At 38.5% G+C, this 42,072-nt stretch carries 38 protein-coding genes and 1 pseudogene; 25 read left to right on the forward strand and 14 right to left on the reverse strand.

Translation table 11 applies throughout. The features are described from left to right. The 3 genes from ACQRDX_RS04935 to ACQRDX_RS04945 form a co-directional block, all read right to left on the reverse strand. Positions 1-528, reverse strand: a 528-nt coding sequence (locus tag ACQRDX_RS04935; protein ID WP_427895049.1) for a hypothetical protein, incomplete at its 3' end; no start/stop codon positions are given. Positions 529-938: 410 nt separating this feature from the next. After that, the gene (locus ACQRDX_RS04940) at positions 939-1,766 is read right to left on the reverse strand and encodes a PrsW family intramembrane metalloprotease (RefSeq protein ID WP_427895051.1); all 828 of its coding nucleotides are present in this window, start codon (positions 1,764-1,766) and stop codon (positions 939-941) included. 80 nt (positions 1,767-1,846) lie between these two features. Then, entirely contained in the window at positions 1,847-2,146 is a 300-nt protein-coding gene (locus ACQRDX_RS04945; protein ID WP_427895053.1) for a YbaB/EbfC family nucleoid-associated protein, read from the reverse strand. Positions 2,147-2,416: 270 nt separating this feature from the next. Between ACQRDX_RS04945 and ACQRDX_RS04950 the strand changes: the two genes are divergently transcribed. After that, on the forward strand, positions 2,417-3,709 hold the full coding sequence (locus ACQRDX_RS04950) for a hypothetical protein (protein WP_427895055.1): 1,293 nt from the start codon (positions 2,417-2,419) through the stop codon (positions 3,707-3,709). Positions 3,710-3,835: 126 nt separating this feature from the next. Here ACQRDX_RS04950 and ACQRDX_RS04955 read toward each other — a convergent pair whose 3' ends face one another. Next, complete coding sequence (locus tag ACQRDX_RS04955; protein ID WP_427895057.1) at positions 3,836-6,124, reverse strand: Xaa-Pro dipeptidyl-peptidase; 2,289 nt, start codon at positions 6,122-6,124, stop codon at positions 3,836-3,838. Between the two features lie 119 nt (positions 6,125-6,243). On the opposite strand from ACQRDX_RS04955, the gene gla reads away from it, so the two are divergent. From gla to ACQRDX_RS04970, 3 genes are all read left to right on the forward strand, one after another. After that, positions 6,244-7,092 (forward strand): aquaglyceroporin Gla, encoded by an 849-nt coding sequence (gene gla, locus ACQRDX_RS04960; RefSeq protein WP_427895059.1) that lies wholly within the window; start codon positions 6,244-6,246, stop codon positions 7,090-7,092. A gap of 152 nt (positions 7,093-7,244) precedes the next feature. After that, on the forward strand, positions 7,245-7,997 hold the full coding sequence (locus ACQRDX_RS04965; protein ID WP_427895061.1) for a CppA N-terminal domain-containing protein: 753 nt from the start codon (positions 7,245-7,247) through the stop codon (positions 7,995-7,997). A gap of 1 nt (position 7,998) precedes the next feature. Next, a complete protein-coding gene (locus tag ACQRDX_RS04970; protein ID WP_427895063.1) occupies positions 7,999-8,952 on the forward strand; it encodes a serine hydrolase domain-containing protein in 954 nt (317 codons plus the stop codon). Between the two features lie 35 nt (positions 8,953-8,987). On the opposite strand, the gene pflB is transcribed toward ACQRDX_RS04970, so the two are convergent. Further along, on the reverse strand, positions 8,988-11,318 hold the full coding sequence (gene pflB / locus ACQRDX_RS04975; protein ID WP_427895065.1) for a formate C-acetyltransferase: 2,331 nt from the start codon (positions 11,316-11,318) through the stop codon (positions 8,988-8,990). A gap of 204 nt (positions 11,319-11,522) precedes the next feature. On the opposite strand from pflB, the gene dinB reads away from it, so the two are divergent. From dinB to ACQRDX_RS04990, 3 genes are all read left to right on the forward strand, one after another. Then, positions 11,523-12,590, forward strand: a complete 1,068-nt coding sequence (dinB, locus tag ACQRDX_RS04980) for a DNA polymerase IV (RefSeq protein ID WP_427895067.1) — start codon at positions 11,523-11,525, stop codon at positions 12,588-12,590. A gap of 42 nt (positions 12,591-12,632) precedes the next feature. Next, positions 12,633-13,052, forward strand: a complete 420-nt coding sequence (locus ACQRDX_RS04985) for an Rrf2 family transcriptional regulator (protein WP_427895069.1) — start codon at positions 12,633-12,635, stop codon at positions 13,050-13,052. A 393-nt stretch (positions 13,053-13,445) separates the two neighbouring features. Continuing rightward, positions 13,446-14,072 carry an NAD(P)-dependent oxidoreductase gene (locus tag ACQRDX_RS04990; RefSeq protein WP_427895071.1) on the forward strand — a complete coding sequence of 209 codons (627 nt, stop codon included), beginning with the start codon at positions 13,446-13,448 and terminating at the stop codon, positions 14,070-14,072. A gap of 224 nt (positions 14,073-14,296) precedes the next feature. On the opposite strand, the gene ACQRDX_RS04995 is transcribed toward ACQRDX_RS04990, so the two are convergent. From ACQRDX_RS04995 to rnhC, 4 genes and pseudogenes are all read right to left on the reverse strand, one after another. Then, positions 14,297-14,773 carry a hypothetical protein gene (locus tag ACQRDX_RS04995; protein WP_427895073.1) on the reverse strand — a complete coding sequence of 159 codons (477 nt, stop codon included), beginning with the start codon at positions 14,771-14,773 and terminating at the stop codon, positions 14,297-14,299. Positions 14,774-15,014: 241 nt separating this feature from the next. Next, positions 15,015-17,217: pseudogene (recD2, locus tag ACQRDX_RS05000) on the reverse strand (SF1B family DNA helicase RecD2); the annotation flags it as partial. Positions 17,218-17,296: 79 nt separating this feature from the next. Then, complete coding sequence (gene lepB / locus ACQRDX_RS05005; protein ID WP_354369750.1) at positions 17,297-17,899, reverse strand: signal peptidase I; 603 nt, start codon at positions 17,897-17,899, stop codon at positions 17,297-17,299. 4 nt (positions 17,900-17,903) lie between these two features. Then, complete coding sequence (rnhC, locus tag ACQRDX_RS05010; protein ID WP_427895075.1) at positions 17,904-18,794, reverse strand: ribonuclease HIII; 891 nt, start codon at positions 18,792-18,794, stop codon at positions 17,904-17,906. A 141-nt stretch (positions 18,795-18,935) separates the two neighbouring features. Between rnhC and ACQRDX_RS05015 the strand changes: the two genes are divergently transcribed. From ACQRDX_RS05015 to trxA, 6 genes are all read left to right on the forward strand, one after another. Next, a complete protein-coding gene (locus tag ACQRDX_RS05015; RefSeq protein ID WP_427895077.1) occupies positions 18,936-19,445 on the forward strand; it encodes an LPKTxAVK-anchored surface protein in 510 nt (169 codons plus the stop codon). 142 nt (positions 19,446-19,587) lie between these two features. After that, positions 19,588-20,352: a class B sortase, LPKTxAVK-specific gene (srtB, locus tag ACQRDX_RS05020; protein WP_427895079.1), complete on the forward strand. Its 765-nt coding sequence runs from the start codon at positions 19,588-19,590 to the stop codon at positions 20,350-20,352. A gap of 146 nt (positions 20,353-20,498) precedes the next feature. Further along, positions 20,499-20,810, forward strand: a complete 312-nt coding sequence (locus ACQRDX_RS05025; RefSeq protein ID WP_427895081.1) for a hypothetical protein — start codon at positions 20,499-20,501, stop codon at positions 20,808-20,810. Next, the gene (locus ACQRDX_RS05030; protein WP_354369755.1) at positions 20,807-21,352 is read left to right on the forward strand and encodes a CvpA family protein; all 546 of its coding nucleotides are present in this window, start codon (positions 20,807-20,809) and stop codon (positions 21,350-21,352) included. The genes ACQRDX_RS05025 and ACQRDX_RS05030 overlap by 4 nt, the downstream gene beginning before the upstream one ends. A 121-nt stretch (positions 21,353-21,473) precedes the next feature. Next, positions 21,474-23,804, forward strand: a complete 2,331-nt coding sequence (locus ACQRDX_RS05035; protein WP_427895083.1) for an endonuclease MutS2 — start codon at positions 21,474-21,476, stop codon at positions 23,802-23,804. Positions 23,805-23,876: 72 nt separating this feature from the next. After that, complete coding sequence (trxA, locus tag ACQRDX_RS05040; RefSeq protein ID WP_354369757.1) at positions 23,877-24,191, forward strand: thioredoxin; 315 nt, start codon at positions 23,877-23,879, stop codon at positions 24,189-24,191. 57 nt (positions 24,192-24,248) lie between these two features. Here trxA and mutY read toward each other — a convergent pair whose 3' ends face one another. After that, a complete protein-coding gene (gene mutY / locus ACQRDX_RS05045) occupies positions 24,249-25,400 on the reverse strand; it encodes an A/G-specific adenine glycosylase (protein WP_427895086.1) in 1,152 nt (383 codons plus the stop codon). An 899-nt stretch (positions 25,401-26,299) separates the two neighbouring features. On the opposite strand from mutY, the gene rpsF reads away from it, so the two are divergent. From rpsF to rpsR, 3 genes are read left to right on the forward strand one after another with little or no spacing between them, the layout of a single operon-like run. Next, positions 26,300-26,590, forward strand: coding sequence for a 30S ribosomal protein S6 (rpsF, locus tag ACQRDX_RS05050; protein ID WP_354369759.1), 291 nt, complete (start codon positions 26,300-26,302; stop codon positions 26,588-26,590). Between the two features lie 18 nt (positions 26,591-26,608). Next, on the forward strand, positions 26,609-27,106 hold the full coding sequence (locus tag ACQRDX_RS05055; protein WP_354369760.1) for a single-stranded DNA-binding protein: 498 nt from the start codon (positions 26,609-26,611) through the stop codon (positions 27,104-27,106). Between the two features lie 38 nt (positions 27,107-27,144). Next, on the forward strand, positions 27,145-27,384 hold the full coding sequence (gene rpsR / locus ACQRDX_RS05060; RefSeq protein WP_000068664.1) for a 30S ribosomal protein S18: 240 nt from the start codon (positions 27,145-27,147) through the stop codon (positions 27,382-27,384). Between the two features lie 158 nt (positions 27,385-27,542). On the opposite strand, the gene ACQRDX_RS05065 is transcribed toward rpsR, so the two are convergent. Together ACQRDX_RS05065 and ACQRDX_RS05070 are read right to left on the reverse strand one after the other, a co-directional pair. Continuing rightward, the gene (locus tag ACQRDX_RS05065) at positions 27,543-28,193 is read right to left on the reverse strand and encodes a DUF1129 domain-containing protein (RefSeq protein WP_427895089.1); all 651 of its coding nucleotides are present in this window, start codon (positions 28,191-28,193) and stop codon (positions 27,543-27,545) included. 30 nt (positions 28,194-28,223) lie between these two features. After that, positions 28,224-29,168 carry a magnesium transporter CorA family protein gene (locus ACQRDX_RS05070; RefSeq protein WP_354369661.1) on the reverse strand — a complete coding sequence of 315 codons (945 nt, stop codon included), beginning with the start codon at positions 29,166-29,168 and terminating at the stop codon, positions 28,224-28,226. 143 nt (positions 29,169-29,311) lie between these two features. Between ACQRDX_RS05070 and uvrA the strand changes: the two genes are divergently transcribed. The 6 genes from uvrA to nusB all read left to right on the forward strand — a co-directional run bounded on the left by uvrA (position 29,312) and on the right by nusB (position 35,363). Beyond that, positions 29,312-32,137: an excinuclease ABC subunit UvrA gene (gene uvrA / locus ACQRDX_RS05075; RefSeq protein ID WP_427895091.1), complete on the forward strand. Its 2,826-nt coding sequence runs from the start codon at positions 29,312-29,314 to the stop codon at positions 32,135-32,137. A 181-nt stretch (positions 32,138-32,318) separates the two neighbouring features. Then, positions 32,319-33,380 (forward strand): M24 family metallopeptidase, encoded by a 1,062-nt coding sequence (locus ACQRDX_RS05080; RefSeq protein ID WP_427895093.1) that lies wholly within the window; start codon positions 32,319-32,321, stop codon positions 33,378-33,380. 10 nt (positions 33,381-33,390) lie between these two features. Continuing rightward, entirely contained in the window at positions 33,391-33,849 is a 459-nt protein-coding gene (locus ACQRDX_RS05085) for a deoxycytidylate deaminase (RefSeq protein ID WP_427895095.1), read from the forward strand. 80 nt (positions 33,850-33,929) lie between these two features. Next, entirely contained in the window at positions 33,930-34,490 is a 561-nt protein-coding gene (gene efp, locus ACQRDX_RS05090; RefSeq protein ID WP_354369665.1) for an elongation factor P, read from the forward strand. Positions 34,491-34,555: 65 nt separating this feature from the next. Next, a complete protein-coding gene (locus tag ACQRDX_RS05095; protein ID WP_427895098.1) occupies positions 34,556-34,945 on the forward strand; it encodes an Asp23/Gls24 family envelope stress response protein in 390 nt (129 codons plus the stop codon). After that, entirely contained in the window at positions 34,938-35,363 is a 426-nt protein-coding gene (gene nusB / locus ACQRDX_RS05100) for a transcription antitermination factor NusB (protein WP_354369667.1), read from the forward strand. The genes ACQRDX_RS05095 and nusB overlap by 8 nt, the downstream gene beginning before the upstream one ends. A gap of 30 nt (positions 35,364-35,393) precedes the next feature. Here the strand turns inward: nusB and ACQRDX_RS05105 are convergent, their stop codons facing one another. Together ACQRDX_RS05105 and ACQRDX_RS05110 are read right to left on the reverse strand one after the other, a co-directional pair. Then, positions 35,394-36,362, reverse strand: coding sequence for a LacI family DNA-binding transcriptional regulator (locus ACQRDX_RS05105; RefSeq protein ID WP_354369668.1), 969 nt, complete (start codon positions 36,360-36,362; stop codon positions 35,394-35,396). Between the two features lies 1 nt (position 36,363). Further along, a complete protein-coding gene (locus tag ACQRDX_RS05110; RefSeq protein WP_427895100.1) occupies positions 36,364-37,803 on the reverse strand; it encodes a sucrose-6-phosphate hydrolase in 1,440 nt (479 codons plus the stop codon). 190 nt (positions 37,804-37,993) lie between these two features. On the opposite strand from ACQRDX_RS05110, the gene ACQRDX_RS05115 reads away from it, so the two are divergent. The 3 genes from ACQRDX_RS05115 (at position 37,994) to manA (ending at position 41,976) form a co-directional block, all read left to right on the forward strand. Beyond that, positions 37,994-39,877, forward strand: a complete 1,884-nt coding sequence (locus ACQRDX_RS05115; RefSeq protein WP_354369670.1) for a sucrose-specific PTS transporter subunit IIBC — start codon at positions 37,994-37,996, stop codon at positions 39,875-39,877. A gap of 149 nt (positions 39,878-40,026) precedes the next feature. After that, a complete protein-coding gene (scrK, locus tag ACQRDX_RS05120; RefSeq protein WP_354369671.1) occupies positions 40,027-40,905 on the forward strand; it encodes a fructokinase ScrK in 879 nt (292 codons plus the stop codon). 120 nt (positions 40,906-41,025) lie between these two features. Continuing rightward, entirely contained in the window at positions 41,026-41,976 is a 951-nt protein-coding gene (gene manA, locus ACQRDX_RS05125) for a mannose-6-phosphate isomerase, class I (RefSeq protein ID WP_427895103.1), read from the forward strand. Positions 41,977-42,072 lie beyond the last annotated feature (96 nt).

Below are 42,072 nucleotides of genomic sequence, written 5' to 3' on the forward strand. Positions count from 1 at the left end.
AATCTTATTGAACAGCCATTGTAAGTTCACGCTTGGTTTTGTCTCCATCTTTTCAACAATGGGATTGATCACCTCATCCACATAGCTCTGTGCCTCTTTTTGTCTGACAGCACTCTTATCATAAATGTCTTTCTTTACACCAGGCTTCTGATAATAGTAAGCCATGAATTTCCCACTCTTATCAAACAAATATATGCGGATTTTCTCTTCATTTGTATCCTTGAAGAGTGAGACTTCATATTTAGAGGAGGCATTAAAAGATCCTTGACCTACAAAAAATGAATGATTTTTAATGATTGCATTATGACCATCTGTATCGTATCTTAAACCTTTGATAGAGGATTCTCCTAGATAGTCTAGATAGTCTAAAATAAATACCATTTCAGGATTAGCGCCTTTTTCGTGAGGGATATGCTTGGCATAATAGATGAAGTAGGTAGAAAAATTATGATAGATGTAAAGGAAGCTGGTAAGAGAGCCAATAGCTAGCACAACAATTGTGATCATCATTCTTTTGATAAAAGACATTTTTTCTTTTTCATAACTATCCTTTCTAAAAGTATAGAGCTATTATACCATCAATGAGGGGGACTTGAAACAGGCGTCATTCTGTTAGGTGTTATTTTGATAAAAAATCAGATTTCTTACTTCTCCTTATTTGGGAATCCTTTTTCCTTGATAATAGGAACAGTCAGGTGTTTGATAGTCCAATTTTGCACATATCTAGATGTAGGTGTGAAGCTGTAAAACAATCAGGATTTTAATGATTCTATCTTTTAATCCGCCTACATCTGTAGTATGTTTAAGGAGTTCCATATGAACTCTTTCTAATGATTTGCTTGAACGCTTTTCATCATAGGTCATATGGAGCTTTTTTACACTTAAAAAGACTCCATAATCTCTATAGTGGATTTACCCACTATAGAGATTATAGAGCCTTATTTTATAGCTTCTTCCTTATCATCTGGTAGTTGATCGACTGTTTTGAAGGCTAGTAGTAAAACTATCCAGTTTAACGTCCCATAAAAAGTTTCAATACCTGTAAAATCAAGTGGAGAGTTCCACAGGAAGTGAAGGGCTACAGGCGCTAAGAGAAAAAGGATAGCTTTTTGTTTAGAAATGAGGTTGCTTTTTGAGACAAGAGCAAGGAGGCCCAGTGAAAAGATAGCCGTAAAGACCCAGTGGCTGACGCCAGATGAGGCGATGCGTTCGAAGGCCATAGAGAAAACATTTTGCTCTTTGTTAATCGCTGCTTGAGAGAGGTAGTAAATGTCTTCAGAGAGCTGAAATCCCATACCAGCAATCATCCCGACGACTAGCCCTGACTTTAGGGATAACTTTCTAAAGAGCAAGAATACTAGCAATACAACTAATCCTTTTCCAATCTCTTCTGCAAAAGGCGCTGTTAGAGAAGCTCCCCAGTCATTTAAAATATGGCGTTTAGGGTCTAAAGTTAGGAGGATATAAGAGAGACCATCATTGCCCAATGATCCAATATTTGCTGGTATGAGCAAGCCAAAGAGCCAGCTGCTGATGATTATCGGTTGAGGAATGTGAAAACGTTTTTTGAGGTAGTTGGTTAAAAAGATAAAGGGAATCAGATAAAGTACCAATAAGCCACAAGCCAATAAAAATAAGGGAAAATCTTTGGCAGGAAGGGCTAATTTCGATAAACTGGAAAATTGAAATTGCATTCCTGAGATACATAAGGCAAGGACCAAGATGGCAATAAATTCTGTCCTAAAACGACTAAAACTCTTTTTCATAATATCTCCTTTTTAATATCGGTATTAAAACTCCCATAAAGGTTAGCACTTGCTATCTCTATGGGAGTTTTTAAGGTCATTTAAAAGGGTAGTTTTCCAGCAAAAGCTCCGAGAGACTTTTTGGTAGCGTCATCAATCTGACTAAGGGCATCATTGATAGCTTGTGCCGTCATATCTTCAAGTGTTTCAAGATCATCAGGATCAACAACGGCTTCTTTGAAATTGATGGAAACTAATTTTTTGTCTCCAGTGAAGTTGGCTGTAACCAAATCTTGCGCAGATTTTCCTATAAAGGTTGTTGCCGCTAAGTCAGCTTGTGCTTTTTCCATTTGTTTTTGAAGCTTCTGTGCTTGCTTCATCATGTTTTGCATATTCATCATAAGATTTTTAAGATTCCTTTCATAGCAAGGGGTTAGACCCTCTTGTTGAATTTTTGTTGCCCTATTTTGCCTTATTGTTAAAAATTTTCAAAGGCAGAAGCGACTTTTTCTTTCTTAGTTATTATACCATGTTTAGAACATAACTCAACTATCTCAGTATTTATCAAGTGGAAATTGTAGTGTTGCTTGTTAAAAAGTTAAAAATTTGGTAGAATCCTTGAAAAGTTTAGTAAAAAATGAGGATTTATGAAAGAGTTTAAGGAGATTGTTATGACTGAAAAAGAATGGATAAGCTATTTTGAAGCCATCAATGGTAGAAAACCCACGCCAGCAGAATTACAGGATGCCGTGAGACGTGGGGAAGCCTCGCTACTTTCTCCTAAAGCATCATTTTCCAAATGGCAGATGGGCTTAATAGGGATTGGAGTTCTTGTTGTTTTAGGGATAATCTATCTTGTAGTAAGTCCTCCTAGTAAACCGCAACCATCGACAGTGTCAACGGAAGTGAGCACCTCAACTTCTCAAACAGAAGAAAGTAGCACAAGTACACAAACATCAACTGCCTCCTCGTCCTCAGATGCGGCTAAAAAAGGAATAGATATTGCTGCGCTTCAAGCAGGAGACGCTTCTAGCTTATCGGGCTTGTGGCAATCTGTTTATAAGGATACGGCTCAAGAGTTGACCATCAATCTGAAAGAATATCAGATTTCAGAGAAAAATGGTGAGCTCGTATTAACAAGAAGTGGTACACCTAGAGCAGGCGATGCCACGATAAGAATTGTTCCAAAGGGAGTAGAAGCCAGTATCTACTCAGTACAAGCCAGTGCTGACCTAAAAACTCACCCCGATTATGACAGAGTGATCTTCTCAGGACCATCTGATGAGCTTTTCTACCGTCAAGCTGACTATGAAAATGTGGAAAACTCAGATTATTCGATTAAGAAACAGGTGGAAGCTCTGACCACCAAATCTAATACAACATCAACAAGTGTATCAGGTGGAACGGTTGCAGACTATCAACAAGTCATAGATGATAACCGTACCATGTTATCTACAAAAAGTTTTGACGGTCTCAAATTCTATAGCCCAGAAGCTTTACAAGCAAACGAGTTATATTATGCTCTATATGATTTTGACAACAATGGAACCAAGGAATTTATTCTTACTGGGAAGAGGACAGACTTTTCTAGTGGCAGTACAACTTTTGACAAACTAGCATCCTGGGAGCGAACGATATATGGGGTCTTTACTCTAAAAGATAAGGAAATTGTCACTTTATTTAATGGGACAGGTTACCGCACTCAGATAGTGCCAATGACAGATGGCAGCTTCTGGTTAAGAGGCTCTGGTGGTTATGATACTGGCGTTTATGAACATTATAGCTTTAGCACTTCTGGCACGGCTGTTTCCAAAGATGTGATGATCACCTATAAAAATTTAAAAAAATCAAATGAACAAATTCAAGATGAGTCAGGAAAGTCTTACACTTGGGAAGAGCTTCAAGCAAAAGTCAATCAATATGATGTGCTGTCATCAGATCTTATGGAGTGGCATCAATTATAAAATGCTCCTCTTTGAAGTGACAGAGTAGTCTATAGAAAGTATGCTCTCAGTTCAAAAAAAAGCTCCTCTTATAAAATTTATAAGAAGAGCTTTTTTGATTTTCATTAGTATGACTATCTAATCTAATTAGTTTGTATTTGGTTGAACTGGTAAGTTTATTGTTGACTGTGCCAAATCTACTGTTAAATGATAGTCGGTATTATCACGTATGGTGTGTTCAAAATCTGTTGTATAAAGAACTAAGCGCAAGGTATCACCAGCTAAAAATTGATAAATAGTAGGTTGTAAAGAAAGTTCAATGGACATCCATTCATTTGGAACAACAGGCTCTACTTTTAGCAAATGAGTGCGATTTTGCAAGTTTAAAAATCCTTTTGTGACCACGCGCTTATCTTGCCTTGCAAAGGGAAGTTCCACTAGGTTTTCACGTGAAAAGTTGACACCATTATCTAGGCTTTGAGCAAATAGAGGGCGAGGATTGTCTCCAAAACCTTTTTTGGTGGTATGATCTAGTATCTGGGCAGAGAGGATGCCTTTATTGGTAGAGGATTTTAGGCGAAGGTTTAGTTTGATTGGACCATTGATCCATAAATCCTGTTTGATAGGGAAATCGATCGTCACTGCCTTAGTTTTTTGGCTAAACAGATCAGCTTTAAAGTGATGAAAGTTTTTACCATAACGTTCAAAATCATCTTGAGTATAGGCATTAGGGATGGTTTTTTCTTCTTGTCCAAGGCTAAGACGCTTGTTATGGGAGCTTCCAAATGTTTCTAAGTTTCGCCATGTTTGTTCAAGGTTATTGTCTTGCCAAATAACAGTAGGCAATTTAAAATGTGTCCCGCTATCTAGGATGCGATCACACAAAAGTGCATTTATGGTTTCTCTAAAATCAATGGACTGCCAATTGTTCATATAAACATGGGCCCCTTGATGCAAAAAGACATGTTTTTTTACAGTATCAGGAAGCGCCTGCAAGATATGATAGACCTGTCCTGGTTTCACGTTCCAATCTTGCAAACCGTGGGTGTAAATGACCTCACAGCTCACTTTGTTGGCATGGATGAGATAGTTACGATCATGCCAAAATTGATTATAATCGCCAGATAGTCTATCAAGAGACTGGGACTGTTGATCTAGTTGTGTTTGATAAAGGGCGTTGTTTTTAAGGTAATCTCCAGCAAGTAGATTACGAGAGTAGGTCAGTTCTGTAAGGACATCTAGATCCTCACCAGGATAGCCTCCAGGGCTACACACCAAACCATTTTCACGATAGTAGTCATACCAAGAGCTAATTCCAGCTTCTGCAATAATGACTTTTAAGCCCTCAACACCAGTAGTAGCCAGTCCTGTGGATAAGGTTCCTAGATAAGAAATTCCGCTAGTAGCCACCAAGCCAGAAGCCCAGTGAGCGGTGACCTTTTGACTACGTTTACGGCTGCTATAAGCATTTGCTCTGCCGTTTAACCAATCGATAACTGCTTGATAACTTGCAACTTGTTGGTAATCTCCAGATGTCATAAACCCATCAGAACCTAAAGTTCCAATTCCAGAGACGTAGATAGAAGCAAATCCTCTAGCTAGCATATAATCATTTAAGGTGTAACTACGGATATGACTAAACGTTTCGAGTTGCTCTGCTTCTGGAACGGGCGTTTTAGGGATTTGTGCAAAGGCTAGTTCCTTATCTTCAACAGAGATCGTATGTGGAGGTTTGACAGTGAGCTCACCCTCCATTTGATAAAGTTTATCATCGGATGCTTTGTCATTGATGCCTTCATTATAAGGACTTTGGGTCATGATAACTGGTAATTGATGGGATGTTCTTGGGCGAATAATACGGACTCGTACAAGATCATGCTGTCCTTTATTTTGCGTATCAAGGGGTGTTTCGACATAGACAACTTCCCGAATGAGATGAGAGGTATCAAAAGTAGCTAGACTTTTTCCATTAAAAAAATGGTAGGTATTATCTGCCTGTATCAAGCCTGTGCTGACAAGTTTATCGATTAAGCTATTACCTGACTTTGTTCGGCAAGTTAATAATTGATAGAGATTTAAAATGAGGTTAGCTTCATCATATAAGATAGGAAATTGACAATCCTGAACAAAACGTCCTGCATCACTAAAATCGAAATTAGGAACAAACTCAAGTGCCTGTAAGGCAATAGTGTAAAAGATTTCAGGGCTAAGAGCTTGATCAGACTGTAAAAAATCAAGTAAGTCTGTCTGTTCATCCGCAATCCAATCTTTTAAAACCTCGTCACTTTCAGGGTAATTAAAAAAAAGACGTTTTAGAAAGCCTGTTAAATTTTCTTTAGGTGTGAGAGCTAAAGAAAGTGGAAAGCCAAGATGCGTTAATTCGCTAAGTGCCTTTTCCATCGTTGTTGGAATATAACTGTATTGGTTAAATTTCATAGGGAAACCTCATAAGTAAGCGTTTTTATTTTAAGAAGTGCTTTACTTTATCCATTATACTTGATAGAATGTTAGATGTCTAAAAATATTTACAATTTTGAAAGGAATTCAGACACAACATGGATATCACATGGACTTTAAAGTACATTACTGAGTTTATTGCAACGGCACTCTTGCTTATTATTGGTAACGGTGCAGTTGCTAACGTAGACCTTAAAGGGACAAAAGGAAATAACAGTGGTTGGGTTGTTATTGCTATTGGTTATGGTTTGGCAGTAATGATGCCGGCTATGATGTTTGGTAACGTTTCAGGTAACCACATCAACCCTGCCTTCACACTTGGTTTGGCAGTTTCAGGACTCTTCCCTTGGGAACACGTTGCACCATATATTGTAGCTCAAGTATTGGGAGCGATCTTTGGTCAATTAGTGGTGGTAACAGTTTACAAACCTTACTTCTTAAAAACTGAAAATTCAAATCATATCTTAGGCTCATTCTCTACTATCTCAGCTCTTGATGATGGTACTAAAGAAAGCCACAAAGCATCATGGATTAATGGTTTCCTCAACGAGTTTGCAGGCTCATTCGTTCTATTCTTTGGCGCACTTGCTCTTACGAAAAACTTCTTTGGTGCAGAGCTAGTTGGTCGCCTTGTTGCAAATGGCTATGATCAAACAACTGCTGAAACTCAAGTGGCTCCATTTGTAACAGGTTCACTTGCCTCAGCTCACATTGCACTTGGTTTCCTTGTTATGGCTCTTGTTGCGGCATTAGGTGGTCCTACTGGTCCAGCGCTTAACCCAGCACGTGACCTTGGTCCTCGTCTTGCTCACCACTTCTTACCAAAAACAGTTCTTGGACAAGCTAAAGCTGATTCAAAATGGTGGTACGCATGGGTACCAGTTGTTGCTCCTATCTTGGCATCAATCCTTGCTGTAGCTCTATTTAAATATCTTTATATGAACTAATCGTTCGTGAAACCACATCCTATTAGGATGTGGTTTTTTTATAAATGTGAGATAGTTGATCTTAGTTAGATAATGAAAAATTCTGACTAATTTCCATATAATTATTTGTCAAAATAAAAAAATTTTTTTAAAATAATAGGGTTGGAGGAATTATGACATTATTTAAGAATATGGTATTTAGCCTGCCTTTTATTCGAGTGAATAATAAGGATAAAAACAGTGCTTTTTATCGTGAGACCCTAGGTTTTAACTTACATTCTGAAGAAAATGGTTTGGCTCTTTTTTCTAGTAAAGAGGATCAGACGATTAAATTTATTATTGAAGAATCACCATCTATGCGAACTCGCCGTGTTCGTGATGGAAAGAAAAAATTGAAGCAGATAGTAGTGAAATACCATCAAGCAGCAGATATTGAAAACCTCCTAGCCAAAGGAGTGGACTATGACAAGCTGTATAGGGGAGAAAATGGTTTTGCTTTTGAAGCCACCTCTCCAGAGCAGGATCGTTTTTTGCTGCATGCTGAGGATGACTTGTCCACATTGGTAGAGATTGAAACAGCTGATTTTCAATCTCATACTGAGGATTGGGGTTTGAGTGATTTTGTGATTCAAGAGATAGTATTACGAGTTCCCTCTAAAGATGCTCAAGACTTTTATCAAGATTTATTTGGGGATGCCCTTCCCTTAAATTTGTCCTTTGTGGTAGAAGAAGGATGTGACCTCCAAGTTGAGCCGAATGTCACTTGGGATTTGGAAGTCTTGGAATTTAAAGTTAATCCTGATACAGACTTATCGCAGCTTAAGACTTATTTTGAAGCTAAAGGACTAGAAGTGTATCTGGATCGTGCTGAAAAAATTCTTGTGATTTCAGATCTCAGTCGTATCGAACTTTGGTTTGTAAAATAATATGGATAAAATAAAAGAAAAAATTCAAGAACAGATTCAAGATCGTATTTATTTAGGGGCTAGTCTAGCCCTTTTTAATAATGGAAAATGGCAAGAATTTTATTTTGGAGAAAGTGAGCCAGGTAAGCCAACGAAAGCCAGTCTTAGCTATGATTTGGCCAGTGTGAGTAAGGTTATCGGTGTGGGGACTATCTGTTTACAGTTATTGCAGATAGGAAAAATCCATTTAGATGATACTCTGAGATGTTATTACCCTGATTTTCAAGAAGACAAAGTCACTCTGCGTCAGCTTTTAACTCATACCAGTGGTTTGGATCCTTATATCCCTAATCGTGATCATCTGGATTTTAAGGGGTTAAAGGAAGCCATGAACCATCTGAAGTTGAAAAAGGATAGGTCATTTCATTACACTGATGTTAACTTCATTTTACTGGGTTTTATGCTAGAGGAGCTGTTTCAACAGGACTTGGATCAGATTTTTGATGATCATATTTTTTGTCCTCTTGGAATGTTACAGACTTCATTTGGACCTGTTTGGGATGCTGTTCCCACCACTAAACATCAGACCGCAGGTCAAGTGCATGATCCTAAGGCGCAAGTTTTAGGGAATCATACAGGAAGTGCAGGTTTATTTTCGACGTTAAAAGATTTAGAAACATTTCTAAATTACTATTTAAACCATGATTTTTCGATAGATTGGTCTCAATCGTACTCTAATGATCTTAAAACAAGAGGGATAGCTTGGGATTTGCAAGATGAGTGGCTTTTGCATACGGGTTACACAGGGACATTTATCATGTTTCATCCTAAGGCTCAACAAGCAGTCATTTTTTTATCCAATCGTACCTATGAAAAAGATGATAGAGCCCAGTGGATTCTTGATCGAGATCAATTAATCAGAGTGATAAAAGAGTCTTTGCTAGGTCTAGGAAAGCTTGATCAAATAAAAAAATAAAAGAGTTTGAATCCAAACTCTTTTATTTTTTATTATTAGCTTCCTGATACTTCGGCAGCGTGATCATCCATTGAAAGAACTTCGTGGAAGACACGTTGTGTCAATTCAGTTTTTTGTTCTTTTGTAAGGTATTTAGTGTTAACACAGTATCCAGAGATACGTACGATAACATCTTCACCAGCCATGATTTTTTCGTAAACATCGTTTAAGTCCATAACGTTTAGGTTAACGTGCTGACCACCATTTTCAAAGTAGCCATCAAGAATAGTGACTAAGTTATCAACTTGTTCATCGAATGTTTTACCAAGAGCACGTGGAGAAACTTGTGTTGTCAATGAAATACCATCATTGGCATGAGCAAATTCAAGTTTAGACAAGGAGTTCAAGTTTTGTAACCAACCACCACGAGATTTAGAAGTTGGGTTAGCACCTGGTGGGAAGAATTCTACTTTAGAGGTGTTAACAGAGCCATCTTCATTAAGGAAGACACCACGGTGAACTGGTGAGTTAGCTGTTTGTTTAGAGTAAGCAACGTTTGATGTAATAGTCAAGATAGACACAGTTGCTTCAGCATTTTTGTAAAGTTTGTGTTTGTTCAAACGAGTGAAGAAAGCTTCCATGAGCCATTTCGCAATGTCATCTACACGGTCATCGTCTTCACCATAGCGTGGGAAGTCGCCAGTTACTTCATAGTCGTAGATGAAACCATCTTCATCACGAATTGGTTTAACTTGTGCGTACTTGATTGCTGATAAAGAGTCAACAGTATTTGCAAATCCACAGATACCGAATCCCATGTTAGCGCGTAGGTGAGTTGGCAAGAAGGCCATTTGAACAGCTTCATAGTTGTACTTATCTGTCATGTAGTGGATGATGTTCATAGCATCTACATAGGTATCTGTCAACCAGTCAAGGGCTTTTTCAAAGTTTGCAATGACTTGGTCATAATCGAAGATTTCAGAAGTATTTGGCTCAACTCCGTCAAATACTTTGTAGTCTTTGTGGACATCATCGTAACCGTTGTTCCAGCTTGAAAGAAGAGCTTTCAAAACGTTGACACGCGCACCGAAGTATTGGATATTGTGGCGTTTTTCTTCGCTTTCTGGGTCAAGTGGTGACACACAGCAAGAGATACATGACATTTCACCATAGCCATCTTTAGCCATAGTTGTTACCCCTTCATATTGGATAGAAGAGTGTTTGTGGCTCATTGCCATACAGTAACGACGGAATGAATATGGTAATTGGTCAGACCAAAGAACTGTCAAGTTTGGCTCTGGAGAGTTGCCGATGTTGTCAAGAGTGTTCAAGAAACGGTAGTCCATTTTAGTAACACGGTGACGGCCATCATTACCCATACCTGCCATAGATGTTGTCAAGAAAGTAGGGTCACCAGAGTAGATTTCATCAAAAGCTTTTGTACGAGCAAATTTCACTGTACGAAGTTTCAATACGAAGTCATCAACAAATTCTTGGATTTCAGATTCAGTAAATGTACCGCGAGCCAAGTCACGTTCAGCATAGATGTCAAGAACAATTGGAACACGACCGAGAGAAGTTGCAGCACCATTAATGACACGAGCTACAGCCATGAAAGCAATGTTTGTCCATTGGATAGCTTCTTTGGTGTTCATAGCTGGTTTACGCACATCAACGCCATAGTTATCACCAAGTTGAACCACTTGTTGAAGAGCTTGATACTGCATATTGATTTCTTCACGAAGACGAATAGTTTCTTCATCAATTTCAGTGATAGCATTCCAATCATTTACTTTTTCTTGCATCAAGTAGTCTGCACCATAAAGGGCAAGACGGGCATACATCCCAATGATACGGCCGCGTGAGTAAGCATCTGGAAGACCAGAAACGTGGTGAGAGTGACGCGCACGGCGGATATCAGCAGTGTAGGCACGGAAGATACCGTCATTAACTGTTGTAGCGTGTTTTGTATAAATTTCATGAAGAACAGGATCAGGCTCATATCCGTTTTCGATGAGTGTTGTCTCAGCCATACGAATACCGCCTTTTGGCATGAAGTTTAATTTGAACAACTCATCATTTTGGATCCCAAAAATCAATTCATTATCTTTATCAATGAACCCTGCTGGAATATCAGCAATAGATGTTGCACGATCGACATCCATAGGGAAACGAGTTGCTTCGTAACCTGCTTTTGTTTCTTCAATAATTTTTTTAATGTGAAGAGAACGTTCAGTTGGTCCAGCAAGGAAGCTTTCATCACCATCATACGGTGTGTAGTTTGCTTGTACAAAACGTGTTACACTAGCTTTGTCACGCCAATCGGTTCCTTTAAAACCTTCCCAAGCTTTTTCAAAAACATCAGTGTTTGTTTTTACAGTTGCCATAGTAAGACTCTCCTTCAATACTTAAAAACACAATCTGTGTTATACTTACCTATATATAATATCATACAGTAAACGCTTTCACAACTAAAAAAAGTGATTTTAAAGAAAATCTTTTATAATACAGATTCTTAAAAATGGCTAACTGTATTATATTTACTCTAATTTGTAGGGATAATTCAGATAATAGAGAGTGGTAATTTTGCGATGTTAATTTTTCCTCTAATCAATGATACCTCACGAAAAATCATTCACATTGATATGGATGCCTTTTTTGCCTCTGTTGAAGAGCGAGATAATCCTGTGTTGAAGGGGAAACCTCTGGTCATTGGTGCAGATCCCCGTCTAACTGGTGGAAGAGGGGTTGTCTCAACAGCCAACTATGAAGCTAGAAAATTTGGGATTCATTCGGCCATGTCTTCAAAAGAAGCTTATGAACGTTGTCCACAAGCTATTTTTATTTCTGGAAATTATGAAAAATATCAGACAGTGGGGCGACAGGTCAGGGAGATTTTTCATCGCTACACAGACTTAGTAGAGCCTATGTCCATTGATGAGGCTTATCTAGATGTGACAGAAAATAAGTTAGGCTTAAGCTCAGCGGTAAAGGTTGCTATGTTAATCCAACATGATATTTGGAATGAGTTGCATCTCACAGCATCTGCAGGTATTTCCTACAATAAATTCTTGGCAAAAATTGCTTCGGATATGGAAAAGCCGCATGGTTTGACGGTGATTTTACCAGAAGATGCTGTCAGTGTCTTATCATCGTTACCTGTTGAAAAATTTCACGGTGTGGGTAAGAAAACGGTGGAACGCCTGCATGAGATGGGAGTTTTTACAGGGAAGGATTTGTTAGATGTGCCTGAAATGGTTTTGATTGATAAATTTGGTCGATTTGGCTATGATTTGTATCGTAAAGCAAGAGGTATTTCAAATAGTCCAGTAAAAGCCAACCGCGTTCGTAAGTCCATCGGTAAGGAGCGAACTTATCGTAAACTGCTCTATCGTGATGAGGATGTGCTAAAAGAGCTGATTAGCCTTTGTCAACGAGTAGCAGCTAGTTTAGAAAGAAATGAGAAAAAAGGACGAACCATTGTGTTAAAGCTTCGTTATGGTGACTTTTCGACCTTGACAAAACGTCATAGTTTGGATGAACACACTGATCAATCGGAAGTAATTGAAAGAGAAGTTCGTCAATTATTTGAAGAGATAGGACAGGCTGAAAAAGGCATTCGCTTGTTAGGGGTGACGGTCACTAATTTTCAGACTTGAGTTCTGATAGGGTCTGTGTTAGACTGAAAAAAAGGAGAAAAGATGCAAATTTCAAGTAGATTTACCATAGCCAGTCATATTTTGGTCTTACTGGCCTTGGAGGGAGAAAAGGAAAAACAGACCAGTACCAGCATTGCTGGCAGTGTGGGTGTCAATCCTGTCATTATCCGAAATATTTTAGCTCAGCTCAAAGAGGCAGGTCTGGTTCAGGTGGCGCGTGGGGTCGGAGGTGCCCGCTTGGCAAAGGCTCCAGACCAGATGACTCTCTTACAGGTCTATCAGGCTGTAGAGTTGTTTGGCGAAAAGGGACAACTCTTCGGCTTTCATGAGCAGCCCAATCCAAACTGTCAGGTAGGTCGTAATATTCATCCTTTACTGGATCATCGTCTAGAGAATGCCCAGTCGGCTCTGGAAAGAGAGTTGGGAAGGACGACCATTGCTGATTTATTGGCAGAATTGTAGCCATATTTTCAAGAAAGGGAGTGGGAAAGAACTCGGTTGAACAAAAAGAGTTCCCCTCACTTCCAAATAGTAGGCTCGGGCTAAAATAGTCCACTGGACTATTTTACTCCCACCCCCGCATAGCTCCGACAGTCAGAGTAGTGACTGTCGGAGGTTGGAAATAAGGCGAACTCCGTTCGCAACAGTCGTAAAGGCCAGATTTGGAGTGTAAAGCACGAACAAATCTGCCAATCAACCACTGCGCTGATATGTTGACACGAACTCTGAGAAGTGGCGTTGAGCTTTTTGCCTCTTTTTTTAACTTTCAAGTTGTAACATTTGACATTACAACATACTAAGGTTATACTATCATTGTAAACAAAAATATTACAACGAAACAAGTGAGGTATCAACATGAAATTAGCTATTATCGCAGCCAACGGTCAAGCAGGTCAAGCTATTGCTAAGGAAGCAGTAGAACGTGGTCATCAGGTGACGGCCATTGTCCGTTCTGAAAACAAGAGTGCAGCTGAAGATGTTCTTCAAAAAGATGCTTTTAATTTGACCAAGGAAGACTTGGTAGGATTTGATGTGGTGGTTAATGCCTTTGGTTCTTGGACACCAGAAACGCTACCAGATCACAGTCGCCTAGCAGAGCATCTAGCGACCATCCTTGCAGATAGTCCAACTCGTCTCTTGGTGGTTGGTGGTGCAGGTAGCCTTTATCTAGATGAGAGCCAGACAGCTATGCTTAAGGATGCGCCAGATTTCCCTGAAGAATACCTACCAATTGCTGAGGCGATGGGAGCAGGTCTTGAGATTTATCGTCGGGCGACAGCCGTCAATTGGACCTACATCAGTCCAGCAGCCGATTTTGATGCGGAAGGTCCAAAGACAGGTACCTATACCCTTGCTGGTGAGGTTTTCCAAGTCAATGACGAAGGTGAAAGCTATATCAGTTATGCCGACTATGCGGTGGCTTTGGTTGATATTGCTGAAAAAGGTGGCTACAGCAAAGAACGTATTTCTGTATTTGCATAAAATTGAGGAAAAAGATAGTTCTATTATGGAATTATCTTTTTTATTTGCAGATAGGATGTTGTGAGGGGGTTACTTGATATCGTTTTTATTATGTTGAAGGGAAAATTGAGTCAAGATGGGTGTTTTTTTAAGCCCTTATAAAGTTAAAAATTTAGGGATGATAATCTTTAAAAAGAATAAGCTCCATGAGCTTTGACTCATGGAGCTTATTTTAAATGATTGCTTTAAGATTCAGCAATTGCTTTTTCGAGTTGATTGATTTTGTAAAGCACAAAAACATAGAGGGCAAGCAGGGCTAAGTTGATTCCAAGTCCTAGTAAAATTCCTGTACTAGCTTTTGTTAAAAAGAGACTGAAGATATTGGTCAAACTAGTATAGAGTTGAAGAGCTGCCCCAAGATAGTAAGGGAGTTTAGAAGGTTGATTATTTTTGATACGTTTGCGGTTTAACCAGGATAAAATAACAATGGTTCCTGTGATAGTGACACTGACAACAACTCCTAAAATAGCTAGCGGAGTCAAGCTAGCGCGATAGACTGCTTCTTGATCAGGCACTTGTTTGATAAACTCTTCAAGGTTCATAGCAAGTGTAACAAGTCCTAAAACACCAAATAATCCAAAAATGAGAAAGATGATATTCAGAATGAGGACGGCAGTATTGCTACTAGCAAGACTTTGTTTTAACTTTTCTTTTGATAACATAGCATAACCTCCTAAAAATTAAGATAATTAAGATGGATGACACCATCATTATAAAACTTTTTAATCCAAGTGTCTATATGCTACGAAATTTTTTTAAAAAATTGCAGAATATCTTCATCCGTCAAGCCAATCATGGGGTCAATAGATAGAAAATTAGCTTCTGTCAGGCGATACTGTTCGCTATCCTTATTTAGAGGAGCGTTTTGGTCTTGTTTAGTGTTTTTTTCTGAAAGTGGTTCTGTTCCTAGAAAACGTTCAACAAGGTAGGTGTGACGTTTGGCCCCTTCATTTTTGATAGCATAATCAAAAGCTGTGTATTCTCCTAATAGAATCAGTTTACTTTTGGAACGAGTGATGGCGGTATAAATCAGGTTTCTTTGGAGCATGCGACCACTAGATCGAGTAATGGGTAAGATAACCACTTGAAATTCACTCCCTTGTGACTTATGGATACTCATAGCATAAGCTAGAGTTATTTTTGCCCACTCATTACGAGGGTAAGTGACCTCAGCACCATCGAAATTAATGATGAGCTCATCTTGTTTGGATTCGGTATATTTTGCGGGAATCAGATCGGTGATGTAGCCAATATCGCCATTAAAAACATTATTTTCAGCATCGTTAATAAGGTGTAAGACCTTATCTGCTTTCCTAAAGCTGATGTCATTGAAAGAAAAACTTAGTTGGTCATCAAGTGGGTTTAACAAATCTTGTAGGAGTTGGTTAAGTTTATCAATACCAGCATCGCCACGATACATAGGGGCTAAAATCTGGATTTCCTGTGGATCAATGCCACTTTTAATAGCTGCAGCAACAATTCTAGTTACCATTTGAGAAATATGATTGGCCTGTGCTTCAAAATAGCTACGGTCTGCTTTTTTTTCAGTAAAATCAGGAGGAATGCTCCCTTGTCGAATTTGGCTAGCTAAGGCTACAATAGTAGAATCATCAGATTGTCTAAAGATTTTAGTGAGAGCGACTTGTGGCAGCTCTGCAATTTTTAAAAAATCAGCTAAAACTTGTCCAGGCCCAACAGAAGGTAGCTGATCTGCGTCTCCAACAATAATGACTTGTGTGTGGCTGGAGATGGAGGTGAATAGTTTATAGGCCAACCAAGTATCCACCATCGAAAACTCATCAATGATGATAAGATCACAATCCAAGTAGTCCTCTAAGCCTTGGTAGTCTTCTTGATCCCCTGTTAACCCAAGGTGTCTATGGATGGTGGCACTAGGAAGCCCTGTTAACTCGTTCATCCGACGGCTAGCTCTCCCAGTAGGAGCTGCAAGGATGATGGGAAGATTATTTTTATGTAAATCAATCCCATGTAAGTCAGCATAAACTGAAATAATGCCATTAATAACTGTGGTTTTTCCAGTACCAGGACCACCTGTTAGGATAAAAAATGGGCTAGTGACAGCTTGGTGGATAGCTTCTTTTTGGGTACTGTCATACTGGATACCTAGATTTTTTTCAACTTTTTGGATGACCTGACTGATAGCTTCTTTTTTGAAGGTATGCTGATTATTTTGCTCAAGCAGACGTTTGATGTGTTTATGAATCCCCTTTTCAGAGTGGTAGAGGGTATTTTCGAAAATCTTAGTCCCTTCATTGGCAACTTTTTCTTCCACTAAAAGCTGGCTTAATTCGTTGGCGACAAGGCTAGGATCAAGCTCAATAGGTCTTGCCTTTTCAAGTAGAGTTAGACTGGCCTCTAATAAGTCTCGTGCCTCAACGTAAGTATCTCCTCGTTCAATAGATAGCTCGGTCAGGCTATGAACCAGTCCAGCACGAAAACGTTGGGGAGCATCGCTAGCAATTCCTAATTGTTCGGCCAATTGGTCTGCAATAGCAAAGCCAATCCCTTTAATATCTTCTACAAGTCGATAAGGTTCGTTATTGATAATGTCAAGCGTTTGTTCCTTGTAGGTTTCAAAAACTTGTAGGGCGAGTTTGTTTGATAGTCCTAATTCTGCTAATTTTGATAAGATCTGCTCGGCGCCATAATTTAGTCTTAACTTGGCAAGGAAGTTGTCGCGGTTAGCTTTAGATAGTCCTGAGATGGTGGAAAGATGGCTAGGATCTTCTAGGATAGCGTCAATAGGCTGCTCACCATAAAGCTCCACGATGCGCTCAGCGGTTTTTTTACCGATTCCTTTAAATTGCTCGCTTGAAAAATACTTTACCAAGCCAGAAGCAGTGGGTCTTGCTTTTTCATAGCGACTGACCTTGAGTTGTTCGCCATACCTTGGATGTTGGATAAGATCTCCCCAAAAGGTATAGTTCTCTCCTTCAATGACATCTGCAATGGTTCCTGTCACAATGATTTCAAAGTCAGAAAAATCAGCATCAGTTTCTTCGATGTCAAGTAGTAAAATTTTAAAGTAGTTACTGGCGTTTTCAAAAATAACGCGTTCAATAGTACCTGAGAAATAATATGCCATAATGTTTTCCTTATATTAAAAAAGTGGGACAATTCCCAAATGTTAAGAGGGTACTTGTCTCACTTTGTAGCAATGATCATTAGTCGATGCTTCCTAAATTGCTGATTGGCCAGACGGGCCAAATTCTAAATTTTGCTTCACCAATAATGGTATCTTTTGCAAAGGTTCCCACTGCTCTACTGTCCTTAGAAACGATGCGGTCATCCCCTAGGAGATAATATTGCCCTTCAGGAACAGTGACAGTGAAACTTGCTTGACCAGAGCTATCGGTGGTAAAGGCGCTAGAATTCTGTGCTAATTCTTGGAAGTAGCTATTATAACTATAAGTTGATTGGAGTTTATCTTTTTTATAAGCAGCTTGGTAGTCCTTAAGATAGCTTTCTTCAACAACCTTACCATTAACACTTAGAACGTCATTATTATAACTGATCGTATCTCCTGGCATTCCAATAACACGTTTGACAATGTTTTTATCACCTTCCTTGGCGACAACAATGTCAAAGCGCTCGATTTTAGCAGTTTTGATGACTAAGAGTCGTTGGCTATCAGCAAGAGTAGGATCCATAGAATGCCCATCGACTTTTACAGGGAACCAAATAAAAAGACGAGAAAGTGTGAACAGTGATAAGATGAGGATGAAACTTCCCCATTCTTTAAGAAAAGATTTAAAAGAGAATGTCATAAGGTTATTCCAATCGTTTTAGTGCTTTTTTTGTATTTGCAAAGTGCAGCTTTGCAAGATGAGAGAGAGTTTCTATGCCGTATTGTTTGATGATTTGGCTTGCTACCATATCAGATGCTTGTCCAGCACCACTAGGAAGAGTGAGATGAAGGTCTTGTCCCAATTGCTCAAGGTTTTCTAAAAATAAGTTTCTAGCAATGATCGAGCTTACTGCGACAGCAAGGAATTGATTTTCTGCTTTTTGGATCAAATCAATGGGCATAGAGACTTGGTGTTGCTCGTATTTTACATATTTAGCATAATTTTTAGCGGTTGTAAAAGCATCAACTACAATGCGTTTAGGCTCTATACCGTCTTTCATAAGGAGATAGATAGCTTGATTATGTAAAGCTACCTTAACAGACACAGCATTGTGCATTTTCCCTTCTCCAACAACTTGATTATATTTTTGTGGAGATAATAGCAAAGCACGGTGAGCGATTTTTTCCTTTAAAACAGGTGCAAGTTGTCGAATTTTTTGATCTGTTAGTCCTTTAGAATCTCCAACCCCTAATTTTTTTAAAAAAGCGTGTTGGCTAGGCTCAACAAAGCTTGCCACAACAGCAATCCCACCAAAGTAACTACCGTTTCCAACCTCATCAGTTCCGATGAGGGGGACATTTTGCTTTAATGAAAGTTTGGGACTAGGAGTTACTAATCCTAACGTTTCAGCTAGTTCTTCAGCTTGATTTCCTTGAATCACTAATTTTCCTGACTGATACAAAGTTACCATCTGCCCCTGTGCTTTTGCGGTGAAGACAGCAGAAGTGTGACGATTTGGTATAGCATAGGAGGAAAGTTTTTGTGTGAGTAAAGCAATTTCCTTTGCTTTTAGTGTTAACGATACGGTACTCATGCTCTCTATTTTATCACAAAAGAAATCAAAAAAAATAAAAAAACATTCTAAAAAAATTGTCATAAAACGAACATTGTGTTAAAATAAAATTGCCTAAAGGAGTAAAACGCTTTCCTAAATGAAATGAAAAGGAGATTTTTGATGATAAAAAAATTTTTTGTTTCACTTTCAGCGACAGCTCTTCTTGTAGCAGTAGCCATACCAGCATTTGCACTTGACAATGGAACAACTGTGAATACAGAGGATCACGTTGCTCTTGGAGGTGTTACTGCACCTGAAAAACCTGAATTAAATATTGATCAATTCCTAGCAGATGGAACAGTTGAAATCACTCAAAAAGGAGATTCTGTGACCGCGCCGTCACAAACATCTGATTTGATTTACGATGTTCTGAAAGATGAGAACGGCAATCCTGTGTTGGATGAAAACGGAGAAGCGACTATCATCGCTAAGCCAGCAACAGCTCCAATTGCGCAAGATACCAATTTAAAAGGTGGAATTGATGAAAATGGCAATGGTTATGTTTATGGTAATTCCGTAACTGATAAAGAAATAGTTGAGCCATCAGCTAAGCCAGTGGCTAAATCAGTTGAAAAAGCTGATACAGTACAAGGACAAAAAACTCTTCCAAAAACAAGTGCGGTAAACTAATGATAACTTGTTTTTAGGAGAAGAAGGGTTGCCTATTTTTAGGCAACTCTTTTAGTATATTTAGTAGAGATGAAGGGAAAAAGTAATGAGGAAAAAAAGTTTATTTAATAAGCAGTGGCTGAGAATATTGTTTGGGGTTATAATGATGCTAACTCTAGTCGGGTGTGGAACGCAGACAAAGGCTCCATCCTCTTCTGGTACTTCTTCACAAGAAACAAGGCAGCAGACACAACAAACAGGCTATACAGTTAGCTCAGAGGAAAAAGAATATTTAAATAATAAGTTTACTGGTTTAAAAGCAACTAATGCTGATACAATTGGTTATATTTATGCACCAGGGACACAACTGGATGAGCCGATTGTTCAAACCACAGATAATGAAACTTATCTTGATAAGACTTTTGAAGGTGCTAATGAACCTTTGATGGGAACTGTTTTCATGGATATGGATAATAACAAAAACTTTTCTGATAGTTTGACTTGGTTATTTGGTCATGCTAGAGGAAGTCAGGTTGCTGACCATCGTATGTTTAATGATGTTAATTATTATGACCAGCAATCTTATATGGATGAACATCCCTATGTGGTCATTGAAACACCAGAGCGCAAATACTATTATGAGGTAGCTTTTTTAATTATTGTCCCTGAAACAACGGCTTTTTATAGAACTTCATTTGATAATACCGCGCAATTTGAAGAGCAGTTAAAAGAGGTTCGTGAAAAAGCACATACTCAGAATAAAGGAGTTGAAATTAATTCTTCTGATAAGTATGTGGTCTTATCAACTTGTCGAGAAGATGATGTGACGATTAGGGCAAATCTTTATCTTCGCCAAATTCCAGATTCGGAGTTAACTGCCTTTTTAAAAGAAAATGGAGAGAAACTCGTTTATACTCCGACCCGATAATGAGATTTTATCAAGGGATTATAGGCTAAATAGCAGAGCAGTTTGGGATAGTGATGTCTCAGACTGTTTTATTTTAGCTGATTTCCTACTTCAAGGTTGGTCAATTATAAAATTTACGATATAATAAAGGGTGCGAGGTATGAATCATGACAAGTAAAAATAGATATAAATTTACATTTGGAGAAAAAAAACTGACTTTAACAACAGATAAAGATAATCTTTTTATGGAAGAAGTCGAGCGAGTTGCTAAAGAAAAGTATGACACCATTAAAGAAAAATTACCCGATGCTGATAATGAGACTTTGGCGATCTTATTAGCGATTAATGTTCTGTCAACACAGTTGACAAGAGAGATTGCCATCGAAAAGCAAGAAAAAGAGTTGGAAAAACTCAGATATATGACAGTTGCTCAAATTAAAGATCGATCTGAGCAGACTCAGTCGGAGGAAGCTAAATGATCACATTGCTTATGTTACTAGTTCTGCTTTGGCAATTTTATCTTGGTTATGCCAGAGGATTCTTCCTACAGTTGATTTACACAATTGGCCATATACTAGCGATTTTTATCGCGGGACTTAACTATCAACGATTGGCTGATGTATTGACCCTGTGGGTTCCTTATGCTAATGCTGACGAGGGAGCAAGTGTTTATTTTTTCACAGATGTTCCTTTGTTTGATTTAGGGCAAGTTTTTTACTCAGGGATTGCTTTTATTCTATGTTACACAGTGGTGTATTTATTTGTTCGATTTTTAGGAGTTATTTTTCATGCCGTAAAATGGCAACCTCTAGATAGTAGGTTTGGTAAAATCTTGGCAGGGACTCTGTCTCTTCTTGTTAGTGCTAGTGTGTTGACAATGCTCTTGTCCTTGTTGGCAACAGTTCCTTATGCTAGCCTTCAAAATCATTTAAATTCAGGTTTGGCAAAAATGCTTATCGACTATAACCCAATAACGAGCCAATTGATTCATTATTACTGGGTAACTAATGGTCTAGGATAGCTCAGAGTAAAAGGCTCAAGGAGCCAAGTAGAAGAGATACTCATCTAGTGATAGGGAGTGAGATAAATTCTTTAAGTTTGCAAAGAGTTTGATCCACTCTTTTTTTGATAAAGAAAGAATTATGAATAATAGAATTTTAGAAAATTTAGAGTTTAATAAGGTAAAGCAGTTGCTCTTACCTTATGTAGCAAGTCAACAGGCTGAAAAGGAATTGCAAGATTTGCTACCGATGACAGAACGTGACCGTATCAAACAAGCTTTTTCGGAGATTAAGGACATGGAGGAGATTTTTGTCGCTTCTCATGGCTTTAAAGTGGCTGCTATTAAGGATATTTCTGAATCTTTGAGGCGTTTAGAGTGGGATGCGGATTTAAATATTTCAGAGTTACTGGATATTAAGCATGTTTTACGAGTGTCGTCAGAATTGAGTCATTTTTATACAGGTTTAGAGAATGTTTCGTTACGTGCTTTAGGAAGGCTATTTGAGCATATTGAGGTCTTTCCGAATTTAACAGGTGCTCTTGAGGCGATTAACGATGGGGGATTTGTTGAGAGTTTTGCTAGTTTAGAGCTGTCTCAAATTAGACGTACCATTCAAAAAAGCGAGACTGAAGTCAGACAGATTTTACAAGATCTTTTAAAAAGCAAGTCAGACTACCTGGCTGAAAATTTGATTGCTAGTCGTAATGGCAGAAGTGTTTTACCAGTTAAAAATACTCACAGGAATCGGATTTCAGGAGTTGTCCATGATATTTCTGCATCAGGAAGTACGGTTTATATCGAGCCAAGGGCAGTTGTTGAGTTAAACGAGATTATAACACAGGCTCAGGCGGATGAACGGCATGAGATCAGTCGCATCTTACACGACTTGTCTGACATGCTTCGACCTCATCATCAAGCGATTCGAAATAATGCTTGGTTGATAGGTCATATTGATTTAGTTAGAGCCAAAGTACTGTTTATGAGAGATTATCAGGCGACTATTCCTCATATTTCTCAACACAAAACCATTCAGTTAGTTAATGTCCGACACCCTCTTTTGAAAACTCCTGTTGCCAATGATCTTCATTTTGGTGAAACCCTAAATAGTATTGTGATTACAGGTCCCAATACAGGTGGGAAAACCATTATGATTAAGACTTTAGGTGTCAGTCAGCTCATGGCTCAATCGGGCTTACCTATTTTTGCGGATGAGGGATCTAAAGTCGCTATTTTTAATCAGATTTTTGCAGATATAGGAGATGAGCAATCTATTGAGCAAAGTCTTTCTACTTTTTCAAGTCATATGACCCATATTGTTGCGATTTTGGAAGAAGCTGATGCAGATAGCTTGGTTTTATTTGATGAACTTGGAGCAGGAACAGATCCGCAAGAAGGGGCTAGTCTGGCTATTGCCATTTTAGAAGATTTAAGAAAACGTCACATCAAGACCATGGCAACCACACATTATCCAGAATTAAAGGCCTATGGTATTGAAACACCGCAAGTTGAAAATGCTAGTATGGAGTTTGATACTGACAGTTTAAGACCGACTTATCACTTTATGCAGGGTGTCCCAGGACGCTCAAATGCTTTTGAAATTGCTAAGCGTCTGGGACTTGGTTTGGAAATTGTGGAAGAGGCGGAGCGTTTAACGGATCGCGACACAGATGTGAACCTTATTATTGAGCAGCTTGAAAAACAGACAGCTGAAAGCAGGAGACGTTTGGACCATATCAAAGAAGTGGAGCAAGATAATCTGAAGTTTAACCGAGCTGTTAAAAAGCTCTATCAGGATTTTTCACGTGAGCGAGATAATGAATTCGAAAAAGCTCAGAAAGAAGCGCGTGATATTGTGGATTTAGCACTTAGTGAGAGTGAAGCCATTTTAAAAAATCTGCACACTAAAGCCCAGCTCAAGCCACATGAGATTATTGAAGCTAAAGGACAGTTGAAAAAATTAGCCCCTGAGGTTGATTTGTCTAAAAATAAGGTTTTGAAAAAAGCCAAGAAAAAACGTGCTCCAAAAGTCGGTGATACAATTGTGGTTACTAGCTATGGACAAAGAGGTAGTCTCACCAAGTTATTAAAAGATGGACGCTGGGAAGCGCAAGTTGGTTTAATCAAGATGACGCTTAAAGAGGAAGAGTTTCAGATTGAAAGCGTTGAAAAATCTAAAGAGCCTAAGAAAAAACAAGTCCATGTTGTGAAAAAAACAAGTGGACAAGGTCCGCGTGCTCGTCTGGATTTAAGAGGAATGCGCTATGAAGAAGCCATGATGGCACTAGATAGCTTTATTGATCAGGCATTATTGAATAACATGGCACAGGTTGACATTATCCATGGTATTGGGACGGGTGTTATTCGTGAGGGCGTTAGCCAATATTTAAGACGCAATAAGCATGTTAAAAGTTTTGGTTATGCCCCACAAAATGCAGGTGGATCTGGAGCAACCATTGCTAATCTAGGATAGCGTAGCAAATAGTGGAAAAAATCTGAGAAATCTGTAAAATATAAGTATAATTATCAATCAAAGGAGATTATTATGGTACAAGTATTAACAGATGCAAACTTCGAGTCAGAAACGAGTGAAGGGCTTGTTTTAGTTGATTTTTGGGCAACTTGGTGTGGTCCATGTTTGATGCAAGCTCCTATTCTTGAGCAATTAGCAGAGGAATTAGATGAAGATGAATTAAAAATTGTTAAAGTTGATGTTGATGAAAATCCAGCAACAGCTCAACAATTTGGCATCATGAGTATCCCAACGCTTTTGTTTAAAAAAGATGGAGAAGTGGTTAAGCAAGTAGCAGGTGTTCACACTAAAGAACAAATCAAGGCTATTGTCGCAGAGTTAGCATAAAATAAGAAGCTAGATAAAGAAATCTAGCTTCTTATTTTTTATCTGTTAAGGAGATACTTACTCATTATTAGCAGTTTGATAGGCTTCCCACATTTTTTTCTGAGGGGTTGCAAAAGGGTAGGTGTCAAAATCCTTAGGTTTGAGCCATAGGAGCTCTTTTTGTTGATGGAGATCAATATCTTGAATCTCTCCTTCCAAGAGTTCAATTTGCCATTTTTGATGACTAAAGACATGTTTGACCAGTGGAAAACTTTTTTCTGACCAAATGGGTTGAATCTGATAGTTTTCTTCAAAGCTTATTTTTTGAGATAAGGTCGTACTGCTTTTATCCGGATCTGTAAAGAGATTAAGTTGTTGTTCGACAAGTCTAGTTTCCAATAAAGGAAAAGACCAAAAACCAGATAGGAGTCCTTCTTTGGTGTTTTTTTGGAAGAGATAAGCCCCTTCTGAATTTTTAATGACAAAGGCTTGTAAAAATCGAGGACGTGGCTTTTTCTTTGGTTCTTTGATAGGGTATTTATCCATTGTTCCGTTAAGATAGGCTGCGCTGAAGAATTTAATTGGACTATCTTCTGGCCTAGGGTTTTTAGCCGATTCAATATCGGTCCCTAGATCCATCAAAGCTTGGTTAAAATCACCAGGGCGCTCAGGATCAATTAGCTGTTCCATGATGGCTTGGAAAATTTTGCGGTTTGCAGGGACGCCAATATCATAATTTACTTCAAATAATCTAGCCATAACCCGCATGACATTCCCATCAACTGCAGGTTCAGGTAAGTTAAAGGCGATGCTAGCAATAGCTCCTGCAGTATAGGGGCCAATTCCCTTTAGAGAAGAAATTTCCTTAAAAGTTTTAGGAAATTTTCCATCAAAGTCTGCCATGATTTGCTGGGCAGCTTGTTGCATATTGCGTACACGAGAATAGTACCCTAAACCTTCCCAAGCTTTTAAGAGTTTCTCTTCAGGCGCTTGAGCTAGATCTTTGATTGAAGGAAACCAGTCTAAAAATCGCTTATAGTAGGGGATAACTGTTTTGACCTGTGTTTGTTGAAGCATGATTTCAGACACCCAGATATGATAAGGGTCTTTACTGCGTCTCCAAGGCAAGTCCCGCTTTTCACGATCATACCAGTCTAGTAGGGTTTTTCTGAAGGAGAGGATGGTTTTTTCATCCCACATGTCAATTCCATAATCTTTTAAATTTATCATGTGTCTATTTTATCAAATCACAAAAATAAGACAAATGAGCTGATTTTTTTACAGAAAAAGCTTGACTTTTGGAAGCGCATACATTATAATAAAGACAGAAAGAAGGATAAGAGATTTCCAAAGGAGAAAAAGCCTATGATGAAATTGAATATCGCACGGTACAAAAACGGAGACAGAGCCTAAAACGGTAGGCAACATTCATAACTTTATATCTCACCTTATGAGGTGGTCTTATGTTACATTTAAATCTATCGCGGTATAAAAATGGTGATTAGTGAAAGTGAGCTGTGAAACGACATGTCGGAGGAAAACAGTTATGCTTAGTATGAACTTAGGACGTTATAAAAATGGAGACACTTTAGGCTGTTGCAAAAAATAGCTTAAGGGGTGAATCCAATGTAAAATTAAGTGGTTTAAGTAGTATTTCTTTAAAACGTCGCCCAAAGAAAGTGAGGGACTGTCATGTTAAGATTTAATATCAGTCGCTATAAAAACGGAGACGAGTTGTAGTTCCTTAATATTAAGGAGGTTACTTTATGATTCTATTTAACGTATCACGGTATAAAAATGGTGATTTCTAACTGAAAGTTTATAGAAGTAAGTAAAAATCGGAGGTATGTCGACATGCTAATGATGAATTTAAATCGCTATAAAAATGGAGATAAAGGAGTTTGATGACTCCTTATGAAATGACTCTGTAATCAAGAGTTTGGAAAGCGTTCTTGATGATCAGAGGAAAACCTTAGAGGATTAGTCCGTCCTCTAAGGTTTTTTTATTCTTCGATAGATTTTTCTTGCATAGTTTTATTTTTTAGCGTATAATAGTTTCTTGTGAGAATAACCTCACTTACTCATGACAAAGGATCATGAGTCATTAGACCAAAAGGAGGAACATATCAATGGCAAAATACGAAATTCTTTATATTATTCGTCCAAACATTGAAGAAGAAGCTAAAAACGCTTTGGTAGCACGCTTTGACTCTATCTTGACTGACAACGGTGCAACTGTTGTTGAATCAAAAGACTGGGAAAAACGTCGTCTTGCATATGAAATCCAAGATTTCCGTGAAGGACTTTACCACATCGTTAACGTTGAAGCAAACGACGATATCGCTCTTAACGAGTTTGACCGTCTTTCAAAAATCAACGGTGACATTCTTCGTCACATGATCGTTAAAGTAGACGCTTAATCACAAAGAGGGTAGTTTATGATTAATAATGTAGTACTTGTTGGTCGTATGACCCGCGATGCAGAACTTCGTTACACACCAAGTAACCAAGCAGTAGCAACTTTTACTTTAGCAGTTAACCGCAACTTTAAAAATCAAAATGGTGAACGAGAGGCGGATTTTATCAACTGTGTGATTTGGCGCCAGCAAGCTGAAAATCTAGCTAACTGGGCTAAAAAAGGCGCTCTTATTGGTGTCACAGGTCGTATTCAGACGCGTAACTACGATAATCAACAAGGTCAGCGTGTCTATGTAACCGAAGTGATTGCAGACTCTTTTCAAATTTTAGAGAGTCGTGCTACACGTGAAGGAAGCTCTGGGTCTTACCAGTCTAATAGCTTTGATCAAGGCTTTAATAGCCAACCATCAGGCTTCCAACAGCCTTCACAGTCACAAACGCCTAACTTTAGTCGAGATGAAAGTCCATTTGGAAATTCAAGCCCAATGGATATTTCAGATGACGATCTACCATTTTAATGGATTAAACGAACTAAATATATAAAGGAGAACTAAACATGGCTCAACAACGTCGTGGCGGATTCAAACGCCGTAAAAAAGTTGATTACATCGCAGCTAACAAAATTGAATATGTTGATTACAAAGATACTGAGCTTCTTAGCCGTTTCGTTTCAGAACGTGGTAAAATTCTTCCACGTCGTGTAACTGGGACTTCAGCTAAAAACCAACGTAAAGTAACAACAGCTATCAAACGTGCTCGCGTTATGGCTTTGATGCCTTTCGTAAACGAAGATTAATCAAAAGACCCAGATGGGTCTTTTTGTTTGACCTTATTTTTCTAAAGTATGTATGAGTTACAAATACATTTTTGCATAGTAAAAACAGTCAGTCTATTTATAGGTTTTTACCTAGCAAATAGACTGACTGCTTTTTTTGAAAATACCAATCTTATAGCTTATCTTTCTACAGTGAAAGAGCTTTGGACATTAAAATGCTTTTTAAAGAAGTAACGTCCTGCAAAAGCAGCAGCTCCTAATACAACCATCAATAAGGCAGGTAATTGAGGGTTAAACTGGGTAGGGAGTAAGCTGACTAATGAGACAAGGAGCACCCATCCAGCAAAAGAGAGAGTTAGAAGTCCAAGGTTTTTCCAAAAGTTTGGACGTTGTGAACGCTCTTTACCAAGGTGTCGATAAAAGAAATGGTAAGTTAGATACATTACCCCACCACCTGCTAGTCCAGTTGCAAGGAGAGTGAAGATGCCATATGGGATTTGGTTGCTATTGGTTAAAGCTAGAAAACCTTGGATAAGAGAGACAAGACCTAAGAAAAATAAGGCACTGTCGGTCCACATAAAGAGTGGTTTAGTATTTTTAGGTTCTGTTGTACTTTGTGTTGCTGTCTCTTGTTGTGTGAAAGTTGCTGCCCAAGCAGTTGGGGCACCTAAAAATGTTCGAGCAGGTATACCTTTATTTTGCTGTTCTAAGATATCAGGCATAATATCATCTATAATAGCTTGGATTTCTTCTGTTGACTTTCCGTCTTTATGAAGTTGGTTTTTGGCAATGTGAATAAATTCTTGATTTTTCTTTGTTAAGTTTTCCATATTGTATTATTTTCCTTATTTTTGATGAGGTTAGAACCATTTTTTTCTGATAAAGTAGAGGACCATACAAGAACTAAGAGTAGCGGCGATAGCAACAACATACCAAAAGGCGTTATCTAGACCGTTTAAGGGCATGGTATTGTTTTTAAAGTTCATACCGTAGGCGGAGAAGATAACGGTTGGAATATCTAATGTCATTGTAACCAAAGCTAAGGTTTTCATGATGGTATTTTGGTTGTTGGAGATGATAGAGGCTGATGTCTCAGTCATGGCATTGAGGACGTTTTCGTAAATGCCTGCCATCTCAATGGCCTGTTGTGTTTCAATCAAGGTGTCTTCAAGTAAGTCTTCGTCTTCGATGTATTTTTTAAGACTGGACGCATTACTTGACAGCTTTTTGACGATGCGTTCGTTCAGTTTGAGAGAGGCTTTTAGATAGACAATAGATTTTTCAAGCTCCATCATGTCGATGAGTTGCTCATTTCGTGTGGCGCTTTCAAGTTGTGCTTCAATTTTATCACTTTGTCTGTCAATAGAACGAAGGGCTATTAGAAAGAGCTCGGCGTTACGATAAAGCAGTTGAAAAACAAACCGTGTCTTCATAAATGTATAGAAATTACGGATTCGCCTCTTGATGAAATTATCAAATAGGGTGAGATCTTCAAGGCAGGTTGTGATCACCGCATTTTCTGTGACAATAATCCCTAAGGGGATGGTAACATAATAACTTTTGTTATTGCGTTCTTCATAGGTCGGCACGTCCACGAGGATAAGAGTGTAATCATCTTCAACAGAGATACGGGAAGTTTCTTCCGCATCGAGCGGTGCTCTAAGATCTGTAATATCGATGTTGAACTCTTTGGCTAGTTTGACGGACTCTTCCTGGGAAGGGTTGACAAGATTAATCCAAGCACCTGGCTCAAATGTATTGATTTCTTTAAATTCTGTTGCTGTTGAAAGAAACATTTGTTTCATTTTAAAGCCTCCCTGTTTGGTATTTGTAGTCTCGTCAAAGGCATACTGTTTTATTATACTATATTTTGAGATATTTTTGGGCATCAGATAAGCATAAATTTGATATAATGGAAAGGAAAATTTGAGGAAAGAAATATAATACGATGCAAGATAAATTGGTGATTCATGGTGCAAGAGCCCATAATTTAAAAAATATTGATGTTGAGATTCCACGAGATAAATTGGTGGTCGTGACAGGTTTATCAGGTTCTGGTAAGTCTAGTCTAGCTTTTGATACGATTTATGCAGAAGGGCAACGTCGTTATGTGGAGTCTTTGTCAGCTTATGCCAGACAGTTCTTAGGGAATATGGAAAAGCCAGATGTGGATTCGATTGAAGGGCTTAGTCCTGCGATTTCTATTGACCAAAAAACAACGAGTAAAAATCCACGTTCCACAGTTGGAACAGCGACAGAAATTAATGATTATCTTCGTCTCTTGTATGCTCGTGTGGGGACTCCTTATTGTAAAAATGGTCATGGTGCAATCTCTGCCTCATCTGTAGAGCAAATTACAGATGAAGTGTTGGAATTGCCTGAACGGACAAGAATGCAGATTTTAGCACCAATTGTCCGTCGTAAGAAGGGGCAGCACAAGACGATTTTTGAAAAAATTCAAAAAGATGGGTATGTACGTGTTCGAGTAGATGGTGATATTTATGATATCTCTGAGGTACCAGAATTATCTAAGAGTAAAATGCACACCATCGAAGTTGTGGTTGATCGTTTAGTCAACAAGGACGGCATCAGAAGTAGATTGTTTGATTCTGTTGAAGCTGCCCTTCGTTTAGCGGATGGCTATGTGGTTATTGATACCATGGATGATCAGGAGCTACTCTTTTCAGAGCATTACTCCTGTCCAGTATGTGGCTTTACTGTCCCAGAATTAGAACCTAGGTTATTCTCCTTTAATGCTCCCTTTGGTTCTTGTGCGACCTGTGATGGTTTGGGTATTAAATTAGAAGTGGATATCGACCTAGTTGTTCCAGATGCTAAAAAAACACTACGTGAAGGTGCTTTAGCACCTTGGAATCCTATTTCTTCTAATTATTATCCTCAGATGTTAGAGCAGGCTATGCAACATTTTGGTGTGGACATGGATACACCTTTTGAGGACTTATCAGATGAGGATAAGGATTTGATTTTGAATGGCTCAGCTGGTCAGGAATTTCATTTTCATTATGAAAATGAGTTTGGTGGCGTAAGAGACATTGATATTCCTTTTGAGGGGGTACTGACCAATATCAATCGACGTTTCCACGAGACGTCTAGTGACTATACTCGCACACAAATGCGAACTTATATGAATGAATTGACCTGTACAACTTGTAAGGGTTATCGTTTGAGTGAGCAGGCTTTATCTGTTAAAGTTGGAGGAGAAAAAGGTCTTCATATTGGTCAAGTGTCTGACTTGTCTATTGAGAAGCATCTGCAGTTACTAGAGGAATTAGTTTTAGGTAGAAACGAAGAAATTATTGCTAAGCCTATATTAAAAGAAATCAAGGATCGCTTAACTTTTTTGAATAATGTGGGGCTAAACTATTTAACCTTATCACGCTCTGCGGGGACCTTGTCTGGTGGAGAGAGTCAACGGATTAGGTTAGCAACCCAAATTGGATCAAACCTCAGTGGTGTCCTTTATGTTTTAGATGAGCCTTCTATCGGCCTTCATCAGCGTGATAATGATCGCTTAATTGCTAGTCTTAAAAAAATGCGTGATTTAGGAAATACTTTAATTGTGGTTGAGCATGATGAAGATACCATGAGAGAAGCGGATTGGTTGATTGATGTTGGTCCAGAAGCAGGTGTTTTTGGTGGGGAGATTGTTGCATCAGGTACTCCTGAGCAGGTTGAGAACAATCCTCATTCAATCACAGGTCAATACTTATCTGGTAAAAAAGCTATTCCAATTCCTGTAGAACGTCGTTCTGGAAATGGTCAAACAATCACTATAAAAGGTGCATCTGCCAATAATCTAAAAAACATTTCTGTTGCCATTCCACTTGGGAAATTTATCGCAGTGACAGGTGTTTCGGGGTCAGGAAAATCGACTCTTGTTAATGGTATTTTGAAAAAAGCGATTGCGCAAAAGCTAAATCGCAATGCTGACAAACCAGGAAAACATCAATCTATCTCTGGAATTGAGCAGATTGAGCGTTTAATTGATATTGATCAAAGTCCGATTGGACGAACACCACGTTCTAATCCTGCTACTTATACAGGAGTTTTTGATGACATTCGTGATCTTTTTGCTCAGACCAATGAGGCTAAGATTCGTGGTTACAAAAAAGGCCGTTTTTCATTTAATGTTAAAGGTGGACGTTGTGAAGCTTGTTCTGGTGATGGTATTATTAAAATTGAGATGCATTTTCTACCAGATGTCTATGTTCCTTGTGAGGTTTGTCATGGAACGCGCTATAATAGTGAGACCTTAGAAGTTCACTATAAAGAAAAAAATATTGCAGAAATCTTAGATATGACAGTTAATGATGCGGTCGAATTTTTTGCAGCTATTCCCAAAATTGCAAGAAAACTACAAACCATCCAAGATGTTGGTTTGGGCTATGTAACCTTAGGTCAACCAGCAACCACCTTATCAGGTGGTGAGGCGCAACGGATGAAGTTGGCTTCAGAGCTTCATAAGCGTTCAACAGGCAAGAGTTTTTACATTTTGGATGAACCGACAACAGGCTTACATACGCATGATATTGCTCGTTTGTTAGAAGTCTTGGCGCGATTTGCAGATGATGGAAATACTGTCTTGGTGATTGAGCATAATCTGGATGTGATTAAAACTGCAGATCATGTGATTGATCTTGGTCCAGAAGGGGGAGATGGTGGAGGAACGATTCTTGCTACAGGTACCCCAGAAGAAGTGGTAGAGATTAAAGGAAGTTATACAGGTCAGTATTTAAAAAACAAGTTGATATAAGATAAAAAGAAATCCGATTGGATTTCTTTTTTAGTAGCTGTCTTGCTTTATCCATCATAGTTTAGACTTAAGGCTAAAGGATTGTTCAAAATTATTTTTTGACTGAAAGATGAGCCTTGGAATAAATTGGTATTTCCCTTTATTTCTGCTATAATAGTTACAAAATCTTTGGAGGAATGGGATGCAAAATAGACTTAAAAAATTTGAAGCGAAACTTTCTGAGTCTCAGGTAGATGGTGTAGTAGTTTCTGGTCAAAATAATGTTTATTATTTAACAGGTTTTTGGGGAACAGAAGGGACTGTTTTTATTAGTAAGAGCCGTCGTCTTTTTTTAACAGATTCACGTTATAGTTTAATTGCAAAGGGTGCTGTGACGGGATTTGATATTATAGAAACTCGCTCTCCGTTAGAAGAAATTGCCAAGGTGATTAAAGCAGATAGGCTTAAAAGTATTGGATTTGATCAGCAAGTTAGCTATGCCTATTATCAAGAGTTGAAGGCCATTTTTGCAGATTATCAACTGGAAGGTATGGCTAATTTTATTGAAGACCTTCGTATGATTAAGGATGCTAGTGAGATTGCGACCATCCGTCGCGCTTGTAAGATTTCTGATCAGGCTTTTATGGATGTTTTGGATTTTATCAAACCGAATCAAACGACAGAGATGGAAGTGAATCACTTTTTAGATCACCGTATGCGTCAGTTGGGGGCTGAGGGAGCTTCATTTGAGTTTATTATTGCCTCGGGGCAACGTTCTGCCATGCCTCATGGTGTCGCATCGGATAAGGTGATTCAATCTGGTGAAACCTTGACCCTTGATTTTGGTTGCTACTATCAGCACTATGTGAGTGATATGACAAGGACTATCCATATTGGACATGTGACGGATGAGGAACGTGAGATTTATGAGATTTGTTTACGTGCTAACAAAGCTCTGATCCATCAAGCAAAAGAGGGGGTTAGCTACCGAGATTATGATCGAATTGCGCGTGATGTCATCAATGATGCTGGCTATGGTGCACATTTTACACATGGTATTGGGCATGGTATTGGATTAGACATTCATGAGTACCCTTATTTTGGTCATTCTGATGAAACGATAAAAGCAGGGATGGTTTTAACAGATGAGCCAGGTATTTACCTTGATGGTAAGTATGGTGTGCGTATTGAAGATGATCTTTTAATTACTGAAACAGGATGTGAGGTCCTTACTCTTGCACCAAAAGAGTTAATTGTTCTTTAAGGAGTAAGTGATGGAAAAAGAGCAACGTTTGTCTTGGCAAGATTATTTTATGGCAAATGCAGAGCTGATTTCTAAGCGTTCCACTTGTGATCGCGCTTTTGTCGGTGCCGTTTTGGTAAAAAATAATCGTATCATTGCAACAGGCTATAATGGTGGTGTTTCAGCTACTGAAAATTGTAATGAAGTTGGTCACAAAATGGAAGATGGGCATTGCATTCGCACGGTTCATGCTGAAATGAATGCCTTGATCCAATGTGCTAAGGAAGGGATTTCAACGAATCATACGGAGATTTATGTCACTCATTTTCCTTGTATCAACTGTACCAAGGCACTTTTACAAGCAGGAGTGTGTAAAATCACCTATAAAACCGCTTATCGTCAACATGACTTTGCTATTGCCTTGTTAGAAAAGAAAAATGTTCCCTATTTTCAACATGATGTCCCAAAGATTCTTTTGGGAGAGGATTAGTCTTTTTAAAAAGATTTGAGAATACAGGTGCAATATGATAAAATGAAGTGATAATAATTTTATAAAGAGGTATATAGATAATGATTGAAGCAAGTAAGCTAAAAGCTGGTATGACATTTGAAACAGCAGATGGAAAATTGATTCGTGTTCTTGAAGCTAGTCACCATAAACCAGGTAAAGGAAATACCATCATGCGTATGAAATTGCGTGATGTTCGTACAGGTTCAACTTTTGATACAAGCTACCGTCCAGAAGAAAAATTTGAGCAAGCTATTATTGAAACTGTTCCAGCTCAGTACCTATATCAAATGGACGATACAGCGTACTTCATGAACAATGAAACTTATGATCAGTATGAAATTCCAGTAGCAGCAATTGCAGATGAGTTGAAATTTATCCTTGAAAACTCAGAAGTTAAGATTCAATTTTACGGATCAGAGGTGATTGGTGTGACTGTTCCAACGACTGTTGAGTTGACAGTAACAGAAACACAACCATCTATCAAAGGAGCTACTGTTACAGGATCAGGTAAGCCAGCAACGCTTGAAACAGGTCTTGTGGTCAACGTTCCAGACTTTATTGAAGTAGGACAAAAATTGATTATCAACACTGCTGAAGGAACTTACGTGTCACGTGCTTAAGAAAAAGAGCGCTTTTCCACATTGGAGAACTGACTTTTTTAATCAACAGCTAGAAAGGAAAAGCTATGACAACTGAAACAATTGGAGAAATTGTCATTTCGCCTCGTGTTCTTGAGGTTATTACAGGAATTGCGGCGACAAAAGTTGAAGGAGTTCACTCACTTCATAATAAGAAAGTAGCAGATAGCTTCAGTAAAGAATCTTTTGGACGTGGTGTTTATTTAACAACAGCTGAAGATGGACAAGTATCAGCCGATATCTATGTTTATCTCCAGTATGGTGTAAATGTGCCTACGGTATCTATTGAGATTCAAAAAGCAGTTAAATCCGCTATTTATGATATGGCTGAGGTTAGTCTATCAATGGTTAATGTTCATATTGTTGGGATTGTTCCTGAAAAAACACCAAAACCTGAAATGAAATCGTTATTCGAAGAGGATTTCTTAGATGACTAGACATTTTATAGATTCCAGACGTGATTTACGTGAGCGTGCCTTCCAAGCTCTTTTTAGCCTAGAGTTTGGAGGCGAGTTTGTTGATGCCGCTAATCATACCTATATTTATGATAAAGAAGGCGATGAACATGAAGTGCCAGTCTTTATCTTGAATCTGGTTAATGGGGTACTTGATCATCAGGCGGAGTTGGATGAGTTGATTTCAAAGCATTTGAAACAAGGTTGGTCCTTATCGCGTCTAACTTTAACGGATAAAACGATCCTCCGTTTAGGCTTATATGAGATGAAGTATTTTGAGGAAACTCCAGACCGTGTGGCTGTTAATGAGGCTATTGAAATTGCAAAAAAATACTCAGACGAAACATCAAGTCGTTTCATCAATGGCTTGTTAAGTCAGTTTATTGAAGATGAGTCATAAAAAAAGTGATTGGAAATCCAATCACTTTTTTTATGCACTTGTTCCTGAAATAAGATTGACAGGTAGGATATAAGATTTTTCCAACTCTTCTTCAGGGAAATTTATTTTTTTAAGAAGTAGCTCTACACAAAGATAAGCAATCTCTTTGAGAGGTTGTTTAATCGTTGTCAAGTCTGAAAAGAAATTTTCAATAAATGTTGTTCCATCATAACCGATAACTTTTAAATCATCTGGAATTGATAACCCCATCTCTTTGGCAATTCTAATGGTTAAAAGCGCAGTCAGGTCATCGGAGAGGAAAATGCCGTCAGGTTGCTCTTTTTGAAGGACTTGTTTAATCTCCATTTCTTTTCGAATAGGAGAAAAATTACTAGGAACATGAATAATTTTAGCAGTTGGTAATAGGGCTTCAAATCCCTCTTTTCGAAGTCCAGTTGGAGAATTGGAGTTATCATTTCCTGTAATCATGACGATTTTTTTGCAACCTAATTTTTCTAAAGTTTGAGCTGCCATCTTTCCACCTTCAAAGTTATCTGAGGAGACAATTGGAATATTTGGAGCTAGATTACGGTCAAAAGAGATGATGGGTGCCTCGACACGTTCATAATCATCGATACCAAGATTATGACTTCCAGAAATAATGCCGTCAACTTGATTGGCTTCAAGCATCTCTAAATATTCTTTTTCTTTACTAGGGTCTTTTTCACTATTGCAGATGATGGTTTTATAACCGTGATTAAACAACTCGATTTCCATATGTTCAATAAGTTCAGCGTAAAAGACATTGCTAATATTGGGAAAGATTAAGCCGATTAATTTAGCGGATTTCCCTTGAAGTCCACGAGCTAAGCTATTGGGTTTATAACCTAGTGTTTTCATGGCTTCCTTTACTTTTTGGATAGTTTGTTGGGAAAGGTAACCTTTATTATTGATAACACGTGAAACAGTGGTAGGGCTAACACCTGCTAATTCAGCAACATCAGTAAGTTTTGCAACCATTTTAGTAACTTAATTCAAAGTATTTTCCAGTAGCTTCACCGCTAACTACAGCGATGCCGGATTGGTCCTCGTTAGGGAAGACACGGCCAGTAAATACTTTTTCTCCCTTGTTGATGAAAATTTCAAAGATTGATTTATCAATAAAAATATTAACAGTCGTATCACTGTTTTCAATGCTACATTCACGTGTTGTGCCAAATTCAAGTGCAAATGGTTGACCAGCTTCAGAACGATCGATGATCACTTTACCAGAAGCTGTATCAACTGTTAAATGGAGTCCCTTATGATTTTCATCGGCAAATAAAACTAGCTCTGTTTTACTGTCTTTTTTAAAGTTTAATTCAAGTTCGTAAGTATTTTGGCTAGTTTGACGCTCTGAAAAGTCCTCTTCAGTTTGACGTAATGAGGTGATGGCTTCGACTGGGTATTGATAAAGTTTCCCATCTTTAAGAGTGAGTTCTTTGACTAAGCTCATAGCACCTTGGTAATCAAACTGATCAGTAGGGTAATCAACGTCAGGGAGTCCAATCCAGCTAACGGTTAAAGCACGTCCATCTGGGGTGTTAAATCCTTGTGTAGCGTAGCATTCAAAACCAAAGTCAAGGTTTAAAATGTTAGATGCTCCAACTAGAGCAGGTTTTTCTGTGTCAAACGATTGACAGATTTTATAGGTGTTTGGATAGATGTTGTCGTAATCCAACTCAGCTTTATCCAATCCTTGAGGACTGTAAAGGAGGACTGGTTTATCATCGACAAAGACAAGGTTAGGGCACTCAATCATATACTCAGACCCTGTTCCACCAAAATCAAGGTCACCGACAAGTTCCCAGTTTTTAATGTCATTATTCACCGCTTTATAGAGTTTGATGAAGCCTTTTTTGTCGAGGCTTTGTGCGCCGACAATAGCATAGAACTGGCCTTTGTAATCAAAGATTTGCGGATCTCGGAAGTGTTCAGTAACATCGCTAGGTTGTTGAATAAGAACTTCTTCAAACTTTTCAATCTGACCATTTTTATCCATAAACGCCCCAACTTGAAGAGGATCGCGTACCCAGTTTTCATCACGAACATTTCCTGTATAGAAGATAAAGAGTTTTCCATCTACTTCATAAGCAGATCCTGAGTAAGCACCGTGACTATCATGTGGGTGATCAGGAAGGAGTTTGGCTCCTGTTTCAGAAAAGTGAATCAAGTCATCTGAGACAGTATGGATCCATTGTTTTAGACCGTGTGCTGGACCATAAGGCCAGTTTTGGTAAAAAAGATGGAATTGTCCATTGAAGTAAGAAAAGCCGTTAGGGTCGTTTAATAGTCCGGTTTTAGGCTCGATATGGTAATTGCTTAACCAAGGTGATTTTGCTTTATTTTCGTTTAGAGTTTTAATCTCTTCGTCTGTCCAGTCTTCATAGCGACGGTAACGAATCTCTTTAGGTAAATCCATAGTTTTTCCCTTTCTTCATAAAAACTTAGTACATCTATATAGTAAACGTTTTCCTTACAAAAAGCAAATTTTGAAAGCGATTTTAAAAAAATTCTGCAAAACGCTTGACATATCTTAAAAACATGATAAAATAGTTTTTGTAATAAAGTGAAACGCTTTCACAAAGAAAAAAGAAAAAGGGGTTTTGCAAATGGATAACACACAAATTGCAAAAGAGGTTATTGAGGCTCTAGGTGGTCGTGATAACGTACGCAGTGTCGCTCACTGTGCAACTCGTCTGCGTGTCATGGTTGTTGATGAAGCAAAAATCGACAAAGACAAAGCAGAAAACATTGAGAAAGTTCAAGGTGCTTTCTTTAATTCTGGTCAATACCAATTGATTTTTGGTACTGGTACAGTTAATAAAATTTATGATGAGGTTGTCGCACTTGGTTTGCCGACGTCAACAACTTCTGAGCAAAAAGCAGAAGCAGCGAAACAAGGAAACTGGTTCCAACGTGCTATTCGTACTTTCGGTGATGTCTTTGTTCCAATCATTCCAGCTATCGTAGCGACAGGTCTCTTTATGGGTCTTCGTGGCTTACTTGGAGCATTTAACATTACCTTGCCTGAAGATTTGAATGTTTATTCACAAATCTTGACAGATACAGCTTTCATCGCTTTACCAGCTTTAGTTGTTTGGTCAACTTTCCGCGTATTTGGTGGTAACCCAGTTATCGGTATTGTTCTTGGGATGATGTTAATTTCAGGTTCACTTCCTAATGCTTGGGCGGTTGCCTCAGGTGGTGATGTCAAACCAACTATTTTCTTTGGATTTATTCCTGTAGTTGGTCTTCAAGGATCAGTTCTACCAGCCTTCATCATTGGTATTTTGGGAGCTAAGCTTGAAAAAGCGATTCGTAAAGTTGTTCCAGACGTCTTTGATCTTTTGGTTACACCTTTCTTGACACTCTTTATCATGTCAATTCTTGGTCTATTTGTTATTGGACCAGTATTCCACGTCGTTGAAAACTACATCCTTGTTGGAACAAATGCTATTCTTTCATTGCCATTTGGTCTTGCTGGTTTGATTATTGGTGGTCTTCACCAAGTTATTGTGGTATCAGGTGTTCACCATATCTTCAACTTGCTTGAATCACAATTGATTGCTAGTACAAAAGCTGACCCATTTAATGCTATCATGACAGCAGCTATGACAGCTCAAGGTGCAGCGACTGTTGCCGTAGGTGTGAAAACTAAAAATGCTAAGTTGAAAGCTCTTGCTTTCCCAGCAGCCCTATCAGCTTTCTTGGGTATTACTGAGCCTGCTATCTTTGGGGTTAACTTACGTTTCCGTAAACCATTCTTCCTATCACTTGGAGCTGGTGCCATCGGTGGTATGTTAGCATCACTTCTTGGTCTTGCTGGTACAGGTTTTGGTATCACTATCATTCCTGGTACGCTTCTTTACCTTAACGGTCAATTGCCACAATATCTTCTAATGGTTGCGGTATCATTTGCTCTTGGTTTTGCCTTCACTTACTTCTTTGGTTATGAGGACGAAGATACAACTGTAGCAGATAATCAAGAAACCACTAAGCTTGCAGAAGAAGCAACAACAGGTAACCTTGTTGAAGGAACTACAGCTGAAGTTATTGTGAACCCACTTGCAGGTCAAGTTGTTGATCTTAAAGATGTTAATGACCCTGTATTTTCAAGCGAAGCTATGGGGAAAGGTATTGCCATTAAACCAAGCGATAACACAGTTTATGCACCAGCAGACGGTACAATCTCCATCGCCTTTGAAACTGGTCATGCTTATGGTATTAAAACTGATAAAGGTGCTGAAATCCTTATTCACATCGGTATCGATACAGTATCTATGGATGGTAATGGTTTCACTCCAAAAGTGAAAGCTGATCAAAAAGTTAAAGCAGGAGATGTTTTGGCGACATTTGAACCAGCTAAAATCAAAGAAGCAGGTCTTGATGATACAACTATGATTATTGTAACCAACACAGCAGAATATGCTGAGGTAACACCACTTGCAACTGGTACAGTTGCTAAAGGTGCTGACCTTCTTGATTTGAAATAAAAATTTGATAAAGGGTTTAGGCAGTTTTCTAGTCTAAATCCTTTTATCACGTTTTGAGGATTTCCAATTATCCTAGTTAGAAAAGGCTTTTCAGTTAGTAATTTTTTTGTTAAAATCGTATAAAAAGACAAATATAGAGGACATTTTTTATGACAAAATTATATGGTAGTTTAGAAGCTGGAGGAACAAAGTTTGTTTGTGCGGTCGGTGATGAAAATTTTCAAGTGATCGAAAAAACACAGTTTCCAACGACTACTCCATACGAAACAATTGAACGTACAGTAGAATTTTTTAAACGCTATGAAGATCGTCTAGCGGGTATTGCGATTGGCTCATTTGGTCCAATTGATATTGATCCTAACTCACAAACTTATGGTTATATTACCTCTACTCCAAAGCCACATTGGTCAAATATTGATCTTCTTGGTTTAATTGCTAAGGAGTTCAAGATTCCATTTTACTTTACAACGGATGTCAATTCGTCAGCTTATGGTGAGACACTTGTGCGTAAGGGTGTGAAAAGCCTTGTTTATTATACAATTGGAACAGGTATTGGTGCAGGTGCGATTCAAAATGGTGAATTTATTGGTGGCTTGGGTCATACTGAGGCAGGTCATACTTATGTGGCGCTCCATCCTTATGATGCTAAAAATGAGTTTGATGGGATGTGTCCATTTCATAATGGCTGCCTAGAAGGATTAGCTGCAGGACCATCGCTTGAAGGACGTACAGGCATTCGTGGTGAATTGATTGAATTAAACTCTGAGGTTTGGGATGTTCAAGCTTACTACATTGCACAAGCTGCAGTTCAAGCTACACTTCTTTATCGTCCGCAGGTCATTGTTTTTGGTGGTGGTGTCATGGCTCAAGAGCATATGTTGAATCGTGTTCGTGAAAAATTCACTGCTCTTATGAATGGTTATTTACCAGTTCCAGATGTGAAAGATTATATCGTTACACCAGCTGTTGCTGAAAATGGTTCAGCGACCCTAGGAAACTTCGCCCTAGCGAAGAAAATTTCAAATTAATAGTGAGAAACTTGGATTTAGTGTTGACTAGATTCAAGTTTTTTTAGATTTTGGAAACGTTTTATAACTTTGGGATTTGTGTTAAAATTGTAATAACTAAATTATAAAGGAGGTTTGGTAATCGTGGAACCACTATTTTTAAAATCAGTGATGCAGGAAAAAATTTGGGGAGGTAGTCGTTTACGAGACGTTTTTGGCTACGATATTCCAAGTGAAAAGACAGGTGAGTATTGGGCGATTTCTGCTCATCCTAATGGCGTATCCATAGTGGAAAATGGGACTTATGCTGGTGTGCCTTTAGATCGTTTGTATCGTGAGCAGCCTCAATTATTTGGAAATCCTAAGAGCGAGGTTTTTCCTTTATTAACAAAAATCCTAGATGCTGAGGATTGGTTAAGTGTGCAAGTTCATCCAGATGATGCTTACGGTCTAGCTCATGAAGGGGAGCTTGGAAAAACAGAGTGCTGGTATATTTTATCAGCAGAAGAAGGAGCTGAGATCATCTATGGACATACAGCTAAGAGCAAGGAAGAGTTGCAAGCTTTAATAGATAATAAAGACTGGGAGCATCTTTTGACGCGTATTCCTGTTAAAGCTGGTGATTTCTTCTATGTTCCAAGTGGTACCATGCATGCTATTGGAAAAGGCATCATGGTTCTTGAAACGCAGCAATCTAGCGACACAACTTACCGTGTCTATGATTTTGACAGACCTGATGATCAAGGGAACTTGCGTGAATTGCATTTAGACAAAGCAGTAGATGTTCTAACGATTGGCGAACCTGCCAATAGTAAGCCTGTTTCTTTACATGTGGATCGATTAGATAGTACCCTTTTGGTATCCAATGATTTCTTTACAGTTTATCATTGGACCTTGAGTGGTTTGGTTGAGTTTAAGCAAGTGGCGCCGTATTTATTAGTTAGTGTCATCGAAGGACAGGGGCGTCTAATTATTGATCAAACGGTTTATCCAATTCAAAAAGGTAGTCACTTTATCTTGCCTCATACCGTCAAACACTGGTCGTTTGAGGGAGATGGTTTAGAAGTAATTGCAAGCTACAGTCATGAATAAAGTGACATAAAATGATAATAGCATCTCAAAGGTTAGAGAATTTGTTTAACTTTTGAGGTGCTATTTTATTTTTCTACAAAAATGGAAGACTGTCTG

The organism is Streptococcus sp. SGI.013, from assembly GCF_050315295.1.
Classification (GTDB): Bacteria; Bacillota; Bacilli; order Lactobacillales; family Streptococcaceae; genus Streptococcus; species Streptococcus porcorum.

Coding starts and splice junctions, on each gene's coding strand:
- ACQRDX_RS04940 (WP_427895051.1), bottom strand. CDS start 1,766: ATGAAAAAGAGTTTTAGTCGTTTTAGGACAGAATTTATTGCCATCTTG.
- ACQRDX_RS04945 (WP_427895053.1), bottom strand. CDS start 2,146: ATGATGAATATGCAAAACATGATGAAGCAAGCACAGAAGCTTCAAAAA.
- ACQRDX_RS04950 (WP_427895055.1), top strand. CDS start 2,417: ATGACTGAAAAAGAATGGATAAGCTATTTTGAAGCCATCAATGGTAGA.
- ACQRDX_RS04955 (WP_427895057.1), bottom strand. CDS start 6,124: ATGAAATTTAACCAATACAGTTATATTCCAACAACGATGGAAAAGGCA.
- gla (WP_427895059.1), top strand. CDS start 6,244: ATGGATATCACATGGACTTTAAAGTACATTACTGAGTTTATTGCAACG.
- ACQRDX_RS04965 (WP_427895061.1), top strand. CDS start 7,245: ATGACATTATTTAAGAATATGGTATTTAGCCTGCCTTTTATTCGAGTG.
- ACQRDX_RS04970 (WP_427895063.1), top strand. CDS start 7,999: ATGGATAAAATAAAAGAAAAAATTCAAGAACAGATTCAAGATCGTATT.
- pflB (WP_427895065.1), bottom strand. CDS start 11,318: ATGGCAACTGTAAAAACAAACACTGATGTTTTTGAAAAAGCTTGGGAA.
- dinB (WP_427895067.1), top strand. CDS start 11,523: ATGTTAATTTTTCCTCTAATCAATGATACCTCACGAAAAATCATTCAC.
- ACQRDX_RS04985 (WP_427895069.1), top strand. CDS start 12,633: ATGCAAATTTCAAGTAGATTTACCATAGCCAGTCATATTTTGGTCTTA.
- ACQRDX_RS04990 (WP_427895071.1), top strand. CDS start 13,446: ATGAAATTAGCTATTATCGCAGCCAACGGTCAAGCAGGTCAAGCTATT.
- ACQRDX_RS04995 (WP_427895073.1), bottom strand. CDS start 14,773: ATGTTATCAAAAGAAAAGTTAAAACAAAGTCTTGCTAGTAGCAATACT.
- lepB (WP_354369750.1), bottom strand. CDS start 17,899: ATGACATTCTCTTTTAAATCTTTTCTTAAAGAATGGGGAAGTTTCATC.
- rnhC (WP_427895075.1), bottom strand. CDS start 18,794: ATGAGTACCGTATCGTTAACACTAAAAGCAAAGGAAATTGCTTTACTC.
- ACQRDX_RS05015 (WP_427895077.1), top strand. CDS start 18,936: ATGATAAAAAAATTTTTTGTTTCACTTTCAGCGACAGCTCTTCTTGTA.
- srtB (WP_427895079.1), top strand. CDS start 19,588: ATGATGCTAACTCTAGTCGGGTGTGGAACGCAGACAAAGGCTCCATCC.
- ACQRDX_RS05025 (WP_427895081.1), top strand. CDS start 20,499: ATGACAAGTAAAAATAGATATAAATTTACATTTGGAGAAAAAAAACTG.
- ACQRDX_RS05030 (WP_354369755.1), top strand. CDS start 20,807: ATGATCACATTGCTTATGTTACTAGTTCTGCTTTGGCAATTTTATCTT.
- ACQRDX_RS05035 (WP_427895083.1), top strand. CDS start 21,474: ATGAATAATAGAATTTTAGAAAATTTAGAGTTTAATAAGGTAAAGCAG.
- trxA (WP_354369757.1), top strand. CDS start 23,877: ATGGTACAAGTATTAACAGATGCAAACTTCGAGTCAGAAACGAGTGAA.
- mutY (WP_427895086.1), bottom strand. CDS start 25,400: ATGATAAATTTAAAAGATTATGGAATTGACATGTGGGATGAAAAAACC.
- rpsF (WP_354369759.1), top strand. CDS start 26,300: ATGGCAAAATACGAAATTCTTTATATTATTCGTCCAAACATTGAAGAA.
- ACQRDX_RS05055 (WP_354369760.1), top strand. CDS start 26,609: ATGATTAATAATGTAGTACTTGTTGGTCGTATGACCCGCGATGCAGAA.
- rpsR (WP_000068664.1), top strand. CDS start 27,145: ATGGCTCAACAACGTCGTGGCGGATTCAAACGCCGTAAAAAAGTTGAT.
- ACQRDX_RS05065 (WP_427895089.1), bottom strand. CDS start 28,193: ATGGAAAACTTAACAAAGAAAAATCAAGAATTTATTCACATTGCCAAA.
- ACQRDX_RS05070 (WP_354369661.1), bottom strand. CDS start 29,168: ATGAAACAAATGTTTCTTTCAACAGCAACAGAATTTAAAGAAATCAAT.
- uvrA (WP_427895091.1), top strand. CDS start 29,312: ATGCAAGATAAATTGGTGATTCATGGTGCAAGAGCCCATAATTTAAAA.
- ACQRDX_RS05080 (WP_427895093.1), top strand. CDS start 32,319: ATGCAAAATAGACTTAAAAAATTTGAAGCGAAACTTTCTGAGTCTCAG.
- ACQRDX_RS05085 (WP_427895095.1), top strand. CDS start 33,391: ATGGAAAAAGAGCAACGTTTGTCTTGGCAAGATTATTTTATGGCAAAT.
- efp (WP_354369665.1), top strand. CDS start 33,930: ATGATTGAAGCAAGTAAGCTAAAAGCTGGTATGACATTTGAAACAGCA.
- ACQRDX_RS05095 (WP_427895098.1), top strand. CDS start 34,556: ATGACAACTGAAACAATTGGAGAAATTGTCATTTCGCCTCGTGTTCTT.
- nusB (WP_354369667.1), top strand. CDS start 34,938: ATGACTAGACATTTTATAGATTCCAGACGTGATTTACGTGAGCGTGCC.
- ACQRDX_RS05105 (WP_354369668.1), bottom strand. CDS start 36,362: ATGGTTGCAAAACTTACTGATGTTGCTGAATTAGCAGGTGTTAGCCCT.
- ACQRDX_RS05110 (WP_427895100.1), bottom strand. CDS start 37,803: ATGGATTTACCTAAAGAGATTCGTTACCGTCGCTATGAAGACTGGACA.
- ACQRDX_RS05115 (WP_354369670.1), top strand. CDS start 37,994: ATGGATAACACACAAATTGCAAAAGAGGTTATTGAGGCTCTAGGTGGT.
- scrK (WP_354369671.1), top strand. CDS start 40,027: ATGACAAAATTATATGGTAGTTTAGAAGCTGGAGGAACAAAGTTTGTT.